Source organism: Paraburkholderia sp. RL17-368-BIF-A (assembly GCF_046054045.1).
GTDB lineage: Bacteria > Pseudomonadota > Gammaproteobacteria > Burkholderiales > Burkholderiaceae > Paraburkholderia > Paraburkholderia graminis.
In genome coordinates this window covers 115344-172169 of record NZ_JARESN010000012.1, presented here as the reverse complement: position 1 = coordinate 172169, position 56826 = coordinate 115344, and the positions used below count along the sequence as shown (strand labels likewise).

53 protein-coding genes (2 of these 53 running past the window's edge) are annotated in these 56826 nt (G+C 61.0%); 25 read left to right on the top strand and 28 right to left on the bottom strand.

Annotation, left to right across the window (positions count from 1 at the left end; translation table 11 throughout):
* On the bottom strand, positions 1-943 hold the 5' portion of the coding sequence (locus P0D87_RS21385; protein ID WP_053859853.1) for a CaiB/BaiF CoA transferase family protein. The gene continues 224 nt to the left of window position 1, outside the view; the window shows 943 of its 1167 coding nt (coding positions 1-943); the start codon lies at positions 941-943; its stop codon lies off the left edge, out of view.
* A gap of 146 nt (positions 944-1089) precedes the next feature.
* Positions 1090-1977, bottom strand: a complete 888-nt coding sequence (locus tag P0D87_RS21380) for a LysR family transcriptional regulator (RefSeq protein WP_053859854.1) — start codon at positions 1975-1977, stop codon at positions 1090-1092.
* A 250-nt stretch (positions 1978-2227) separates the two neighbouring features.
* On the opposite strand from P0D87_RS21380, the gene P0D87_RS21375 reads away from it, so the two are divergent.
* Positions 2228-3541 carry an MFS transporter gene (locus tag P0D87_RS21375; RefSeq protein WP_053860793.1) on the top strand — a complete coding sequence of 438 codons (1314 nt, stop codon included), beginning with the start codon at positions 2228-2230 and terminating at the stop codon, positions 3539-3541.
* A gap of 163 nt (positions 3542-3704) precedes the next feature.
* On the opposite strand, the gene P0D87_RS21370 is transcribed toward P0D87_RS21375, so the two are convergent.
* A complete protein-coding gene (locus tag P0D87_RS21370) occupies positions 3705-4481 on the bottom strand; it encodes a hypothetical protein (protein ID WP_053859855.1) in 777 nt (258 codons plus the stop codon).
* 352 nt (positions 4482-4833) lie between these two features.
* Here P0D87_RS21370 and P0D87_RS21365 point away from each other — a divergent pair, with 352 nt between their 5' ends.
* Positions 4834-5127, top strand: a complete 294-nt coding sequence (locus P0D87_RS21365) for a DUF1330 domain-containing protein (RefSeq protein WP_006047268.1) — start codon at positions 4834-4836, stop codon at positions 5125-5127.
* Between the two features lie 115 nt (positions 5128-5242).
* Here the strand turns inward: P0D87_RS21365 and P0D87_RS21360 are convergent, their stop codons facing one another.
* The 3 genes from P0D87_RS21360 to P0D87_RS21350 all read right to left on the bottom strand — a co-directional run bounded on the left by P0D87_RS21360 (position 5243) and on the right by P0D87_RS21350 (position 8312).
* On the bottom strand, positions 5243-6094 hold the full coding sequence (locus P0D87_RS21360; RefSeq protein WP_006047266.1) for a carbohydrate ABC transporter permease: 852 nt from the start codon (positions 6092-6094) through the stop codon (positions 5243-5245).
* Positions 6091-6981, bottom strand: coding sequence for a carbohydrate ABC transporter permease (locus P0D87_RS21355; RefSeq protein WP_029967068.1), 891 nt, complete (start codon positions 6979-6981; stop codon positions 6091-6093). The genes P0D87_RS21360 and P0D87_RS21355 overlap by 4 nt, the downstream gene beginning before the upstream one ends.
* 98 nt (positions 6982-7079) lie before the next feature.
* Positions 7080-8312: an ABC transporter substrate-binding protein gene (locus P0D87_RS21350; protein WP_006047264.1), complete on the bottom strand. Its 1233-nt coding sequence runs from the start codon at positions 8310-8312 to the stop codon at positions 7080-7082.
* A gap of 277 nt (positions 8313-8589) precedes the next feature.
* Between P0D87_RS21350 and P0D87_RS21345 the strand changes: the two genes are divergently transcribed.
* The 3 genes from P0D87_RS21345 (at position 8590) to P0D87_RS21335 (ending at position 11391) form a co-directional block, all read left to right on the top strand.
* Positions 8590-9363 (top strand): SDR family oxidoreductase, encoded by a 774-nt coding sequence (locus P0D87_RS21345; RefSeq protein ID WP_053859856.1) that lies wholly within the window; start codon positions 8590-8592, stop codon positions 9361-9363.
* 27 nt (positions 9364-9390) lie between these two features.
* Positions 9391-10467 carry an ABC transporter ATP-binding protein gene (locus tag P0D87_RS21340; RefSeq protein ID WP_053859857.1) on the top strand — a complete coding sequence of 359 codons (1077 nt, stop codon included), beginning with the start codon at positions 9391-9393 and terminating at the stop codon, positions 10465-10467.
* A 63-nt stretch (positions 10468-10530) separates the two neighbouring features.
* Positions 10531-11391 (top strand): MurR/RpiR family transcriptional regulator, encoded by an 861-nt coding sequence (locus P0D87_RS21335; protein ID WP_053859858.1) that lies wholly within the window; start codon positions 10531-10533, stop codon positions 11389-11391.
* Here the strand turns inward: P0D87_RS21335 and P0D87_RS21330 are convergent.
* The 3 genes from P0D87_RS21330 to P0D87_RS21320 form a co-directional block, all read right to left on the bottom strand.
* On the bottom strand, positions 11388-12926 hold the full coding sequence (locus tag P0D87_RS21330) for a Fic family protein (RefSeq protein WP_053859859.1): 1539 nt from the start codon (positions 12924-12926) through the stop codon (positions 11388-11390). The two genes, P0D87_RS21335 and P0D87_RS21330, sit on opposite strands and share 4 nt — an antisense overlap.
* A 245-nt stretch (positions 12927-13171) precedes the next feature.
* Positions 13172-14038 (bottom strand): IclR family transcriptional regulator, encoded by an 867-nt coding sequence (locus tag P0D87_RS21325; RefSeq protein WP_053859860.1) that lies wholly within the window; start codon positions 14036-14038, stop codon positions 13172-13174.
* Positions 14035-14889, bottom strand: coding sequence for an IclR family transcriptional regulator (locus P0D87_RS21320; protein WP_053859861.1), 855 nt, complete (start codon positions 14887-14889; stop codon positions 14035-14037). Before P0D87_RS21320 ends, P0D87_RS21325 begins: the two co-directional genes overlap by 4 nt.
* Before the next feature lie 277 nt (positions 14890-15166).
* On the opposite strand from P0D87_RS21320, the gene P0D87_RS21315 reads away from it, so the two are divergent.
* From P0D87_RS21315 to P0D87_RS21295, 5 genes are all read left to right on the top strand, one after another.
* Complete coding sequence (locus P0D87_RS21315; RefSeq protein ID WP_006047257.1) at positions 15167-16126, top strand: MBL fold metallo-hydrolase; 960 nt, start codon at positions 15167-15169, stop codon at positions 16124-16126.
* A gap of 70 nt (positions 16127-16196) precedes the next feature.
* Entirely contained in the window at positions 16197-17906 is a 1710-nt protein-coding gene (locus tag P0D87_RS21310; protein WP_053859862.1) for an FAD-dependent oxidoreductase, read from the top strand.
* A gap of 47 nt (positions 17907-17953) precedes the next feature.
* A complete protein-coding gene (locus tag P0D87_RS21305; protein WP_006047255.1) occupies positions 17954-18190 on the top strand; it encodes a DUF2783 domain-containing protein in 237 nt (78 codons plus the stop codon).
* 102 nt (positions 18191-18292) lie between these two features.
* Complete coding sequence (locus P0D87_RS21300; RefSeq protein WP_053859863.1) at positions 18293-19633, top strand: MFS transporter; 1341 nt, start codon at positions 18293-18295, stop codon at positions 19631-19633.
* A 69-nt stretch (positions 19634-19702) separates the two neighbouring features.
* Positions 19703-20404: a 4'-phosphopantetheinyl transferase family protein gene (locus P0D87_RS21295; protein ID WP_053859864.1), complete on the top strand. Its 702-nt coding sequence runs from the start codon at positions 19703-19705 to the stop codon at positions 20402-20404.
* A 124-nt stretch (positions 20405-20528) separates the two neighbouring features.
* Here the strand turns inward: P0D87_RS21295 and P0D87_RS21290 are convergent, their stop codons facing one another.
* From P0D87_RS21290 to P0D87_RS21260, 7 genes are all read right to left on the bottom strand, one after another.
* Complete coding sequence (locus P0D87_RS21290; protein ID WP_006047252.1) at positions 20529-21002, bottom strand: Lrp/AsnC family transcriptional regulator; 474 nt, start codon at positions 21000-21002, stop codon at positions 20529-20531.
* A gap of 531 nt (positions 21003-21533) precedes the next feature.
* On the bottom strand, positions 21534-22334 hold the full coding sequence (locus tag P0D87_RS21285; protein WP_053859865.1) for an SDR family oxidoreductase: 801 nt from the start codon (positions 22332-22334) through the stop codon (positions 21534-21536).
* 141 nt (positions 22335-22475) lie between these two features.
* The gene (locus P0D87_RS21280) at positions 22476-22631 is read right to left on the bottom strand and encodes a DUF3309 family protein (protein WP_006047249.1); all 156 of its coding nucleotides are present in this window, start codon (positions 22629-22631) and stop codon (positions 22476-22478) included.
* Positions 22632-22774: 143 nt separating this feature from the next.
* Complete coding sequence (locus P0D87_RS21275; protein ID WP_053859866.1) at positions 22775-24004, bottom strand: YbfB/YjiJ family MFS transporter; 1230 nt, start codon at positions 24002-24004, stop codon at positions 22775-22777.
* A gap of 76 nt (positions 24005-24080) precedes the next feature.
* Positions 24081-24707 carry a TetR/AcrR family transcriptional regulator gene (locus P0D87_RS21270; protein WP_006047247.1) on the bottom strand — a complete coding sequence of 209 codons (627 nt, stop codon included), beginning with the start codon at positions 24705-24707 and terminating at the stop codon, positions 24081-24083.
* 177 nt (positions 24708-24884) lie between these two features.
* A complete protein-coding gene (locus P0D87_RS21265; protein WP_053859867.1) occupies positions 24885-25091 on the bottom strand; it encodes a hypothetical protein in 207 nt (68 codons plus the stop codon).
* Between the two features lie 343 nt (positions 25092-25434).
* Entirely contained in the window at positions 25435-25653 is a 219-nt protein-coding gene (locus P0D87_RS21260) for a hypothetical protein (protein ID WP_006047245.1), read from the bottom strand.
* Between the two features lie 482 nt (positions 25654-26135).
* Between P0D87_RS21260 and P0D87_RS21255 the strand changes: the two genes are divergently transcribed.
* Entirely contained in the window at positions 26136-28319 is a 2184-nt protein-coding gene (locus tag P0D87_RS21255) for a serine/threonine protein kinase (protein WP_053859868.1), read from the top strand.
* Positions 28320-28380: 61 nt separating this feature from the next.
* On the opposite strand, the gene P0D87_RS21250 is transcribed toward P0D87_RS21255, so the two are convergent.
* Positions 28381-30375 (bottom strand): SUMF1/EgtB/PvdO family nonheme iron enzyme, encoded by a 1995-nt coding sequence (locus P0D87_RS21250; RefSeq protein WP_053859869.1) that lies wholly within the window; start codon positions 30373-30375, stop codon positions 28381-28383.
* A 378-nt stretch (positions 30376-30753) separates the two neighbouring features.
* On the opposite strand from P0D87_RS21250, the gene P0D87_RS21245 reads away from it, so the two are divergent.
* From P0D87_RS21245 to P0D87_RS21205, 9 genes are all read left to right on the top strand, one after another.
* Positions 30754-31257, top strand: a complete 504-nt coding sequence (locus P0D87_RS21245; protein ID WP_149029231.1) for a DUF4399 domain-containing protein — start codon at positions 30754-30756, stop codon at positions 31255-31257.
* Positions 31258-31295: 38 nt separating this feature from the next.
* Entirely contained in the window at positions 31296-31730 is a 435-nt protein-coding gene (locus tag P0D87_RS21240; protein ID WP_006047241.1) for a DUF4399 domain-containing protein, read from the top strand.
* Positions 31731-31995: 265 nt separating this feature from the next.
* On the top strand, positions 31996-32277 hold the full coding sequence (locus P0D87_RS21235; RefSeq protein WP_053859871.1) for a hypothetical protein: 282 nt from the start codon (positions 31996-31998) through the stop codon (positions 32275-32277).
* 215 nt (positions 32278-32492) lie between these two features.
* The gene (locus P0D87_RS21230; protein ID WP_082367248.1) at positions 32493-33932 is read left to right on the top strand and encodes an efflux transporter outer membrane subunit; all 1440 of its coding nucleotides are present in this window, start codon (positions 32493-32495) and stop codon (positions 33930-33932) included.
* A 259-nt stretch (positions 33933-34191) separates the two neighbouring features.
* A complete protein-coding gene (locus tag P0D87_RS21225; protein ID WP_053859872.1) occupies positions 34192-36819 on the top strand; it encodes an FHA domain-containing protein in 2628 nt (875 codons plus the stop codon).
* Complete coding sequence (locus P0D87_RS21220; protein WP_006047237.1) at positions 36797-38170, top strand: beta-barrel domain-containing protein; 1374 nt, start codon at positions 36797-36799, stop codon at positions 38168-38170. Before P0D87_RS21225 ends, P0D87_RS21220 begins: the two co-directional genes overlap by 23 nt.
* Positions 38171-38207: 37 nt before the next feature.
* Positions 38208-38960, top strand: coding sequence for a peptidylprolyl isomerase (locus P0D87_RS21215; protein ID WP_053859873.1), 753 nt, complete (start codon positions 38208-38210; stop codon positions 38958-38960).
* Between the two features lie 42 nt (positions 38961-39002).
* The gene (locus P0D87_RS21210; protein ID WP_029967038.1) at positions 39003-42059 is read left to right on the top strand and encodes a peptidase domain-containing ABC transporter; all 3057 of its coding nucleotides are present in this window, start codon (positions 39003-39005) and stop codon (positions 42057-42059) included.
* On the top strand, positions 42059-43417 hold the full coding sequence (locus P0D87_RS21205; RefSeq protein WP_053859875.1) for a sigma-54 interaction domain-containing protein: 1359 nt from the start codon (positions 42059-42061) through the stop codon (positions 43415-43417). The genes P0D87_RS21210 and P0D87_RS21205 overlap by 1 nt, the downstream gene beginning before the upstream one ends.
* A gap of 19 nt (positions 43418-43436) precedes the next feature.
* On the opposite strand, the gene P0D87_RS21200 is transcribed toward P0D87_RS21205, so the two are convergent.
* Both P0D87_RS21200 and P0D87_RS21195 read right to left on the bottom strand, forming a co-directional pair.
* Positions 43437-44207, bottom strand: a complete 771-nt coding sequence (locus P0D87_RS21200) for a PP2C family protein-serine/threonine phosphatase (RefSeq protein WP_029967036.1) — start codon at positions 44205-44207, stop codon at positions 43437-43439.
* A 5-nt stretch (positions 44208-44212) separates the two neighbouring features.
* Positions 44213-44500 carry a hypothetical protein gene (locus P0D87_RS21195; protein WP_006047232.1) on the bottom strand — a complete coding sequence of 96 codons (288 nt, stop codon included), beginning with the start codon at positions 44498-44500 and terminating at the stop codon, positions 44213-44215.
* A 463-nt stretch (positions 44501-44963) separates the two neighbouring features.
* Here P0D87_RS21195 and P0D87_RS21190 point away from each other — a divergent pair, with 463 nt between their 5' ends.
* Positions 44964-45458, top strand: coding sequence for a lecithin retinol acyltransferase family protein (locus tag P0D87_RS21190; protein ID WP_006047231.1), 495 nt, complete (start codon positions 44964-44966; stop codon positions 45456-45458).
* Positions 45459-45498: 40 nt separating this feature from the next.
* The gene (locus tag P0D87_RS21185) at positions 45499-45753 is read left to right on the top strand and encodes a hypothetical protein (RefSeq protein ID WP_006047230.1); all 255 of its coding nucleotides are present in this window, start codon (positions 45499-45501) and stop codon (positions 45751-45753) included.
* Here the strand turns inward: P0D87_RS21185 and P0D87_RS21180 are convergent.
* Positions 45750-46628 carry a LysR family transcriptional regulator gene (locus P0D87_RS21180; protein ID WP_006047229.1) on the bottom strand — a complete coding sequence of 293 codons (879 nt, stop codon included), beginning with the start codon at positions 46626-46628 and terminating at the stop codon, positions 45750-45752. The genes P0D87_RS21185 and P0D87_RS21180 overlap by 4 nt on opposite strands.
* A gap of 99 nt (positions 46629-46727) precedes the next feature.
* Between P0D87_RS21180 and bla the strand changes: the two genes are divergently transcribed.
* Positions 46728-47675 carry a class A beta-lactamase gene (bla, locus tag P0D87_RS21175; protein ID WP_053859876.1) on the top strand — a complete coding sequence of 316 codons (948 nt, stop codon included), beginning with the start codon at positions 46728-46730 and terminating at the stop codon, positions 47673-47675.
* A gap of 37 nt (positions 47676-47712) precedes the next feature.
* Here bla and P0D87_RS21170 read toward each other — a convergent pair whose 3' ends face one another.
* The 3 genes from P0D87_RS21170 to P0D87_RS21160 form a co-directional block, all read right to left on the bottom strand.
* Positions 47713-48063: a response regulator gene (locus tag P0D87_RS21170; protein ID WP_006047227.1), complete on the bottom strand. Its 351-nt coding sequence runs from the start codon at positions 48061-48063 to the stop codon at positions 47713-47715.
* Positions 48064-48068: 5 nt separating this feature from the next.
* Positions 48069-49541, bottom strand: a complete 1473-nt coding sequence (locus P0D87_RS21165) for an ATPase domain-containing protein (protein WP_053859877.1) — start codon at positions 49539-49541, stop codon at positions 48069-48071.
* A 242-nt stretch (positions 49542-49783) separates the two neighbouring features.
* Entirely contained in the window at positions 49784-50254 is a 471-nt protein-coding gene (locus P0D87_RS21160; protein WP_053860795.1) for a MarR family winged helix-turn-helix transcriptional regulator, read from the bottom strand.
* Between the two features lie 95 nt (positions 50255-50349).
* Here P0D87_RS21160 and P0D87_RS21155 point away from each other — a divergent pair, with 95 nt between their 5' ends.
* Together P0D87_RS21155 and P0D87_RS21150 are read left to right on the top strand one after the other, a co-directional pair.
* Entirely contained in the window at positions 50350-51396 is a 1047-nt protein-coding gene (locus P0D87_RS21155; RefSeq protein ID WP_053859878.1) for a squalene/phytoene synthase family protein, read from the top strand.
* Between the two features lie 118 nt (positions 51397-51514).
* Positions 51515-51763 (top strand): hypothetical protein, encoded by a 249-nt coding sequence (locus P0D87_RS21150; RefSeq protein WP_053859879.1) that lies wholly within the window; start codon positions 51515-51517, stop codon positions 51761-51763.
* Positions 51764-51976: 213 nt separating this feature from the next.
* Here the strand turns inward: P0D87_RS21150 and P0D87_RS21145 are convergent, their stop codons facing one another.
* The 5 genes from P0D87_RS21145 to P0D87_RS21125 form a co-directional block, all read right to left on the bottom strand.
* A complete protein-coding gene (locus tag P0D87_RS21145) occupies positions 51977-52294 on the bottom strand; it encodes a DUF4148 domain-containing protein (protein ID WP_006047222.1) in 318 nt (105 codons plus the stop codon).
* 165 nt (positions 52295-52459) lie between these two features.
* Positions 52460-53989, bottom strand: coding sequence for an alkaline phosphatase family protein (locus P0D87_RS21140; protein WP_053859880.1), 1530 nt, complete (start codon positions 53987-53989; stop codon positions 52460-52462).
* A gap of 227 nt (positions 53990-54216) precedes the next feature.
* Positions 54217-55080, bottom strand: a complete 864-nt coding sequence (locus tag P0D87_RS21135; protein WP_006047220.1) for an ABC transporter permease — start codon at positions 55078-55080, stop codon at positions 54217-54219.
* 16 nt (positions 55081-55096) lie between these two features.
* On the bottom strand, positions 55097-55891 hold the full coding sequence (locus P0D87_RS21130) for an ABC transporter ATP-binding protein (protein WP_006047219.1): 795 nt from the start codon (positions 55889-55891) through the stop codon (positions 55097-55099).
* 38 nt (positions 55892-55929) lie between these two features.
* Positions 55930-56826: the 3' portion of an ABC transporter substrate-binding protein gene (locus tag P0D87_RS21125; protein WP_006047218.1), read on the bottom strand. The gene runs 123 nt beyond the window's last position; only the last 897 of its 1020 coding nucleotides appear in the window; the start codon falls outside the window, past its right edge — the gene reads right to left on this strand; it ends in the stop codon at positions 55930-55932.

Here is a 56826-nt window from a genome sequence, read left to right as displayed (position 1 = left end):
TGCCGGCCGCGAGCAGCAGATCGACCCATTCGCTGCTGTCGCGCTTGCCGAACTCCTGTTCCAGCACTTCGATCATCGCCTCGCGATTTTTCAGTCGCAGCGACACGCTCGCGTAATCCGCGTGATTGATCAGATCGCGCCGATCCAGCGTTTCGCACAGCCGGGTCCATAGCTTCTGGTTGGTTGCGCCCATCACGAAGTAACCGTCGCGCGCCTTCACGGCCTGATAGGGTGCGCTCATCTTGTTGCTCGTGCCGAGCGGTGTCGGCGGCACGCCGGTGCCCCAATAGTCGGACATGTCCCAGATCGAGAAGGCCATGATCGAATCGAACAGCGACGCGTCGATATGCTGGCCTTCACCGCTTCGCTGCGCGCCGATATACGCCGACAGCAGACCGAACACCGCGAACATCGCACAGCCGATATCCGCGACCGGAACGCCGGCTTTCACGGGCTTGCCGCCTTTGTAGCCCGTCACACTCATCACGCCCGACATGGCCTGCGCCATCAGATCGAAGCCAGGCCGCGACGCCCACGGTCCGCTTTGCCCGAAGCCGGAAATGCTCACGTAGACGATCTTCGGATTGATCGCCTTGATCGACTCGTAATCGATCCGCAAACGCTGCACGACGCCCGGCCGATAGTTCTCGACGATGACGTCCGCGGTTTTCGCGAGCTTGTAGAACATCTCGCGCCCTTCGTCGCTTTTCAGATCGAGCGTGACGGAGCGCTTATTGCGGTTGAGGTTGAGAAAACCCATGCTGTCGGGGCCTTTCATCTTGAAGCCCATCGAACTGCGCGTCTGGTCGCCCTCGGGCGGCTCGACCTTGATGACGTCCGCGCCGAGGTCGGCCAGCATCATGCAGGCGAACGGCCCCGCCATGACCTGGCTCACGTCGAGCACGCGTATGCCTTGCAGCGGTAGATGCGTTGATTGCGTCATGTCGGGCTTCCTCCTCGGTCGGTGAGTCATGTTGTGACTCCACTGTCGCCGGGCAGAAGCGTTGCCGCAAGAATCGCTACGTCATGGCTGGTTTCGCGGATCGCGAAACCGTCGCGCGCGTGTGCTCCAGCTAGACCGCTAGACTGCTAGGCACCCGCCAGCAACTCCGCGACGACGTTGCGCAGCGTTTGCTCCTGCGCGTGCCCTTCGACGCAGGACAGCACGTAACTGCGCCGCGACCAGTCTCCGTCGAGTTCGACCGATGCGAGCGATGCCTCGGGATGAAAGCTCTGCAACACATCGGGCGGCATGAAGCCGACGCCTAAGCCGTGACGCACCATCGCGAGCATGGTGTCGAAACCGTTGACGGTCAGGTTGTCTGGGAACAGCCGGCCGCGGCTGCGATACGCGCGCTCCACGGCGGACAGTACGGCCGAGCCCTTGCCGAGGCTCACAATGGGAAGATCGAGAATATCGTCGATGCCCACTGGTCCATTGCCGAATTCAAAATGCGCGCGGCTATAAACCAGCACGAGGCGGTCTTCTCGATACGCGCATTTGTCCAGATCGAGAAAGCCGCTTTTCTTCTCGTAGATGCCGACGTCGATCACTTTGTCGCGTAGCAGTTGCTGCACGATCTTGCTGTTTTCCTCGACGATTTTCAGCGCGATGCGCGGATATTTGCGCTGAATCCCGGCGATTTCACGCGCCAGAAACTGAATGACGACCGCCTTCGGCGCACCGATGATGATGCGCCCTTCGAGCCCATGATTGAGGGCCTGTGCATCGCCTTCCATGCGGTCAATCAGGTTGTCGATCTGCCGAACGTACTCGATCAGCTTCGCCCCGGACTCGGTGATTTGCGCGCCATGCGGCACGCGTTGGAAGAGCTTCGCGCCGAGTTGCTCTTCGAGATCCGACACGCGCCGCGATGCCGCCGCGACTGCCAGGTTCAGCTTGTCCGCGGCGCGCGAGATGCTGCCTTCTTCCGCAATGGCAAGGATCAGCCGGACAGTTGTCGTGTCGAATTTCACTTGGTCTCCAATGGGTATTCAACGATGAATCGGTGCATGCGCCGCCCGCTAGTTTAGTGCGCCGCGAACCGCGGCAATAACGAAAACGCTATCACGGCATGCGGTTTCGACATTGGAGCTCTCGCGCCTGCATCCGTACACTTGTCCTTCAGCACCTGCATACAAGTGCCGCGCTCTGCGGCACGATGCATATCGACAACGACGAATGGCCTTTATCAACGTTGATGGCCATCTGGACGGAGACACGATTTTGGACAAGCCCACTGGTTCGCTCACGGCCGCCGCAGTGCGGCCCACTCGCCTCAATTTCCGCTGGCATGTGCTTATCTGGCTGCTGATCGGCGGGATCATCAACTACATGGACCGTGCGAGTCTTTCGATCGCAGCGCCGGGCATGATTGCCGAGCTGGGATTGACTCGCACGCAAATCGGCCTGCTCGGCAGTGTGTTTGCGTGGACCTATGCGGTCATGCAATTGCCGGCCGGCTGGGTGATCGACCGCTTCGGCGCAAAGCGCGCTTACGCACTCGCGATGATCTGGTGGAGCGTCGCGACATGGCTCACTGGCGTGGTCGGTTCCATTTCGGGGCTACTGCTGATGCGCGCGTTGCTCGCGGTCGGCGAGGCGCCGTGCTGGCCGACATCCGCGAAAATTACCGCTGCATGGTTTCCCGCGAAGGAGCGCGGATTCGCGACGGGCGTGTGGGACTCGTCTTCGAAATGGGGACCGGCCATTGCACCGGCTCTACTCGTCGCGTTGATGGTCGCATTCGGCTGGCGCTCGCTCTTTCATGTGACAGGCGCGGTTGGTGTTGCCTTCGCGTTGCTGTTCCTGATGCTGTATCGCAACCCCGTGGACAGCAAGCGTCTTTCGAAAGATGAACGGGAGTACATCGAGGCGGGCGGCGGCGGGCACGAACGCTCACTCGCCAATTCATCGCTGCGGTGGCGTTCGCTATTCGCGCGACGCAGCGTGTGGGGCATGATTCTCGGCTACTTCTGCACGATCTGGCTGTGGAATATTTTCCTCGTGTTCTTGCCGCTCTATCTACTCGACCGCTTTCATATTTCGTTCGCACAGCTTGGCGTGTATGCGGGTATTCCGTGGGCAGGCGGCGCGCTGGGCGAGATTGCCATCGGCTATCTGGCGAAGAAGATGGTCGACCGCGAGATCGCTTCGCCGATTGCCGCAAAGCGTCTGTTGATTGCATGCTGTGCGGTGGGCGCCGCTGTATGCGCGATTGCGTTGCCGTTTAGCCATACGTTGAACGTGACGCTTGCACTCTTCACCGTCGGGCTGGCGTTCATTGCGGCCGTGGTGGGTTCCGCGTGGGCGCTCGCGGCGGACATCGCGCCTTCGTCGATGATCGCCTCCGTCAGCGCGATCCAGAACTTCGGCGGTTATTTCGGCGGTGCGTTTTCGCCGGTCGTCGCGGGATTTATTGTCGACCGCACCGGCTCGTATGCGCTGGCGTTTATTTCAGGCGGCGCGATTGCGGGGTGCGCGGCGCTCTTCTACTGGTTCATGGCTCGCGAACCGATTGTCGATGATGCGGCTGCGTGAGCGGTAGTGCGGCGATAACCACTGGCATGTGGGCAGTTCGCCGTTGCGGGGATTACGGAGTCGTGAAGGCGCTCGATGCGTGTGGGCGCGAGTGGATGGAATCGGGAGAACGCATATCTGCCGAATTCCATCCAGACGCGCGAGCGTACAACGCGCTCCGCGTCTACTGCGTGCCCGGCTGCTTTTGCGCGCCGGACGCGGGCGCCACTCGTGCCGACTCCTTGACCAGTTGATCGGTCATCGCGTCCGCGACCGGGTTCGAACTGCGGCGATTGAGTTCGACCGGAGCGGTCGGCGGCGGCGGGGGCAATGACGGATCGAGTTTCGCCGACTCGCGCACGAGCAGTTCCGTCATCAACGCACCAACGTCGCTTGAACCGCGGCGGCGCAGGTCATCATGACCACGCGAATCTTCGGCAGCGCGCTGCGCGGTCTTCGATCTGGTGTTGTTTGCGTGTTGCGGTTGTTGCGGCTGTGGTGGTTGCATCTGCTGCTGCGCTTGCACCGGTTGCTGCTGTATCGGCTGCGTCGGTTGCTGAACCTGTGGGAGCTGCGCCTGCGTTTGCATGTCCGCCGCGGGCACGTTCGCGACGCTGGTGTTCGGAACGCCCTGCAACGCCGGTGCCGCCGGCAGCGCAGGCTGCGGCGCAACGGTCGGGGTCGGAGCCGGCGACGGCCGCACGTCAATGCGGCTCACCTTCGTGCCGCCAGGCGCGTTGCTGTTAGCCTTCGCCGATGTCTCCGGCGACGCCGGGCGAGCAATGCTGCCCGCAATCACGTGGGTCTCGGCAGGTCGCGAATCGGTGATCTCGGGCGCGGTCAGCGCGGCCTCGGGCGCGGCAGCCGACTTCTTTTCCTCGCGCGGATAGAGCAAATAGGCGCAGATCACCAGGTCAGCCAGCACAAGGCCGATGATCAACGTCTTTCCGGTATTGGTCATATCTAAAACTGAATCTTCATCGAAAGGCACAGGTTCATGATAAACGACGACTCGTTGCCTTACCGCGAACAGCGGTCGCTGCGTTTCAAACACGAGCGGCCAGCCATCGACACGTCGCGTGGATCGCAGGAAAGAGTTTCCATACAAGTTGGCCGTTTGTCATGCGCCGTGGTTCAACTTTTTGGGCCATCTTTTTCGGACATGTGGCGCGATTCGCAGGGCAAACATTCGGATCGGCCCGCCGCGCCGATAGTCCTTTACGCAATAGGGCCATGACTGGCCGCCGCGTATTCTCCGGGGCGTTCTCTGTTACGCTCCTGCATTCATGACCGTCACTAACGAGGAGCGTCAAATGAGCAAGGGGTATTGGGTCACCACGTATCGCAAGATCAACGATCCGTCGAAGCTGGCCGCCTACGGTCAGTTGGCCGGCCCGGCAGTAGCGGCTGCGGGCGGCAAGTTCCTCGTGCGCGGCGTCGCGGACGAAGTTCATGAGCAGGGCTTGAAGGAGCGGACGGTGGTGATCGAGTTTCCGTCGTATGAAGATGCAGTCGCAGCGTATTCACGCGACGACTACAAGAAAGCGCTCGACGCTTTGGGCGACGCAGTAGAACGCGATCTGCGCATTGTGCGCGGCGCGGAATAAGCACAAGGAATAACGGCAAGCGGGCTCAGCGAAACACGCGCTGACCGCCATGGCCACCAGCATCACCATGACCGCGCCGAAGATTGCAAACCTCGGCGCGGTGGGCAAAAACGTACTACTTCACCGCCCCCAAAGCCAGGCCCTTCACCAGATACCGCTGCAACCACGCAAACACGACCGAAACCGGTAGCGTTGCGCACAGCGTCGCGGCCATCACGAGATGCCACTGGACCACATACTTGCCGGCGACCATGTCGGTGACCTGCACGGTGAGCGTTTTGTTTTCCGGCGAGCGGATTAGCGTATACACAACGGCGAATTCGTTCCACGCGTTGATGAACGTGAAGATCGCGGTGACGACAATCGCCGGCACGGCAAGCGGCAGAAACACTTTGAAAACGGCACGCGTTCGTCCACATCCTTCCAGCCACGCCGCTTCCTCGAGATCGCGCGGCACCGTTTGGAAATACGAAGAGAGCATCCATACGGCGAACGCGATATTAAATGCCGCATACGAGACGATCACGCCGATTTTCGAATCGACAAGATTGCCGTCGCCATAAGGGATCATGGCGGCAAGCCGGAACAGCCCGACGACCAGCAGGATAGGCGACAGCATCTGCGTGACGAGCAGGAACTGGCGATACGGTCCGCGTCCACGGAACGGGAAGCGCGCCAAGGCGTAAGCGGCGGGCAAGCTCACCGCGAGTGCCAGCAATGTCGACAGCAAGCTGATAACCGCACTATTGCGCAGCGCCACGCCGAAATTGGCCGCTTGCCACATATCGGCGAAGTTGCTCCACTGCCAATGCACGGGCAACCAGCGCGCGGGGTAAACGAAAATCTCCGAAGCCGGTTTGAGTGCGGTGAAGAGCATCACCGCAAACGGGAACAGCACCACGATCACCAGCGGCGACAACGCGAGCCAGCACCACAGCGAGCGTTTCGTTTTCGTGCTGAGCGTCATGACGGTTCTCCTTCTTTCGCCGGCTGCATGCGCAAATACGCCATCGAGAAAACGAACAGCATGACGAGCATGATCAGCGACACGGCCGCAGCCTCGCCCGGTCGTCCGAGCCTGAAGCCGAGTTCGTACAGATACGTGACGAGAATATGCGTGCTGTTATCCGGGCCGCCTTGCGTCATGACCCAGATGATCGGGAACGAGTTGAACACGTAGATCACGTTCAACAGAATGGTCATGTTGATGAACGGCCGCATCAACGGCAGCGTGAGCTTGCGAAACTGCTGCCACGCGCTCGCACCGTCGATGCGCGCCGCTTCGTAAATGTCGCCGGGCACAGAGGACAATCCGCCGAGCAGAATCGTCACCGTGAATGGAATCGACACGAGAATGCCCACCGCGATTTCCACGGGAAACGCGAGTTCCGGAGTCGCGAGCCAATGAATCGGGCCGCCGATCAAGCCGAGGCGTTGCAGCGTGACATTGACCATGCCGTAGTCGTCGTTAAACGCCCAGCGCCAGACAACCGCGGTCATGGTGAGGGAAACCGACCACGGCAGCATGACGATGGTTCGCGCGACGCCGCGCCCATAGAAGTCCTGATTCAGCACCAGGGCAACAGGCACCGAAATGGCGACTGTGCCGCCGACCACGAACACGGTCCACACGATCGTACGGCGCGCGGCCGCGAGAAACGTCGGGTCGCTGAAGATCGAATAGAAGTTCTGCAAGCCCGTGAAGTCGCGAATCGCCCCGAAACGCGATACCTCATGCAGCGATTGCCACACGATATTAAAAATCGGATAGCTGATGATAAAAAGCGCCAGCACCAGGCTCGGTGCAATCAGTAACCACGGCGCTTGCAGACGCGAAGAGGCGGAACGGCTCATACATGCTCGATCGTGAGACGCGCCCGCATGAAGCATGCGGGCGCGTCGGAATGGGCCGGATAGTGACGGCTTACCGCGACGTCAGAGCGTCGCCCCGATCAATGGCCGAGCGACTTGTTGGCTTGCGTAGCCGCCGCATTCAGCGCATCGGCGGGCTTGGCCTTGCCCAGGTAGATGGACTGCATCGCGTCGGTCACGGCCTTCGCGGTGTCTTCCCAACCGGTCACGGTCGGTGCAAAACGCGCAGTGGGCAGCAAGGCGACAAATGCTTTGGTATCCGGATCATTGAATGCCGGGTCCGACGATTCCGCCTTGGTGGTCGGCAGGAAACCTTCAGTCGTCGTGAACTCGACGCGCGGTTCTTTGGTGAACAGATAGTCGAGGAACTTCCACGCGGACTTCTTCACCTTCGAGTTCTTGAACATCACGATCGAGTCCGTGACTGCGTAAGTGGCGTGCGTGGTGCCCATCGGAATCGGATCGATGCCGTACTTCAGGTTAGGCGCTTCCTTCTTGATCTGCTTCGCGAGGAACGGCGCCGAAATCATCATCGCCACGCGGCCTTGCTTGAAGAGGTTCTGTACGTCTTCGCGGCTGTAACCGGTAACGCCCGGTTGCGTCAGACCCTGATCGATCAGCGATTTATACAGCGTGGCCGCCTTGACGCCCGCCGCCGAGTTGAACGCCGCCTTGTTGTCCTTGCCGACTACTTCGCCGCCGTTTGTCCACAGCGCATAGTAAAAATAGACGTCCGTTTCGATTTCCTTGCCTTGCAGACCGAAGCCGGCAATGCCTTGCGCCTTCAGTTTCTTCGACGCTTCAATCACGTCGTTCCATGTTTTCGGGCCGTCCGGATAGCCGGCTTTCGCGAGCAGATCCTTGTTGTAGTACAGCGCGCGTGCGGACGCGGCGATCGGCAAACCGTACACCTTGCCGTTGATTTCGCCGGGTGCCAGGAACGGACCGATAAAACGTCCCTTGAAATTGGCGTCCATATAGCCGTCGAGCGGTTCGGCCACGTCGTCCTTCACGAAGTCGAGCAGCCAGCGCGTGCCGACAATCGCGAGGTCGGCGTTCGCGTTGCCGGAGATGTCCGTTTGCAGTTTCTGTTGCAACGTATCCCAGTTCACGTCTTCGATCTTGATGGTGGTGCCGGGATTGGCCTTTTCGAAATTGCGAGCCATCTTTTCGAAGTACGGCGCGGTTGCGTCGCTGTAATGCGCGACGGTCACGCGAACCGTGTCGGCCTGAGCCGACACGGCGATACCTGCAAACGCGAGCGCCACGGCGACTTTGCCAAGCGCGAGGGAAGCACGGGCATGCAACGACATCTCTCTCTCCTCATAGGTCCGCTGCCGTCGCCGGCTGCTGTGGGTTGAATTGTTTGAAAAAATCCTACACGGCTAAAAATGCGTTGTCACGTAGGGTCTGCGATATTTTTTCTCGCCGCGGTTTGTGCATAAGATGCCTGTAAAACAGAGATATTCTCGATGCGGGCTGCGCGACCGTTACCCAATATCCGGGACGAAGCGGCTTGTGCGGTGCGTCGCGCTGTAAGAAATTTACACGGTCTGCGAAGTGCCGGGCGTGTGGAAAAGCGAGGGCAAAATGACTCGAGTCGTATTAGTGACGGGCGCTTGCGGCGGCATCGGCAGCGTGTTGTGCAAGCGTTTCGTGGAGGAAGGCGACACGGTGCTGGCGCTCGACATCGACGGGGCCGCGCTCGATCGCCTGGCGAAGCAGCTCGGTGAAACGCAGGTCACGCCGATTGCAGTCGATCTCGGCGACGCCGCCGCGGTGCAACAAGCCGTCGCCGCGGCGGTGGCGAAGCGCGGACCCGTGGACGTGCTGGTCGCCAACGCGGGCGCAGCCGAGGGCCTCACGCTCGCCACCACCGACGCCGCAAGCTGGCAGCGCGACATTCATCTGAACCTGAACGGCACATACAACACGGTCGAAGCCGTGCGCGCGTCGATGATCGAGCGCGAGCAGGGCGCGTTGGTGTTGATCGGCTCGGTGAATGGCATGGCCGCGCTCGGGCATCCCGCGTATAGCGCGGCCAAAGCGGGCTTGATCAGTTACACGAAGGCGCTCGCGCTCGAACTGGGCCGCTATGGCATTCGCGCGAACATCGTGTGTCCGGGCACGGTGAAGACACAGGCATGGCAGGCGCGCGTCGACAAGAACCCGCAGGTCTTCGAAGATTTGAAAAAGTGGTATCCGTTGCGCGATTTCGCGACGCCTGACGACATCGCCGATGCCGTGCTGTTTCTCGCGTCGCCGATGGCGCGCGTGATTACCGGCGTCGCGTTGCCCGTCGACGGTGGCTTGATGGCAGGCAACCGGCTGATGGCGCAAGAACTGACGCTCGAATCGCTTTGAGCGAAACCTGCAGACGACGAGGACAGCATGGCAGCAGTGCAACTGAGCGGCATCTTCAAACGCTACGGCGACACGCAGGTGGTGCACGGCATCGACCTTCATATCGACGACGGCGAGTTTGTCGTGCTCGTCGGCCCGTCGGGTTGCGGCAAGAGCACGTTGATGCGGATGGTGGCCGGGCTCGAGGAAATCAGCGGCGGCGATCTGATGATCGGCGGAACGCGTGCGAACCATCTCGCGCCGCAGCAGCGCAATATCTCGATGGTGTTTCAAAGCTACGCGCTGTATCCGCATCTTACGGTCTACGAGAACATCGCGTTCGGGCCGCGCATTCGTAAAGAGTCGCCGGCGAATTTCAAGCCGCGCATCGAGGCTGCGGCGAAGATGCTCAATCTCGGCGGCTACCTCGACCGCTTGCCGCGCGCGTTATCGGGCGGTCAACGTCAGCGTGTCGCGATGGGCCGCGCGGTCGTGCGCGAGCCGTCGCTGTTTCTGTTCGACGAGCCGCTGTCCAATCTCGACGCGAAGCTGCGCGTCCAAATGCGCACGGAGATCAAGGCACTGCATCAGCGCCTGAAAAATACGGTGATTTACGTCACGCACGATCAGATCGAAGCCATGACGATGGCCGACCGCATCGTCGTGATGAACGCGGGGCGGATCGAACAGATCGGGCGTCCGCTCGAACTCTATGACCGTCCGTCGAATCTTTTCGTCGCGAGCTTTCTTGGCTCGCCGTCGATGAATTTCGCCGAAGGCATCGTAGTGGATCACTCGCAGGGACTTGCGCTGAAACTCGCGGACGGTGGCGAGATCGTGCTCGAAGGCGCGCCGCTGTCGGCGAACGTGGGCGCGAGAGTCACGTTGGGCGTGCGGCCCGAACACATCGAGACGATCACGCAGACGCCCGACGCAATCATGGAAGTCGAGGTGGTCGAACCGACTGGCGCCGAGACGCATTTGTACGGGAAAATAGGCGGCAACACGTGGTGCGTGACGACGCGTCAACGCTCGAAGGTTGAGCCCGGCGAGCGCGTCGCGTTGCGCTTGCCGGCTGCTCATATTCATCTGTTCGATACGGAGAGTGGGCGCAGACTGGTCTGAACCGCGTGTTGCCGATTGAAGCTGCGAGCGACGCGGATTCATTTAACCCTTAAGGAACACCGGGTGTCCGCACCGAACTTGATTCCCCATATCCGCAGCGCACTCGCCAGTTTGCGGCCCGCAGAACGCAAGGTCGCGGACATGGTGCTGAACGACGTGGACTTCGCGATGCGCGCGAGCATCACCGAACTCGCGCAGCGCGCCGATGTCTCCGAGCCTTCGGTCACGCGTTTTTGCCGCGCGATCGGCGCGCATGGTCTGCGCGACTTCAAGATGCAACTGGCGCAGAGCGTGGCGGGCGGAATGCCGTATTCGTCGGCGGCCATTGCGCGCAGCGACAACGTGCAGACGCTGATGGACAAGGTAGGCGAAGCCGCCGTCGACGGCATCACGCACGCGCGCGGCGCGCTCGATCCGGCGGTGGTCGAAAGCGCGATTGCAGCGCTGTCCAGCGCGCGGCGCGTGTTCTTTTTCGGCGTCGGCTCAGGGTCGGGCCTCGTCGCGCAAGATGCGGCGTTGCGGTTCTTGCGGCTCGACATCGCGTCCACTGCGTTTACCGACGCGCACTTGCAGCGCCTCTACGCCGGGATGATGGAGCCAGGCGACGTCGCCTTTGCCATTTCGCATTCGGGCCGCAGCGTCGAGGTGAACGAGAGCATTCAGATTGCCAAGGAACGCGGCGCGACGACGATCGCGCTGACCAATGTCGGCTCGCGGCTTGCATGGCTCGTGGATATTGCGCTGCTGCTGCGCGTGCCGAGTCCAATCGATCCGAATACGCCTGGCGTATCGCGCCTCGTGCATCTTTGCATCATGGACGCGCTCGCGATCGGCGTCGCACTCAAAGCGGGTCCGAAGACGCTGGAGAAGATGCGGCATGCGAAGGCGAGGTTGTCGTCGCATGAACCGCAAACGGGCGATTAGGGAATGTTCTCTTCGGCGAAAGCTTCGGTGATCGCATTGACGATTTGCGCGGCCAGATTCGGCCGCTCATCGAGAAGCGGATAGCGTTTGCGCAAGCTGTTGGAAATGCTGTTGCCGTTTTGCCGGACGCTGCGAATGATGCTGTCGAGATCGTTGTCCGGCGCTTCCAGGAAATTTTTGATCGCACGCCGCGCCGTGTCGTTGGCATGCAGAAAGCGCGCTTCGTTGCGCATCTCGTGGCGCAGCGTCACGTCGATGACATCCGCGAGATAGCTGACGTGGGCGGTGAAGTCCGGGTAGCGCCACGCGGGCAGCGCGTCGTCGTAGGCGCGAAAGTGCAGGTTGAACTCGACGCCGTCGTCGGCCGTTTCCGTTTTCCCGAACGAGTACTGATCCGCGTAGTGCTTCATCAGCGGGCGCGAAAACCGTTCGAGCACCTTGTCGTAAGCGGCGCGATCGCGCGTGCTTTGTGTGATCGTCGCGGACACAGGCAGGATGATCGGCGCGGGCACGGCTCCATCGCGGCGCAATACGTCGTTGATCAGAAAGCGCGAGATGCGGCCGTTGCCGTCGGCCATCGGATGCACATAGACAAAGCCGAACGATGCCGCCGCCGCGCGAACAATCGGCGCACCGCCTTGCGTGCGTTGAAGGAACTGGCTCAAGCCCGCGAGCATTGCTTCGACCTGCTGCCAATGCGGAGCAATGTAATCGACCACCGGCTCATAGCGCGCGACGTGTCCCACATAGACCGGCGAGCGGCGAACGCCGTAGCGCAGCGCCGATTCACCGAGGATGCCGCGCTGCAGGGCAACGAGCGTCTCGGCATCGAACGGATTGGCATGCCGGCCGCACTCGCTTTCCATGACCGCGGCAAAGCGGCGGATGCGATCCTCCTTGTCCTGTTCGTGCTCGATGAGAAAACTCGCGCGGCTCTCCTTCACCGTCAGCCAGACGGCACTGCGCATGATGAGGTCCACGCCGTAATCGGCTTCGAGTTCGGCCAGCGGCGACGCAAGGTCGTACGTTTCTGCGCGCCGCACCGACTCCGCGCGCCGGATCACCGGGCAGAAGTCGCGATTGCCCGGCAGATTGTCCCGCACGCGCCAGCGCGAGTTGTTGACGGTCGTGCCCACGACGAACTCGTCGGCGTTCAGCGCATCGACGTAATTGCCTCGCGATGCGCCTTGCGCATCAAGACGCTCGGGGCGCAGCCATTCGTAGAAAAAGCACGCGCGGCGCGCATACGCGCCGGTCGGTTCTCTTGCGATCCACGCTTCCAGTTCGCCACGTACGGACTTCAGCGCGAACAGCCGCGCGAGGAATTCCAGATGGATGCCTTCGTGGCGGAAGGCGAATGTCAGATGATCGGTCAGGCTCGAAACAGGGCGATACGCCGCGGGATAGACCTCGCGGCTGATGTCGCCGTCAGTGGCGCTCGAGCGCGTGCGGCCGATTTCGCTCTGAACGGCGAACGGGTGGACCGGTACGACGCCGTACGTGTTCGCCAGCCATTGATATCCGATGTGCGGCATGGGGTCGATCCGGGTGCGCTTGAGAGGGCGGGAAGCAGGTCGTCTGCATCAGTTTCGATTATTCCACGTTCAAAACGATTGCAAACAGGGCTTTTTCCAAAAAAACGCTTATTCGGAGCCCGGCCGCCCGCATCGTTTCGATTATTTTTCTGCCGAAACGATTACAAACCGCCGTTTTTCAAAAAAAACGATTACCGGACCGAGGCCGCCGACGACGCGGCCGACGCCGCGCAGGAACCCTTGATTCAGCCCATCCAGCCAAACCGCCGCGACAACCGCAGCGTTGCCGCGCGCAGCGTCTGCGCCGGGCCGGCCGCGGCGGCGCTGTCGAAGCTGCCGCTCGGTCCCATCAGCGCGAGCGCGAGGCAAATGCTGCCCGTGTGGTCGAACACCGGCGCGGCGAGCGTGTCGATACCCGGCACGGGCCGGCTCAGCGCGGTATCGATTCCGTCGGCCCGAATCTGCGCGAGACGCTGCGCATAGCTTGCGTTCAGCGTCGGCGGCGCGCTTTTGCCGGCGAAAGCATCGGCCTCGTTCGCCCCTGCGAGCCGCAAGTGATCCTGCGCGAGCAGCCCGGCACGCACGTCGTCGGCGACATGGGCGGCGAAAACGCGCCCGATCGCCGTATTCACCAGCGACATCACCGTGCCCACCCGCAAGCTCACATGCAAGGGCCGCGGCGATTCCTCCAGCCGCACGACCGTCGGTCCAAGCGGACCGAGCACCGCCATGGCGACGCTCATTCCCGTCGATGCCGCCAGTTCGACCACTTCGGGCTCGGCCTCGCGCGTCGGCGAAAGACGCTGCAGGCCTATCAAGCCAAGCTCCAGCGCAAGCGGCCCGGCTTCGAAACAGCCGGACGCGCCGCGGCTCAGCAAGCCGGTCTTGAGCAGGCTCACCAGATGCGGAAACGCTTTCGCCGGCGGCATGCCGGCTGCGGCGGCGAGGTCGCGCAAGGTCAGCGGCCGCGCTGCCGCGACGAGCGCGGCCAGCAGTTCGCCGGTGCTGTCGAGCGACTGGATGCCGCGCTGCGGCTTTGTATCCGTGGAAACGGCCGTGGAAGCAGGCGCGGAAAGCGGCGTGGAAGAAGCGTTGTCGGTACGAGCGGTCACGATGCGGACGATGCAAGCAGTGAGGGTTGGGCGGCAAGCTCGGCGCCGATCTCGCGAGCCGCGCCGAGCAACGCGCGGGCGATGCGGCCATCGGCGGCCACGTCGATCGAGCCCGTCGAGCCGATCACCGTCAGCGCCAGCGCGAGTCGCCCGTCCGGATCGAACACGGGCGCGCTCAGGCTGCTGATGCCAGGACTCGGCGCATCGACACTGCTTTCGAGGCCGCGCGCGCGAATCTTCTCGAGCGACGTCTGGAACGCGGCGTCGCGCGGCGCGGCCGTCGCGCTTTGGTCGGCGCCCGACTGATTCGCCCACATCGCGTCGAGCGTTTCGCGCGGCAGGTACGCACAGAACACGCGTCCCGTCGACGTCGCCGGCAGCGACATGACCGTGCCCACATGCAGATTCACGTGCAGCGGAAAACCCCCATGTTCATAGCGAACGATGGTCGGCCCCTGCGGCCCGGCGATACAGATCGCGACGCTAAAGCCGATTGCTTCGGCGAGCGCGGCCACGCGCGGCACGGCGGCGCGAAACGCCGGCTGATTTTCCAGATGCAACAGACCGAGCCGCAGCGACAACGGGCCGGGCTCATAACGGCCCGACAGCTCGTCGCGCTTGACGAGACCAAGCCGGCTCAGGCTCACGAGATAAGCATGGGCCTGTCCGGGCGCCAGGTCGGCGGCGATGGCGAGATCCGACAGCGCGAGCGGCATGCGCGCCTGCGCGAGCGCGAGCAGCAGCCGGCCGCCGACTTCCACGCTCTGAATGCCGCGCTGCGTCTTGCCGCCTTCCGCTATTTCAGTACCGCTCGCGCCTTTGCCAGGGGCCGCTTTCGCTGCTTTGCTCACGCCTGCGCTCGTCCGTAAAAAGGGTCCATGTTAACCGAACCGCGACTGCGAACTGTCACCGTCCACGCTTCAATGTTAGGCGTTGGATAATTTGCGTATAGCGATACATTTCGCTATTGACAAATAAACAGGTGCGGCCATAAGATGCAATCACCCCGACACACCGGCGCAGTCACAGAGTCAAAAACGGGGCGAGACAACCTTCAATACCGCCAGCCCGCGCCGCAGCGCGCAGCCGGCCGTCTCGCCTCACATCCAACTTTTGAGGGAGACGAGCATGGCAAAGGCATTTGCATCGCAGGCCGATCTGGAAGTCAAGAAAGTCACGTGGACGAAGTTGTCCGAGAACGCCTACGCCTACACGGCCGAAGGCGATCCGAACTCGGGCGTGATCATCGGCGACGACGGCGTGCTGATCGTCGACACGACCGCCACGCCGGCCATGGCGCAAGACCTCATCGCGAAGATTCGCAGCGTCACCGACAAGCCGATCAAATACGTCGTGCTCTCGCACTATCACGCGGTGCGCGTGCTCGGCGCGTCGGCGTATTTCGAGGAAGGCGCGCAGGAAATCATCGCGAGCCGCGGCACGTACGAGATGATCGTCGAGCGCGGCGAAGCGGACATGAAGTCGGAGATCGAACGCTTTCCGCGTCTTTTTGCCGGCGTCGAAACGGTGCCGGGCCTCACGTGGCCGACGCTCGTGTTCGAAAAGGAAATGACGCTGTTCCTCGGCAAGCTCGAAGTGCGCATCGCGCATCTCGGCGCGGGTCATACGAAGGGCGATACGGTCGTGTGGCTGCCGTCGCAAAAGGTGCTGTTTTCCGGCGATCTCGTCGAATACGACGCGGCGTGCTATTGCGGCGACGCGCAGCTCGAACAATGGCCGGCGACACTCGAAGCACTGCGCGCGCTCAATGCCGAGAAGCTCGTGCCGGGCCGCGGCCCCGCGCTGACCACGCCGGAAGACGTCAACAAAGGTCTCGATTACACGAAGGATTTCGTGACGACGTTGCTGCAGCAAGGCCGTGAAGCGGTCGAGCAGAAGCTCGATCTGAAGGCCGCGATGGCGCACACGCGCAAGGCGATGGACCCGAAATTCGGCCACGTGTTCATCTACGAACATTGCTTGCCGTTCGACGTTTCGCGCGCTTTCGACGAAGCAAGCGGCATCACGCATCCGCGCATCTGGACCGCGCAGCGCGACAAGGAAATGTGGGACGCGCTGCAAGCCTGACGGCATCGCATACAAAAGAACAGGCAAGCGCAGCAAAGCAAAGCAAAGCGGAGCAGGACGGAGACACAACATGAGCATCAACTACCAGACGCTGTCGTTCGAATATCAGCCGTGCCGCGAACAGGACGCGCGCCACGGCACGGAACAGACGGTCTATCCGGTGATCGTGGTCGGCGCGGGGCCGGTGGGTCTTGCCACCGCAATCGACATCGCGCAGCAGGGCGTGCCCGTCGTACTCGTGGACGACGACTGCTCGTTGTCCACGGGTTCGCGCGCGATCTGCTTCTCGAAGCGCTCACTCGATATTTTCGATCGCCTCGGATGCGGGCAGCGAATGGTGGACAAGGGCATTAGCTGGAATGTCGGCAAAGTGTTCCTCAAGGATGAGCTCGTCTACTCGTTCAATTTGCAGCCCGAAGCAGGTCATCATCGTCCGGCGTTTATCAATTTGCAGCAGTACTACGTCGAAGGCTTTCTGCTCGAACGCGCGCAGCAAATGCCGAACATCGAGATTCGCTGGAAAAGCAAGGTGGTCGCTATCGAGCAGTGCGGAACGCCAGGCGCGCGCGACGCGTCGGTTACGCTGACGGTGGAAACGCCCGATGGGCAATATGCGTTGCGTGGCCGGTATGTCGTCGCCGCCGACGGTTCGCGCAGTCCGATCCGCAATCTGATGGGACTCGATAGTAAAGGCGTTACGTTCAAGGACCGCTTCCTGATCGCCGACGTGAAGATGGAAGCGGACTTTCCGACCGAGCGCTGGTTCTGGTTCGATCCGCCATTTCATCCGAATCAGTCGGTGTTGCTGCATCGTCAGCCGGATAACGTGTGGCGAATCGACTTTCAGCTTGGATGGGACGCCGACCCGGTGCTTGAGAAAACGCCCGAGCGCGTGATTCCGCGTGTGCGTGCCTTGCTCGGACCGGATGCAAAGTTCGAACTGGAATGGGTTAGCGTCTATACGTTTTCGTGTTTGCGCATGGAACGCTTCCGGCACGGCAACGTGCTGTTCGCGGGCGATTCCGCACACGGCGTCTCGCCGTTCGGCGCACGCGGTGCGAATAGCGGCGTGCAGGATGCGGAGAACCTCGCATGGAAACTGGCAATGGTATTGGAGGGCAACGCATCGGATGCGTTGCTCGACACGTATGCCAGCGAGCGCGAGTTTGCCGCCGACGAAAACATCCGCAACTCCACGCGTTCTACTGACTTCATCACGCCGAAGAGCCCGGTTAGCCGCGTGTTTCGAGATGCCGTGCTGAAGCTCGCGCGTCACCATCCGTTTGCGCGGCAACTGACGAACAGTGGTCGGCTGTCGGTGCCGGCGGTGTTGAGCGATTCGCCGCTGAATACACCGGATAGCGACAGCTTCGAGGGCCTCATGGTGCCGGGCGCCTCGTGTGTCGATGCACCGGTGCAGGCGGCCGGCGAATCGGCGTGGCTGCTTCAGCATCTCGGCCAGCAATTTACAGGCGTGCTTTTTTCCGGCGATGAAGGCATCGACGCCGCAGCCGAAACTGCGCTGAAAGCGCTTCGTACAAGCACTATTCCGTTGAAGCTCGTGGTGATCGCGCGCAGCGAAACGCCGCCGGCAGCAATCGCAGATGCAAAGATTTTGCGCGACACCGAGGGTCTCGCGAGTGCGCGCTACGACGCGCGACCCGGCACGTTCTATCTGATCCGCCCGGACCAGCATGTGTGCGCACGTTGGCGGCAACTCGAACCGCTTGATGTCGAGCATGCGTTAAAGCGCGCGTTGTGCGTGCAAGGCACAGCCTGAAAGAACGCCCGCGTTCGCAGCAAAAAAACAGAATCCGGAGACACATCATGGCACTGATCACGCAACCGAACCTCGCGCGTCCCGACGACTTTTACGAGGCGTTGATCGACATGCATCGCGGCCTCGACGATGCGCGCAGTCAGTCGGCGAATGCGCAACTCATTTTGCTGCTCGCGAACCATATCGGCGATCACGCGACGCTGCTCGAAGCAATCCGGCACGCGCGCGAAGGCGTGGCGGACGTATCGCCGGAAGGCGGCGAAGTTCATCCGCTGGCGGCCTGAGCCGCCGCACGCGCACTTCAGCGACAACCACAACGCGGCGCATCAAGACGCCGGACCCGCGGGTCCGTTGGACCCATCACGCCTCATGTCTGGAGATAACCGATGAGTCAGTCCCTCTCGCCAGCGCTCGAGCCTGGTTCAAGCGCCGCTGCGCACGACGATCTGCTATACCGCAAGGTATCGCTGCGCATCATTCCATTTTTGTTTCTTTGCTACGTCGTGTCGTTTCTGGACCGCATCAACATCGGCTTCGCGCAGTTGCAGATGAAGCACGACCTCGGGTTCAGCGACGCAATGTACGGACTCGGCGCCGCTGTGTTTTACATCGGCTATGTACTGTGCGAAGTGCCAAGCAACCTGCTGCTTGCGAAGTTCGGCGCGCGCCGCACGTTCACGCGAATCATGTTGCTGTGGGGCGTGGCGTCGGTCGGCATGATGATGGTGTCGACGCCCGCGCATTTCTATGTGCTTCGCTTCATGCTCGGCGTGTTCGAGGCGGGCTTCTTTCCGGGCATCGTGCTGTATCTGACGTACTGGTATCCGGCGCGGCGGCGTGCGGCGGTGCTGTCGATATTTTTCGCCGGCGTGGCAGTCGCGGGCGTGCTCGGCGGGCTCGTGTCGGGCTGGATCATGCGCGATATGGGCGGCGTGCTCGGCCTGTTCGGCTGGCAGTGGATGTTCATCATCGAAGGGGCGCCCGCGCTTATCCTCGGTCTCATCGCCGCGGTTTATCTCGTCGACGGTCCGCAGCACGCGCAATGGCTCACCGCTGATGAGAAAGCGCAGTTGATCGCGCAACGCGACGAGGACCGCGCGGCTTTATCGCAGCCGTCGCACGCATCGCATTCATCGCGCTCGTTCACGCAGGCGCTGCGTAATCCGCGCGTCTATCTGTTCGCGTTCATCTATTTCTCGCTGACGTGCGCGTCGTTGACGCTCAATTTCTGGATGCCGTTGATGATCCGCGACTTCGGCATTCGCGATGTTCTCGCGATCAGTCTGTACAGCGTCATTCCGAATGCAGTCGGCGCGGTCGGGCTGATTCTGATTGCTCGCCATTCCGATCGGCGCGGAGAACGGCGCCGGCACTTCGCGGTATGCACGATCGGCGGCGGCATCGCGCTTTCGCTTTTGACCCTGCATTTAAGCAGTTTTCCTGCGATGCTCGCGATTCTCTCGCTTGCCGCCGTGCTGATTTTCGCCGCGTTGCCGATCTTCTGGACGGTGCCGGCGAGCTATCTATCGGGCACCGCGGCGGCGGGCGGCATTGCGCTGATCAGCAGCATCGGCATTACGAGCGGCATTGTGAGCCCGTGGGTGATCGGGCAGATCAAGACGCATACCGGCAGCATGGACAACGCGCTTTATCTGCTGACCGTGTTGCTGTTCACAAGCGGGATTGCATTGCTGTTCGGCGTGCCGAAGGAAACCAGGCGGGTTTAACGGCGCGGTGCTTTATAAAAGGACCATCGTGTAGAGTCGCGGTAATTCCATTGCGCCTCGACTCTTGCGATGTCCGCCCTTATCGCCCCCGTTCCGCTGCAGCATGAAGGCCCGCATGACCTGTCGTTGTGGCGTGTCGATCTGTCATTCGACACGTCGCTCGACGCCGCTTCCTTTGCATCGCTTTCCGACGACGAGCGCGCGCGAGCACGCAGCTTCCGCCGCGCCGAAGACGCGCTGCGCTTCGCCACAACGCGCGCTGCGTTGCGCGAGTTGCTTGCAGAACGTATTGACGCCGATGCGCACGCTCTGCGCTTTACGGTCGATGCAAACGGGCGACCGCGTCTCGCAGATTCGACGGCATTCGACTTCAACGTGTCGCACGCGGGCGCGTGTGGCTTGATCGCGATGTCGTCGGCGCGGCGCGTGGGTGTCGATATAGAGCAGTGCAGCGATACGTTCGATTGGCGCTCCATCGTCACGTTGACGCTTGATCCGCACGAGGCGGCGTGGACCGAGCGCCTTGATCGTTCCGCGCAAATGGCCGCGTTCTACGATGCATGGACCGCCAAGGAAGCGCTCGTCAAAACGACAGGCGCGGGCATCGCGCGCGGGTTGCAGCATTTGAGCGTGCTGCCGCGCGAGGGCCAGCGCGTGACGCTGCGCGGCCCGATTCCCGATGATATGCGTGCGATCGCCGCGCAATGGATAGCCGCGCCGCGCGGCTACGCGGCGTGTGTTGCGTGGTCGTCGACGCCGCTTGCTTCATAGCAAACCCACTGTTGGGCTCTTTTTGCAGCGCTTGTTATTGCGCCCATGACGCAACTAACGGTCAGCCCCGACCGGCGCCTCCAGACAACCGCACGAAGCGCTCGCAACGACTCCTCAGCGCGCATTAAACCTGCACAGACGGAATGCTCTTCATGCAGCGCAGCGCGAACATCGAGCGGCTATGACGAATGCCCGCGATCTTGTAGAGCTTCTCGCGCAGGAAGCGCTCATAACCCGCCGTGCCGTCCACAGCCACCTTGACCAGATAGTCGTAATCGCCGGAGACGAGATACGCCTCGAGTACTTCGGTGAGTGTCGCAAGTTCGGCGCCGAAACGCGCGAGCGCATCGTCGTCGTGACGATCGAGCGTGACTTCAAGCAGAACGATATCGGCCAAGCCGAGCTTCTGCTGATCGAGCAGCGCGACGTAGCCGCGAATGTAGCCTTCGGTTTCGAGTTGGCGTGTGCGGTTCCAGCATGCCGTGGTCGACATGCCGACGAGTTCGGCCAGTTCCGCATTGCTCACGCGTGCGTTCTTTTGCAATGCGCGGAGGATTCTGCGGTCCTGATTGTCCAGCTCGCGGGTCCGGGTGTTCATGGGCTGACTCGGAAGATTGTTCGTTCAGACGTGATTCTATCGGAAGAACGTTCCGTTAGTCGTCGCGTGGCACGCCGCTTTAGGAAGCCTATCCAGCGAGCGTCCCGGTATATTTTGAGGGTGCATTCGCGCCCGGGAGAACCGTCCGGATCGCCGATCTTATGGCGTCCACGCGCGGCCACAAGCCGCTACCGGTATGACGCTGCTTTTACCGAAGCAGCCTGAGCGGAAACCGCGGCGCTACCCCGTCGCAGCGAACGCTCGCTCGGGCCCGAACGCATGTATTGCACTACATGAAAGAGACGCGCGGCCACCGAAGGGCCGCGCCACGGAGCGTGTTTCGAATGATCAATGGAAGATGAGGTACAGAATGACCAGCACGATCACCGGAACACCGAGAAGCCAGCCGAGTAGGTAAGGCATGATGTATCTCCTTTCGTATCGAGTTGGAATACGGAGAGCATTCAGCATGGGCCGTGCCTGAGGTGTCCGCGATATTCGTGTGATCAGCGCGTTAAAGCTGCACACCGTCTAGCCGTTGTCGATGAACCCCGGATAGAGCGTCATGCCGCCGTCGACAAATAACGTTGTGCCCACAACGTAGTCGCTTTCATCCGATGCGAGCCACACGGCCGCCTTGCCGATGTCTTCGACTTCACCCACGCGGCCATAAGGAATCAATTGCAGTAGCTTTTGCTCTGCCGCGTGAGTCTCCCACGCGTCGCGATTGATCTTCGTGCGAATCGCGCCGGGCGCAATCGAGTTGACGCGAATGCGCTCGGGCGCGACTTCCTGTGCGAGCGATTTCATGAACATCTGAATCCCGCCTTTCGACGCAGCGTAGTTCACATGCCCGGCCCACGGAATGACTTCGTGCACCGAGCTCATGCAAATGATCTTGCCGAGTGCTTTGGATGCGGATGTCGGCCCGCGTCGCCGGAACTCTTTGACAGCGGCTTGCGCAGTGAGAAACTGTCCCGTCAAATTGGTGCCCAGCACTGTTTGCCATTCTTCCATCGACATATCGGCAATAGCGCTGTCCCTCTGCAAACCCGAATTCGCGACGACGATGTCCAGTGTGCCGAAGCGCGCGCGGCACGCGTCGAACATCGCATCGACATCGGCCGGATTCGATACGTCGGCTTTAACTGCGAACGCGGTGCCGCCCGACTGGTTGATCTCGTCAGCGAGCTTCTCCGCCGATTCCGCATGCGAGTGATAGTTCAGCGCGACCGACGCGCCCGCATTCGCAAGCGCTCGCGCAACGCCATAGCCAATGCCTGAGCTCGCGCCCGTGACCAAAGCAAACTGATTGGCGAGTAACTTTTCCATCGCAATTCCTCGGCGCTGAAAAGCGCATTCGTCTAGCTTCAGATGTAGCGAGGCCGCCGGATCTGCGAGCAGTTCACTGCATCGCAATCCGGCGGCCGGGCCTGCGTTTGACTTACTGATGTGAACGTGTCACCGCACTCGCTATATCACGCCGGCGACAAGCAGCACGATCACGACGATCAGCACGACGCCAAGACCACCCGTTGGCCCATAGCCCCACGAACGGCTATGCGGCCAGGTCGGCAACGCGCCAAGGAGAAGAAGAATCAGCACAACCAGAAGAATAGTTCCCAACATGTATGACCTCCGCTTGGTTGATGAAGCTCTCCTGTCCGCGGCTTTGCGCACTTACATAGTGAGCGCGCAAAGAGAAGACGGACCGGACAGCATCGTCACCTTTGAGGAGCAAGGCATGTGCCCAACGCGGAACATACGCAGTGTCACGCCGCTAAAGAAACCGCGGTTCTGATCCGCGAAACAATCAGATCAGCGATGAACGCGACGCCAAGCGCCGCGGCGCCACACATGAAGATCAATGCATAGTTGTTGTGTGAATGCGCGAACAGATACGAGTAGCCATACCCGCCGAGCGCCTGGAAGAGAGCGAACGCTGTCGTCGCGCGGCTCCATGAGGCGCGCTGTTCCGTGTGATCGTGCGGCACGAGTTCATGAATGCGGCCGAGTGCGAGCGGCACGATGCCGGGCGTGAAGACTCCGAGAATAACGGTCGACAGTGCCAGCACCCACGCATTGCCGGAAAGCGCGATCATCGCGACGGCCACTGCCTGCAGTAACAAAGCCACGCGATAAGCCTTGCCGTAACCGATACGGTGCGCAACGTTGCCCGCGATCAGCGGCCCCGCGATGGCGGCGAGCCCGTACAACACCCAATAGTTCGCGCCGATTGCCGCGCCTCGGCCCAGACCGCGCGCCACGTAATCGACGAGAAGAATCATCGCCGGCACGAGTCCGAGTGCGTTCGCGGCGTATTGCGCGTACAGCACGCGAAGCGCAAGCGTGCTGGTCTGCGCGCCATGATGATGAGCGGGCGCCGCGGCGGGAGCAGGCGGATTCGTCGACGGCCAGCCGAACCAGCTCACTACTGTCAATACGAGTGCAACAGCGCCGAGGCCGAGCCATGTGGTTTGCAGGCCGAAGTGCAACAGCTCGGGAATCAGCGTGCCTGACGCAGCAATGCCGAGCCCGAGTCCGAGAAAGATCATGCCGCTGACAAAGCCACGGCGCGCTGCGGGAATATGCGGAAGAATCGAGGTCGCCACCAAAACCATGATCGCGCCGCCGGAGATCCCCGACAGCAAACGCCACACGAAGAACCAGCTTATCGACAGCGGATACGCACACGCGAAGAACGCCGCGGTCACCACGGCCATCAGCATGCGCAACGCGGTCCGGTTCGATAACGCGGACGCAAGCGGACGGCCGATCAGCGCGCCGATCAGATAGCCCGCGAAATTCGCGGCGCCCAATGTGACTGCTTGCGACGACGTGAACCAGTGCGCCTGGATCAGAGACGGAATGAGCGGCGTGTACGCAAAGCGCGCGAGGCCGATGGCAACGAGACTGCCGGAAAGCCCGGCGAAAGTGGCAAAGAGCGCGCGGGCGTCGAGCGATGTGGAGCTCGACGAGGACAAGGAGGGCGCTGTGGACATGACGGTTCCTTTACCGGCCAACGTGCATGACGCCGCGCCGGATGTCGGTGAAAGTGCGAAGGGATCGCTCGTTAGGTTAGACGCGTGTCTTTGACGCGCCGTGTTTGGCCGGCAGCGCCGGCAAGCCGAGCAGCTTCAGCGCGCCGGCAACCGCGCTCGTCAGCACGGCACGCTGCGGATCGACGCGTGCCAGCACACGCATGCCTAGCACGGTGGCGAGTAGATGAGTGGCGGTTTCGTCGGCGGAAACGGTTTTGGCAATCGCGCCGCTCTTTTGCGCCGCCACCAGGCAGCGATAAAAGAACTCGCGGATCTCGGCGATTTCGGTTGCAACGAGCTGACGAAATGCTTCGTCCTCCGATGAAATTTCGAGCGCCGAATTAACCAGCATGCAGCCGCGCTTGTGCGGATCGGACACCGACCGCTCGATGGTTTCTTCGAAGAAACCGGTAATGGCCTCGGCAGGCGGCATGGTGCTCTCGAAGCGCTTGATGCGCTCGCGCAGCGAATGATCCAGGTAGTGCTCGAGCGCGCGCAGATACAGCCCGCGTTTGTCGCCAAAGGCGTTGTAAAGGCTCGGCTGCGTGAGACCCGTGCATTTGACGAGATCGCGCGTGGACGTCGCCTCGTAGCCTTTCAGCCAGAACGTTGCGCTTGCTGCTTCGAGCACCTCTTGCTCGTCGAATCCGCGGGGTCGCGCCATGATGAATGTCCTTTACCGCCTGCGTCGGTGGTTTTGTATCAATCGATATAGAACCGCATTATATATCGATCGACACAGAATGCAAGGGACGATGTGCGGCGGAGTGCATTGGCGCCGCCGCGTCACGAGCGCAATGACGTGGCGCGGCGGTTTCCAATTGAGGACATCTCGAGCGTCCTACAGATAAGTGCCTTTGATGCGGCCTTCGAAGATGGCGGTGTTGATCGAGAAGTCGTCGACATGGCCGAGCGCGCCACCGTCGACGGTGACGACGACGGAACGGCCGCCGCGCACCAGCTTCGACTGCTCGGCGCTGAGCGTGACTTCTTCGTGGGCGGCCTCGACGCCGCGAGGCAGGTCCTTGATGATGACGGTGGATTTCATGGCGATACTCCTTGAGGTGAATGGGCGAGCACGGCGGAGTGCTCGCTCATGTTTCTGCAAGGGATATGCCAATTTGCACGCGATAAAGAGCCAATCCCCAACGCGTCCGCCGATGCCAGGCCAGGCAAGGATGTGCATTGCGCGGCCTTTAATCGCAAAGCGCGACGATGCAAAACCAGCGGCCAGATGTATGGACGCAGCAGACAGAACGCACCCGAACTGTTGGGCCGCGTGTACGCCGAACACCGCGCGACACGCACGCGTCCCGAAACGCGTCGCGGCAACAACAAAAGCGGCACGCGTCGATGACGCGTGCCGCTGTACTGCCTTGATAAACGCGAATCTAGCTGCGCCGTGTATTGCGCGTCGCCGCCACTTTCACGATGGTTTGATGCGCCGCTGGAAAGCCGGGCGGATATTCGACGACGCGAGTCGCGGTCGGCACGAGCGGCGCGGCGCTCGACAGCCGCGCCCCAATGCGTGCGCCGCCGACAATGGCGGCCATCGCCTCACGGTCGAGTTCGACGTTGTCTGCGAGATCGTTGATGAGAAGCTTGGCCATGATGTGTTCGCCGCGAAAGTCGAGCGATTGGCCGGTGCGATGATCCGGCGTGCGCTCGCGGGTGTCGTCAGATGTGCTGAGGTCTCGTCGCACTATGAGTATAGGAAATCCGTTTTTAATCTGCCTGCCCGATTCACTAATGCACGGCTTGTGCCAGATTTATTCAAGGTTCCTAATAAAAGTTATGGTGCCTTTATGGATAAGGCTTGCAGCGCTAAGCCGCGCGTCTTTTCCTATCCGTCGAAGCTGCGACGAGCAAGGCGAGTGGTGGCATTCACCCGACAACCCGCCGCATTATGTTGGACGGCGCGCGACAAGCGCGAGCCGCGCATCGCGCGGGGCAATCCTGGTTTGCGAAAGAACAGGCCGGGAGCTAGTATCGAAGCGGCACATGTAACTGGTTACGACAGCTTTCCTAACGGCCGGCAGAGCCTTGGTCGAACGCGATCGGGGCTCACGGCAACGGCGGCAATTCGCACAACATGGCTAGCCTTGCGCGTGTGATTCACGACTTCCAGAACGGCGAGCTGTCACGTGACGAGTTCGTCGCTCAACTCGACAGCACGTTGGTGACCGAAGGCCTCGGTCCGACGCAGCTGCTGGAGACGCTTGGCGCCGCGCATCGTAAAGCCCCGCTGCCGGAGGACCTTTATATCGAAGTGCGGCGGCGCATCGAGCAACTGCGTGTATCGAACGTGGCGGCCGGCGGCGAGGAAACCGGCATACAAACCACGGTGGAGATGCCCTCGGTGGTGCCGGCCGGCGCGGGACGCACAGGCGCGTCCGCAAGTAGCGCGAACGTGCCCAACGGCGCAGGCTTCGACCAGATCAAAGGCATCGGCGATACGCTGAATAACCGCTTCGTTCTCGAAGAGTGCCTCGGCGTCGGCGGAATGGGGACGGTTTATAAGGCGCTCGATCTGCGCAAGCTCGAGGCGTCCGACAGAAAACCGTACCTCGCGGTCAAGGTCCTCAACGTTCAGTTCCGCGGCAATCCGAATTCGCTCGTCGCGTTGCAGCGCGAGGCGCGCAAGGCGCAGGTGCTCGCGCATCGCAACATCATCACGGTGTACGACTTCGATCGCGACGGTCCAATCGTTTATCTGACGATGGAGTACCTGTCGGGCAAGCCGCTCAGCCAGTTGCTGCGCACGCCGGGCTATCAGGGCATGCCGGTTCGCGCCGCGCTGCCGATCGTGCGCGGCATGTGCAGCGCGCTCGCGTATGCACACGAACGCGGCTTCGTGCATTGCGATTTCAAACCCGCCAATGTTTTTCTCACGACGAATGCGGAAGTGAAGGTCATCGACTTCGGTATTGCCCGCGTGTTTCAGCGGCCCGAAGAAGAAAGCGATGCAACCGTGTTCGATCCAGGCAGCCTCGGCGCGTTGACGCCTGCGTATGCGAGCCCGGAGATGATCGAGCATCGCGAGCCCGATCCGCGCGACGATATTTATGCGCTGGGCTGCATCACGTATGAGTTGCTGACTGGACACCATCCGTTCGACCGCTTGTCCGCGACGCAGGCGCGCAATGCCGAATTCAAGCTGCAGCGTCCGCCGAATCTCGATGCGACGCAATGGCGTGCATTGCGGGCCGCGCTTTCCTTCGACCGCGCGACGCGCATGCCGAGCGTCACGCGCTTCATCGCCGAGTTCGACAACGAGGCGCGCGCGGAGAAGTCGGGGACATTGGCGAAGGCGGGACTCGCCGGCTTCGCGGTGATTTGCGCGGCGGCGGTCGCCGTCTATGCGTGGCGCTCCGCGCCGAACCGTCATAGCGAAACGCAACTGGCTACGGGCACGTCGCAGGGGCGGGTGGAGGAAGCGGCGTCGTCGGCGACGCAAGCGAGCGAGGCAGCGGCGACAGCGGCGACCAGCACCGCAAGTGCAGCAACAACGAATCCGACCACAGCAACGTCCGCATCCGCGACCGCTTCAGCGGCAGTAGCAGCCCCCACCCCGCCCGCTACACCCAAACCCAAGCCCGCACTGACACTCGCAGCGGTCGCTCCGACGCTCGCACAAGTGCCGTGCTCGGCGTTATCCGCGTCGACGCAGGACCACACGTTGACGGTGCGCGGCTATCTTTCGCAACGCTATGGCGTCGCGCGACTAAAAGACGGCCTCACAGCGCTACCCGGCGTGGACACGCTAAAGCTCGACGTCGATCCGGTCGCGGACGACAAATGCGACACCGTCAAGGCGCTTGCACCCTACTGGACGCAGAACTGGCAAGCGGGGCACGTCGCGGGCTTGCAGGTGCGGCCGCCGAGCGGCCAATTGAACGAGGGCGATCCACTGGTTGTCGACGTGAGCACGCCCGGCTACGACTCGTATGTGAATCTGGACTACTACCAGCTCGACGGCAATGTCGTTCATATGGTGCCGAGTCCGCGCGCGAAGGACAACCAGGCGCCGCCGCACTATTCGGCGACGGTCGGCAGCGGCGGCGACTGGGTCATTTCAAAGCCGTTCGGTTCGGAGATGGTCGTGCTGCTGATCACGCCCGCGCCGCTCTTCGACAAGCCGCGCCCGGAAGCCGAATCGCGCGCCGACTATCTGCGCGCACTGGACACACGGCTCGCGCAAATAGCGACGAAATACGGCCGCGAGCGGATCGTGGCGGACTTCGCGCCGATCACCACGAAGCCGCATGCGCCATGATGTTTTCGTCGAGCGAGCGCTGCGGAGCTTGATGCTATGAGTTACTTCCCGGCGCAACGGATCACTTCAGATCTTTGACTACGCGGAAACCATCTTGCGATTGACGCACGCCCGCGCTGTATTTGAAGCGCGTCGCGCTTAGCATGTAGCCGCCTCCTTCGCGCCAGGAGCCGCCGCGAATCACGCGCATGTCACAACCGGGGTTTTCCCACGCGCGGCCGTCGACGGGCGCTGACTGATACGAGTTATGCCAGCAGTCGGCGGTCCATTCCCACACGCTTCCGTTCATGTCATAGAGGCCGTACGGATTCGGCGCAAAAGAACCTGCGGCTTCGGGGCCTTCCTTGTGCCACGGCTCGCCGCAGTCCTTGCAATTGGCGTTGCCCTTGCGCATCTGATCGCCCCACCAGTACGCGCTCGTCGTGCCGCCGCGCTCCGCGTATTCCCACTCGGCCTCCGTGGGCAGACGGTACGGTTTGCCCGTCGTCCGCGTGAGCCACTTCACGTACTGCTGCGCGTCGTCCCAACTCACGTCGCGCGCGGGAGCTGACTTATTGGCATTCGTTTCCGGCGAGAGCTTCGGGCATGCATTCGCCGCGACGCAGGCATTCCACTGCTCGACTGTCACTTCGTATTTGCCGATAGCGAACGGCGCACCAATCGTCACGTGATGAACCGGCTTCTCGGACGGATCGTCGCTGTTGCTGCCCATCGAGAACGCGCCTGCGGGCAACGCGATCATGATCGGACATGCGGCGCAGTCGCGGCTTTCGCCTGCTACTGGCGCACGCGTTGCAGGCTTTTGCGCGGTGGCTGCAGCGGGCGGTGCTGGCGGTGGAGTGGTGCTCGCGGCTGGCGGTGCGGAAGCGGCACGCGGGCGCTCTTGCGCGGCCGATGCAGTGGGCGCAGCAGGTGTCGCCGGCCGCGCTGTCGGCGGCGGCGCAACTGACGGCGCAACCTGCTGTGTCGACGCGTTCGGCGCAGGCGCATTCGCCGACGCCGCCCGCAACCGATCGATTCGCGCATGCGCGAGCGTGGCGAAGCGCCCATTCGGATAGGCCTTCAAATACGCTTCGTAATCCGCGGGGTAATTGCTGTCCTTGATCGAATTCCAGAAGGTGATTTCGTATTGCTCGGTGCTGTCTTTCGGCAGAATGCCTCGGCTGTGCAGTGTGACGACATGCTCGTTACTGGCGATGAGCCGCGTATCCCTAACCTTTACGTTGCTTGTCGTTAAGGTGGAATCGGGCAACGACGACTCAACCCACGGTTGCTGTTCCCCTCCGGTTGCGTGTTTGACTTGCGCAGCGACGCTCGCTAGCAGGCTCATTAGCGGCTGCGTGGGCTTCTCGTCGAGTGCACGCAATAACGCTTGCGTATAGATGCCGTGGCTGGAGCCGTCGGCCGCAAAGCCGCCTTGCGCCGTTGCATAGGCAACGACCGTGTTCGGCGGCAGTGCTGGCGCCGCCTGCGCGACATCGCGCGTGAATGGATTGTCGAGACAGGTGTCGAGAATCGCAATGTTCAATGGTGCATTGCGCGACGTGTGCATTGCCTGCAACACGTCACTCAGGTCGATGCCCTCGCGAATTGGCGAGGCCGGCGAGCGCACGTCGAGACCGGCAGGAATCAATAGCGTTTGTCCGCCGAGCCGCATGCCATGACCGGCGAAATAGAACAGACCGACATCGCCCGCACGCAGACGCTCGCGGAATTCGCCAATCGCTCGCCGCATTTGCAGCGGCGTTGCATTGGCAAGCACGACGACGTCGAAGCCGAGCGCGCGCAATTGCTTGCCCAGCGCTTGAGCATCACGCGGCGCGTTTCGCTCGATGACTTTCGACGCATCGGGACCATAGGCGCCATTGCCGATAACGAGCGCGATGCGCGAAGCGCCAACATGGTCGTGCTGCGGAGCGAACGGCGCGATCACGCTATTAGCCGGTGCGGCCAGATTAGTCGCGCTTGTACTCTCGCGCGGCGTTGCGGCAAATGCACCGCCGCAATTCACCAGAATGGCCCCGGCCATCCACATCAGCAGGAATATTCGCCACATCTTCGCATCCTGTTTGTTCCGGACAGAACATAGGTATTCGCGCACCGCATTGCCGCTGGAATACGTTGCGATTCGCCGATACCCCCGCCCGAAAAGCGAAGCATCGACGCGCTTTCGATCATCCGCGTTGCAACGTATCAACAACCATAGCACGCGCATGGCGGGCAACAACCAACACTTTTACCGAGTGCGCTATACGGTTAACGAGTGTGGCGTATCTTTTTGGCAAGTTACGTCCTAAGCTAATTCACAAAGCAACGTGGCACGGTCGTTTTAACTACGCGGCTGGCGCATCGCGCGCCCCGCGATCAAGCACAATCACCCATCGCTGCCTTGCGCAGTCGAGATGGTCACGACCGCTCTTCGGGAGAGTGCGCCATGCGAAGAACCGACGTCCCCGCTGTTTCCAAGCCGAGTCCCAGAAGCACGATGCGCCTATGTGCATTGCGTGCGCTTTCGCGGACGGTGCTCGCCGTGTCGATTGTCGGCATGGTTTTGCCGGTGGCGGCATTCGCGGATTCCACGGCATCGCCTGCCGGTGCCGAGGAGTACATCATCTGGCCGCCCGACGGCGCCGTGATTCACGGCGGCAAGCTCTGGGTGCGCATGGGGCTGCGCAATATGGGCGTGTGCCCGAAAGGCGTCGCGTTTCCCAACACCGGGCATCATCATCTGCTGATCGATACGGACCTGCCCGCGCTCGATCAGGAGATTCCGTCGGACCGTAATCACCTGCACTTCGGCGCGGGCGAGACCGACGCGCGTATCGAGTTGCCGCCAGGCAAGCACACGTTGCAGCTTATTCTCGGCGACCACAATCACGTGCCGCATGCGCCGCCCGTGTACTCGAAAAAGATCACCATCACCGTGCAGAAAGACTAGCGCGTTCATCGCGGCCTGCTCAGGACGGAGAAACCTTCATGTATAAGTTCATTGCAGTCGCGGCGCTGGTGGCGTCGGCGACATGGGGCGCGGCGGATTTCGCCGTGGCGGCCGGGGCGGCGTCGCCTTCCGGCGCACATGCCTATATCGGCTATCCCAACGACGGCCAGGTGGTTACGGCCAATAAGCCGTTTCGCGTGTGGTTCGGTTTGCGCTATATGGGCGTCGCGCCGAAAGGCGTGAAGTATCCGAACACGGGACATCATCATCTTCTGATCGACACCGACTTGCCGCCGATGGACCAGGAGATACCCTCGGATCGCAATCACCTGCATTTCGGCGCGGGCGAAACCGAGACGATGATTCAACTGCCGCCCGGCAAACATACATTGCAATTGCTGATGGGCGACGACATGCACGTTCCGCACAACCCACCGGTGTACTCGAAGAAGATCACGGTCATTGCGCGTTGACGTTAGTTAGCGCCGATGTCATGCCGCAGCCAACCATTTCACACCTGCTGTTGGCCCCGATCCATCACATCGACGCTGATGCTTTCTGGTCACACGCTGTATTGCCCGGTCGACGTATTGTCCAAAGCTTTTATTCACGGCACTTCCATAAATTTCTTTGGATAGGGAAACGAAACTGGCACAGCCCATGCGTTAGTTACGTTCGAGTAGACAAGTTGCTCGAAACCAACCGCAAGACTGTGACCTTTCGTTCCGGAGATTTGCCATGAACACGCTGACGATCAAAGACCTGTCCATCACCGAACAACTCGACAGCAAGGCGATGAGCGCCGTGCGCGGCGGCGCCGGCCACCTGCTACCGCCGTCGTATCTGAATTTCGCGCCGATCTATGCGCCGAACTTCAGCAGGAACGTTGACGCCACTCAACTGATCAGCACGACGATGAACATCCAGAGCGTCAATGGCAGCAACGGCGCGTTCATTGAGGGCGCGACGACCAACCTCAATCCGCATGTGACCGCGAGCAACAACATCTACATGCCGTAAGCGGCGCGTCCGCTAGCTGCGGTCCTCAAAAAGTTCGCGCACCCAATCGTTCTTTTCACGCGACACTTCCTCACCGCACATCTCCCGAGCTTTTGTCATGCGCCGCTTCGATGGTGAAGCGGCGTCGGAGATGCTTTACTTAAATGGTGCGCGCGGATTGTGCAGTGAAGTCGGCGTCATCGGAGAAAATCGTGTCAGCGTTGCCTGATTCAAAGATGGTTCAGCGCTTCTTCAACCACTCGACAACGGCGGCGTTGCGCGGGTTCTGCGCGGCAACGATCTGCGCCGCCTCACTGTGTGCATGCGTCGACGTCAGCATGCCCGACTACAAGCGGCCCGATACGCCTGGCAAGACGTCCTGGACGGGACAGAGCGGCGCGCCGGTTTCCGCGGCGGCCACCATTGAACCGGATTGGTGGAAAGGCTTTAACGATCCGGCTCTCGACTCGCTGATTGCCAAAGCCATAGGCGGCAACTTCGACATCAAGATACTGGCTGCGCGTATCGACGTTGCGCGCACGCAGATCGGCGAAGCCAAGGCCGGCGCGTTGCCGACCATGGACCTCGGTGCCGGCGCGAGTTTCCAGAAAACAACCGGACAGACCTTCGCGAAGCAATACAACGTCGCGGCGCAGGTGAACTGGGACATCGACATCTGGGGCAAAGTGGAAAAGGGCGTGCAGGCACAGAAAGCCGAATTCCACGCGAGCGAAGCCGACTGGCGTGCGGGTTATCTCGAACTGGTGTCGAACGTGTCGAGTACCTATTTCCAGATCCTTCAATTCGACGACCAGATCGAACAGCAGCAAAAGACACTCGTCACCAATCGCCAGATTCTCTCGATCTACGAAGGCCAGCGCCGCAGCGGACTTGTTCCGCAGACGCAGGTGCTGCGGCAGCAGGCGGAAATCAATCGCCTGACGAATCAGTTGCTTGAACTGCGCCGCTCGCGTGACCTCGCGAATAACGCGCTGTGCACGCTGACCGGTGTACCTGCCGGTGAGTTTCAATTGCCCAAAGGCCATCTGCAACAGCGCGTGCAATCGCCGGGAGTGCCCGACGGTCTGCCCGCACAACTGCTCGCGCGGCGCCCAGACCTGGTCGCCGCGGAATTCAGAGTACTCGAGGCCTATGACCTCGTCGGTCAGGCCAAACTCGCGCAATTGCCGACTATCAGCCTGACCGGGCACGGCGGCACGGCGAGTTTCGCGCTGACTGACTTGCTGAAGTCGTTCACCTACGGCTTCATGCCGAGCATCAATATTCCGCTGCTCGATCCCGGTGTGCGCGAACACGTCAAGGTGACGCAGGCGCAATCGACGGTGGCGGAACAGCAGTACCGTGCGACTGTAATGGGCGCGTTCGAGGAAGTGGAAAACGCGCTGGTGAATCTGAACGCGCATAAGGCGCAGCGCGTTGAATTGCAGCAACAGGTGGATCGTCTGCAAATTGTGGCCGATCAGATTCAGTCGCAACTGCGGCTCGGCGTGGTGTCGCAACTCGAAGTATTCGAAACCGAGCGCACGCTGCTCGAGGCGCAGTTGTCGTTGCTGGCGAATCATCAACTGATTTTGTCCGATACGGTGCTGCTTTATAAGGCGCTCGGCGGCGGTTGGCCGAATGTCGATGTACAGGCGCAATTGAAAGAGAAGTAGAAGAGAGGCAGAGCAGAAGTAAAGGAGCATTGAGCTAATCCGCTCAGGCGCGCATGTGAAACCCGTTGCGGTTTCTCATATCGTGTGCAGCGGCTTATCACCGACGACCGGGAATTGACACTCGCAATGCGTGACTTACAATCGTTGAGGAACCGTGTTTCCGCCGGTTCTTTCAAACAAGATTCTCTCGCCGTCGTCCTTCGTGCTGACTCCGTTGCGCTCTCGCAGCAACGGGTAAACGATTAGTGATCCGGATAAAATGGCCGACGGCGAAATATCCATTGCCGAGAAGCGCGCGACAGTCGAAACCGCTTTCGACGTGCTGCTGTCTCCGCTTGCGTCCGCGCAACGCCCGGCACTGGACGCGATCCGCATTGTCGATAGCCTGTTCGCCATTGGGCGCAGCGAAGCGCCGTTCAACGACTACCCCGCCGAGTGGATCGCGCGTCTGTCGCGCCGTCATGCACGCGTTTTCATCGAGCACGGCGCGATTTATGTCGCGGACCTCGGCAGCAAGAACGGCACCACGGTCAACGGCGTTGCCGTGCGCGAGACGCCGGCGCGCGTGCGCGCAGGGGACGAACTGTGCTTTGGCGGCGATCTCTGTTATCGCGTGAGTATCGAGCCGCGCGCCCGCATCGTCGCGAAAAGCAGCGCGGTGGTCGCGCCGCGCCTGCTACTCGTGCCGCAGCGCGGCGATCTCGGGCTTCAGCCCGTTGAAGTGCAGGCGTTTCCGTTTCTCGTCAGTAAAGCGGACGAAGTCTTTTCTCGCTACAAGGACCGCTATCCGCATCAGGTCAATTACATCTCGCGTCGGCATGCGCACATCTTTCTGAAGGGCGCGGAGCTTTACGTCGAAGATCTCGGCAGCACGAACGGCACATTCGTCGGTGGAATACGGCTCGGCGAATCCGCGCTGCCGCTTGCCGATGGCGACGTCGTTGCATTTGGCGGCGACCACTTCGTCTACAGGGTGACGCTGCAAAAACCGCCCGAAGTCGAGCCGACCGTGACTCAGCTGCTCCTCAATCCCTCAGTCGCCAAACTCGCGGATGTCGCCGATGTCGACGCCGACAAAACGACGTTCGTGGGCGCGGCGCATTCGTTTCTCGACATCTTCTGCGTCGACCCAGCGAGGCAACGCGAGGACGAAATCAACGAGGCGGCGCACGTTACATCTGGACATGCGGGACGCACGCCGTCGGCTAGCGGTGGAGCGGCGGGTGCATCGGCAAAAAGTGCGAACGGATCGCATAGTGCGGACAGCGCCCTGAATGAATCGAATGGCGGCCGCGTCGCCGGCGTTTCCAGGCGCAAGCAGCGGCGCTGGCGCCTCATCGCAAGCGAGTTGAGCAAGGCTTTCGCAGGCGACGATCGCGCGAGCATGCGACGCTTCGCCATGTGGGGCGGCGCGGGCGTCGTGTTGCTCGGCGCCGTCGCCTTCACACTTTATATGCGCGGTTCCTCCGAACGTGAACTGAAGAACCTGCTGGCGAGCGGCGACTATACGAGTGCTGTGCAATCCGCGAAGAACTACCTGGTGACTCATCCGGCGGACACGAAGGTGAGCGCGCTTGCAAGCGAAGCGCTGCTGAAGGCAAAGCTGCCGGATTGGCTCAACGTGCTGCAAAAGTCGCAATTCGATCAGGCCGATGCGCAACTCGCCGAGATGAAGTCGTTGACCGCGAATAACGCCGACGCACTTTCGCTTCTCGGCGAATTGCAATGGGTGGGCGATCTCGAACGCTTCGTCGCGGGGCGCGGCGGTGTTGAGGCACCGATCCGCATGTATCAGGACGAAGCGGCTATCGGCGGTTTGCTGCAACGCTGGGACGACGATCCGAAGAGTCATCAGCGAGCGCTCGACAGAATCGCGTCATATGTACCGGTCTTCACAGAACCGTACGCGCAAGCCATGAGTCATTTGCGCAAGCTCGAGAGCGACGACTCCGTTTATCTCGCGGCAATCGGACGTCTGGACGGCGCGATTCGCACCGAGTTGGCGCGCGACAAACCGGCTGCATTGCCATCGGTACTCGACGATTATGCGCAGCGCTATCCGCGTCTCGCGGGACTCGACCGCGTGCGCGACGACTTGCGCCAATACACGGCTTTGCTGGAAGCCGCGCTTGGCCGTCAATTGAGTACTTTGCTCGCGCTGATGAAAACCGCGCGCTTCAGTACGCCGCCGTTTCAGGAGCAATATCGGCAATTGGCCGCGACGCGTTTGCCGTCGGCGGATGTCGTCCAGCGGCACGACGCAATCGCCGCTGCGTGGCGGCGCGGCGACGCACAACAGGCGCTGACCGGATTGCAGTCGATGCCGGCGGGGCCGTGGTCCGATGTACTGGCCGCCGAGTTTGCTCACAAGAAAGCACTCCTCGATCAATACAACGACTTGCAGAAAACGCGCAACGGAAAAGATTACGACCAGCGTCTGCTTTCTTTCTATGCGAGCCTCGATCCGTCAACGGATGTGTGGTTCGCCCAATCCATTCAGAAAGACGTCGCCGCGTTGCACGATAAAGCACTGTCACGCGCGCAAGATTTGATGCTGCGCGCACAGAGCCTGTGGAAGCAGTATCGCGCAAGCGGTCCGATTGGCGGCACGCAGCGCCTCGAAGCAGGCATCTCGCCGGGCTTTCGCAACGAGGCGCGCTTGCTGTCCGATGCGCAAACGGCCGCGCAGCAGGGTATGCGCATCTATTCGCAGTTGAAGGCGGAATATCCCGCGGATTTCGACCGTTTGCTCGCGGATATAGAAGCGGAAACAACATTGCAGCGCCGCTCGCTGACCGAGTTGCGCATGGTGCTGGACCCGGCGCTGCTAAAAGCGAAGCTGGCGTTAATTGGAGGCGAGCAGAGTGAAGCGCGACAGTTACCCTAGGTCGCTGGCGCAAGCGCTGGAGGACCACAGTGTCGAAGGCATTGCGATACTCACTGCGGAGCCGGTGCGGATCGCGCGTGCGCTGATCTGGGCGATGGTCGCGTTGGTGGTCGCGGGCTTGCTGTGGTCGTTCGTGGGGCGTGCCGATGTGATCGTCAGCGCACAGGGCACGCTATCGCCGGAATCGGAAGTGCGCCGCATTTATGCGCCTATCGACGGCGAACTGGCCGACCTCTATATCGCGGAAGGTCAGCCCGTGTCGAAGGGCGATGTACTCGCGCGATTAAATGCGCGCGGCGCGATCGAGGCCGCAAGCAATGCGTTGCAGGCGCAACTGAAACTCGAAGACGCCGAGCGCGACTGGAAGCAGTTCCCGCAGAAGAAAGCGCTGATGGAGAGAAAAGCCGCGGCATTAAAGGCGCAAATGGAAGTGGAAGCACGTCTGCACGAAAACCGTGTTTCGGAAGGAACCACCAAGCTCGCCGAAGGACAGAAGGCTGAACTCGACGAAGCGCGCAGTGCACTCGACAACGCGCGGCGGGTACGCGAGGCCGCACACCAGGAACTCGACCGCTATTCGCGGCTATTCGCGCAGCCGGGCGGCGGCGGTATTGCCGAATTGCAGGTGGAGCAAAAGAGAACCGCGTCGATGGAAGCGGACAATGCGTACCGTGTTGCGCAATCGAAGCTCGCCGAATTGGATTTCCGCTTGAGTCACGAATACGCGAAAGCGAATGCGGAACTCGAAACGAGCGGGCAGCAAGCTACGGATCTCCAGCTTCAATACGACGCCGCAGTGCGCGACGTCGCCGACGCGGAAGGCAAGGTGCGGCTGCAACTACAAAGCGCACGGCTCGTCTCCGAAGCCGCCGCGCGAATCCGCTTCGAGAACATCGACAAGGACAACTTTCTGCTGATTCTCGCGCCCGTTTCCGGCGTGATTACCGATGTCACGTCGACGCAGCGAGGCGACAAGATTCAGGCCAATTCGCCGCTCGGAGGCATCGCGCCAAAAGACGCGAAGCCGGTGTTGAAGATCGAAATCGCCGAACACGATCGCGCGTTTCTTCACGAAGGATTGCCGGTCAAACTGAAGTTCAACGCATTTCCGTATCAGCGTTATGGATTGATCAACGGCACGCTGGCCTATATTTCGCCGGCCACCAAGCCGTCATTGACGGACAAGCAGCCGGTCTATGAAGGCCGCGTCACGCTCGACAAAAACTACTACGAGATCGCCGGTACGCACTATCCGTTGCGTTACGGCATGACCGCGAGCGCGGAAATCGTCGTGCGCGAGCGGCGCCTGATCGACCTCGGCCTCGATCCGTTCAGACAGGTGGCGGGTTGACCGCGCGGATCACATATCAACCAAAGGAGCGGACAACATGACCGCAATAGTGCGAATTGACGATGAAGTCGTGGATGTGGGCGAGTTCATCCGGCTTCTCAAACTGACTGGCCAGTTCGAAAGCCTGATAGAGCAGATAGTGCGCGACAAGCTGACGGTGCACGCGGCGAAGAAGCAGGGCATCGTCGTTACGCCCGACGACATTCAGGAGCGCGCCGATCAGTTTCGCCGCGTGCGAGGGCTGCATCGCGCGACGGATATGAACCAGTATCTCGACGTGCTGAACGTGAGCCTCGACGAATTCGAGGCGTTCATCACGGACGGCCTGTATCAGGAGAAGATGCTCGACCAAGTCGGCAACGAAGCGGCCGTCAGAGACTACTTCGCGCTCAATTCGCCGAAGTTCGATGCAATCGAAGTGAGCCATATCGTGCTCGACAGCGAAGGCAAAGCGAAGGAAATGATCTCGTATCTGCGCGACGATCCCGATAGTTTCGCCGACATGGCGCGCGAGCATTCGATTGCCGATACGCGAGAAGCGGGCGGTGTGATCGGTAAGGTACTGCGTGGCTCGTTAAAGCCGGACATCGAGGCGAAGATCTTTAACGCGGCGGTGGGCGATCTGCTCGGCCCGTTTCCGTCGGCGGATCGCTCGTGCTTCGAGATCTTCGCGGTGACCGCGAAATACCCAGCGACGCTCGACGCCGACGTGGCCGCTGAAGTCAGGCGCCTTTTGCGCGAAAGCTGGCTGATCGCGCGTGCGCAGGAGCATGTGATCGAAGCGCGCTAACCGGGCGCCACCGTCAGAAGTCGAACCGAGGTCCGCACGCTTATGGATGCACCCCAGACCGCGCCGTCCGCCGCCGAATTTCTTGCCTCGGTGGAGATACTGTCGCCTTTCTCGCGCGATGAGATCGAACGTCTAGCCGAATATGCGCAAGCGCGCTTCTATTCGTTTGGCGAAACCGTGTGCTCGACAGGCGAGACAGCCGACGGTTTATACATAGTCCGCTCGGGCTCGGTACGCATCTTCGTCGAGGAGCATGGCAAGGAAACGAGCATGGGCGTGCGCAAGTCGGGCGAGATCTTCGCCGATATTGCAATGCTGCGGACGTATGTGCATGAGGCGTCGGTGCGGGCGTCGGCGAAAACGGAATTGCTGTTTATTCCGCGCGCGGCAATCGAGCCCGTCATGGCGGGCAATCAGGCGGCGCTCGCGTTTGTCGCGAGCTATGTAGCGATCAATTCGGCGGGTGGCTTTGTCGCGCAGCTATTCGATTTGCGCGGCAAGCTGAACAAAGCCGAACTCGAAGAATATGTGCGTAGCGTCGGCGTTAAACGCGTGGCGGCGGGCAAGGAAATCCTGCGGCAGGACGCACGCGACGACCGGCGCTTATACGTGGTGCGTCAAGGCGAGGTACGCATTGTCCGGCACGAAGAAGGGCGCGACTATACGCTCGCCACGCTCGGCGAAGGCGAGATATTCGGCGAAAAGGCGTGCTTGATGCGCCAGGAGCAAATGGCGTCTGTGATTGCGTCGACAGACGCGCGGCTGCTGGTGATTCCCGAGCGCACCGTGCACTTCATACTCGAACGCAATCCCAAGTTGCGCGAAGTACTGGACGAACGCATTCGTTATGGCGATCGCGAATTGCAGCGGCAAAAGCGGCTCGAGCAACGCCGCAAGCTGCCGCTCATGCTCGATTTGCAGAGCAAGCCCGCGTTGGGCGAGAAGATAATCAAGCGCTTCGCGTTGGTCGAGCAAGCGGAAGAAATGGATTGCGGCGCCGCGTGTCTCGCGATGATCTGCCGCCACTACAGTATTCCGATGACGCTCGGCAAATTGCGCGAGCTCGCGAATGTGACCACGCAAGGCGCGACGCTCGACAGTCTCGCGCGCGCGGGCGAATCGCTTGGCTTCACCGCGCGTGGCGTGCAGTGCACGTTCGATTCGCTGCGTGGTTTCGATTTGCCGTTCATCGTGCATTGGGAAGGCTATCACTATGTCGTGGTGTACGGCCTCTCTACCGAATATGTATGGGTCGCCGACCCGGCGCTCGGCTTTCGCAAATTGACGGTCGAAGACTTCGAGCGCGGCTGGAGCGGCACATGTCTGCTGTTTACGGGCGGGCCGCAACTCGTGCAAATGTCGGCGGCGCGTTCGCCGTGGATACGCTTTGTCGGCTACCTGAAGCCGTACAGAAAAATTCTCGGGCACCTGTTTCTGGCCACATTCGTGATTCAGGTGCTGGGTGTGATTCCGCCGCTCATCATCCAGAATATTCTTGACGGTGTGATCGTGCATCAGAACGTGAGCCTGCTGCATCTGCTGATTGGCGGGCTCATCATCGCCAATGTGTTCTCGCAGCTCATGTCGTCGATTCGCGCGTACCTCGCGAATTTCATGGTGCGCAATATGGACTTTGCGATGATGTCGCAGTTCTTCAAGCACACGTTGTCGCTGCCGTTCTCGTTCTTTGCCAAGCGCAAAACCGGCGACATCTTTGCGCGCTTTCAGGAGAACCAGACCATTCGCGCATTTCTCACCGAATCGACGGTGACGACCGCACTGAACCTGCTGATGGTGTTCATCTACTTCACGATCATGTTCGTCTACAACGTGAAGATGACGCTCGTGTTGATCGGATTCGTCATTCCGATCATGGCGCTGACCGCGTTAGCCACGCCGAAGATCAAGAACTATGCGCGCGAGGTGTTCACGGCGTCGACGGAATCCAAGTCGTTTCTCATGGAAGCACTGGCCGGCGTGGAGACGGTCAAGGGCATGGGCATCGAGCGGCCCGTGCGTTTGCGCTGGGAAAAGAAATACGCGAAAGCACTGGAAGTGCAGTACCGTGCGCACGCTTTCAATATTCTTGTCGGGCTCGGCAGCCAATTGCTGAACGCCGCCACCACGATTGCAATTCTATGGGTCGGCGCGAATCTCGTGCTCGCGCGCGAAATGACAATCGGGCAATTGATCGCATTCAACGCATTCATGGGCAGCGTGTTAGGCCCGTTGATGGGACTCGTTGGCTTATGGAGCATGCTGAACGATGCGGGCGTCGCGATGGAACGGCTCGGCGACGTGCTCGACATCGAGCCGGAACAAAAGCCGGAAGATCTGCCCTCACGCGTGATGTTGCCCGAGCTGCAAGGCGAAATAAGCCTGAACGGCGTGTACTTCCGTTATGGCGAGAACGACTCCGCCTATGTGCTGGAGAACATCAGCTTCGACATCAAGCCCGGCGAACTGGTCGCGATTGTCGGGCGCAGCGGCTCGGGCAAAACTACGCTCGCGAAGTTGCTGGTGGGCTTTTATGCGCCGAGCGAAGGCAAGATGTCGATCGACGGTTATGACCTTAGCGTGGTCGACAAAGCCTATTTTCGCGCTCAAATTGGCTATGTGATGCAAAGCAATCTGCTTTTTTCCGGCACGATTGCCGAGAACATCGCAAGCGGCGACGACGCGCCTGACCGCCGCCGTATAGAAGAAGTCGCGAGAATGGCCGACGCGCACGCGTTCATCAGCAAGATGCCGCTCGGCTATGAGCAGATTGTCGGCGAACGCGGAATCGGTTTATCGGGCGGTCAGATCCAGCGGCTGTGCATTGCGCGCGCGCTGTATCACGATCCACGTCTGCTCGTTTTCGACGAGGCGACGTCCGCGCTCGATTCGCAGTCGGAAAGCAACATTCTCGGCAATATGCATGACATTCTGAAAGGCCGCACGGCGGTGATCATCGCGCATCGGCTGAGTACGATCATGCGTGCCGACAAGATCCTTGTTCTTTATGAAGGGGCGATTGTCGAACAGGGCCGTCACGAAGAACTGCTGCAACGCGGTGGCATGTACTACCAACTCGTGCAGAAACAACTGAGTGCGTGATGATGAAGATACTCGACCAGATTGAAGACATCAGTCCGGCGATTTCGTATGCGGGTTTGATCGAGCGGATTGAAATTCTGCGCTCGACGCTGCGATGGTCGTCGCGACTCGAACGCAGCGACATCGACAAGCTGTTGAGGCAGGCCACGTCGCTGCGCGATGAAGTCATGCAACTTTCGCACAAGGAGCGCTTCGTGCAGGCCGCGACGTCGGCGGAGCCGGAGCAGCGCGCCGAGCAGTCGCGCGGGGCGCGCAGGCAGGCACTGCTCGCGCGCAGCTTCATTTTCGAAGGGACGTTCGGCGACAATGCGCGGCTCCTGGAATCGCTGGAAATTGCCGAGAAGGCCGCGCCGACAGACTTGCCGGTTCTAATCGACGGCGAAAGCGGCACCGGCAAGGAACTGATGGCGAAGGTCATTCATGCCAACGGCTCGCGTGCGGATAAGCCATTTATTTCCGTGAACTGCGGTGCGATTCCGGACAATCTATTGGAGTCGGAATTGTTCGGGCATCGCAAGGGTGCGTTTACGGGCGCTTCGAATGACCGCAAAGGTAAATTCGAAAGTGCCCACACGGGTACGATTTTTCTCGACGAGATCGGCGAGTTGCCGCTCGCCGGTCAGGTGAAACTGTTGCGCGTGCTCGAAGCGCACGAGATTCAACGCGTCGGCTCCGACGAAACCATTGCGGTGGATACGCGCATTGTCGCGGCAACGAATCGCAACTTGCGCAAGCTGAGCGAGGAAGGCAGGTTCCGCGAAGATCTCTTCTACCGGCTCAGTGTGATTCACGTCACGCTGCCGCCGCTGCGTGAACGGCGCGACGAAATTCCGCTGCTGATTGCCTGGTTCGGCGACGAAGCTGCCGGCACGCTCAAGCGCAGACCAGTGAGATTAACCCCTCGTTTACGGGACTTTCTGCTTAACTACGCTTATCCCGGCAATATCCGCGAATTGCGTAACGTGATGTACCGCATCTCGTGTCTCGCCGGCGACATGGCGGATGTCGACCACTTGCCGACCGACATGCGGCCCGCCGCGCACGGTTCGGCGGCGGCCTTGCAAGGCGTCGCGAATGGCTCGGGACAGCAGCCGATCAGCGTGGCGAATCTCATGTCGCTCAGCGACGCGAAGCGCGCGGCGAGTGACGACGCCGAGAAAGCCTTTCTCGAACGCGGACTGCGCGAAGTGAACGGCACCGTCGCGGAATTGGCGCGCCGTATTGACATGAACCGCTCGCATCTGCAAATGCTGCTGAAAAAACACGGGCTTCATTCGAAGGAGTTTCGCAATCGCAATGTTGTGCCTTTGGACCGGAACGGCGCAGACGAGCGCGAAGAAGACGATGGCGAGACATAAAGCGACGATGTCCGCTCTGTCATGGCGCGGGATTCAGCAGCGTTTTGTCGGCGGCATAAGGATCTTCCGCGCGCACGACGACTGCCGTGATGTTGTCCCGGCCGCCGCGCTCGAGCGCGAGGCTCACGAGTAGATCCGGCGCGTCGGCGTGGGCGGCTGTGTTGAGCACCGCCAGCATGTCGGCTTCGTCGACCTCGTTGCTCAGGCCGTCGCTGCACAGCAGGAAGATGTCGCCGTCCGCGACTTCGATTGCATCGTCGTCGAGTTCGAGCAGATCGGTCGCGCCCACGGCACGCGTAATCATATGCTGCGCGGGATGATGCCGCGCTTCTTCATCGGTAATCACGCCGAGCGACTTGAGTGCTTCCACCTGACTGTGATCGCGCGTGAGTTGGCGCAGTTGGCCATCGCGCACGAGATAGAGGCGGCTGTCGCCGGCCCACACATAGCCGCAAAAGCGATCGCACGCGAGAAGCACGACGACGGTGCTGCCGATGCGCTGCACCTGGCGGCGCGCGGCCTCTTCTCTCAACTGACGATTCGCGACCTGCAAATGCGCGCGTGCGTCCGCGATAAACGCCTTCATGCTGACGGGCGGCGCGAGCCGCTTTAGCGCGTCGATCACGAGGCGGCTCGCGAGGTCGCCGACCGCGTGCCCGCCCATGCCGTCCGCGACGGCCCAGCGTCCCAGTTCGGCGTCGTCGAGGCAGGCATCTTCATTGACTTCACGCACGCATCCCGCGTCGGAACGCGCGCACGACGTCCAGCGGAATTGGCTCGCGCAAGTCACAACGGCTACACCATATCGTTTCTGCTGCGTGCGTCGGGAGCGACGCTAATGTTCGAGTTCGCACCGGTATTGCGCACGTCGACCGACTGGAACTGGTTGATCATCTGGTTAGCATAGAAGTTGTTGGACACCTCGTACAGGTTCACGACCGGCCCAATGCTCGGCGTTTCCCGCACATAAGGCTGAATCCATCCATAGACCCACGGCGCACCGCCTCCGCCGCGAATCGCCGCCATTGCTTTGCGGTCGAGTGCGAGGTTCAGCGAAAGATCGTTCACAGAAATAGAAGCCATGTCGTTCTCCGGTTGACCGCGTGCGCGACGCGCGCGGTTTTTATGGATCTGGGCGAGATAGTGCAAGCGCTATGCCAATTTGTACGCGACGTCCTGCGTTTCTTCGGTAATGCGTTGACTGGCATGGGGCTGCGGGCCGCTCGGAGCGTGTCGGGCGAGTCGCATGCAAAGCGATAGGTCGGGCAGTAGCCAACATTCACGCGTCACGACCGGTGTGGGGCCCAACACTTTCTCAATGCATCGCGAGGCTTCCAAAAAGCTCTCCAAAGCACAGCTCGTGACGGTGACAAAAGATCGCCAATCGCCAACACATCGACGCGATTTCTGTCGGTTCAAGGCCCACACTCGCGTCGTTAAAAGCCGCGTATTTTCGCGCAAAGCCCTATAAACAAGGGCTTCCGAGCGCATGGCCCGGATGATGCAAAAGACCTCGCAACAGTGTTGGAAACAAACGAGGCAAGCCATGAACACGAACTCTCTTCAGACGACAAGCGATGCGGCCGATGAACCGTCGTCCACCATCGACTTGCCGATCGGTTCGCATCTGGTCTCCACCCGCTGCGGTTACGAACATCACGGCATTTATGTGGGCAATGGCCGTGTGGTTCATTACGCGGGCTTTGCCGGTTCGGCGCATCGCGGCCCGGTTGAAGAAGTCGAACTCGACCGCTTCGCCGCCGGGCATCCGCTGACGATCAGAGCGACGCTCGGCGCGCGCTACCTCGGCGAAGAAGCAGTGCGCCGCGCGCGCTCACGTCTCGGCGAGAACCGCTACCGCCTCTTGACCAACAACTGCGAACACTTCTGCGCGTGGGTGCTGCTTGGCGAAAGCCGCAGCGAACAGGTGCATTGCAGCTTGCGCCATCCGCGCACCGGCATGCACGTGCTGATGTGCCTCGTGAAGGCATTCGTCGAGGCCGGCGCGAAGAACAGGCAGTTTGCCGCGCAAGTGGCGTGAGTTATCGAAAGAGATGAGTGAAGGAACCGAGGAGAACATCATGGCTGCTGCCGAAAAGACCTTGCACTGGGCCGTCGACAAATGGCTTGCACCTACGCCGTCGATGCCGGCACGAGTGGTCGAGTTCTGCCACCGTGCGTCACTGCATCAGCGTTTCGTGCGCGTCGAGGCGCTGCGTCCGGGCGGCCTGCTGTCCATCTTCTTCTTCCGTCACGACGACGGTTCGTGGAATGTATTTCCGCCGCAAGCCGAACGCCCCGCGATGAACGGCTATCGTCGCACGGGCCTGTGCTAATCCGGCGTGTGTGTGGCCGCTTCCTTGATGAGCCACTGACTGAACAGCAGCATCGCGGGCGTCATCGGCTTGCCCTTTAGCCATGTGAGCCAGTAACTGCCGGCATGGACTTCGACATCGAACGGACGCACGAGGCGGCCCGTATTGATCTCTCGATCGAACATCAGCGCGGGCGCGAGTGCGATGCCCGCGCCCTGCATCGCCGCTTCGACCATCAATCGCGAAGAATCGAACACGGGTCCGCGAATGGGCCGCGGTGGAATGCCCGCAGCGGCGAACCAGTTGCTCCAGTCATCCGCGCGATAGGAACGCAGCAGCGTTTGGTCGGCGAGATCCGCGGGCGTCGACAGACGCGCTGCAATTTCCGGCGTGCATAAGAGCGCGAGCGGTGCATCGAGCAGGCGCGTCGCGAGTGAACCGGGCCACGTGCCGTCGCCGAAACGGATTGCGAAGTCGAGCCCTTCGGTCGCGAGATCCACGAGATTGTTGTTCGTCAGAAGCCGCAATTCGACGAAGGGATGAGCCTCTCGAAACGATTTGAGCCGCGGCATGAGCCAGCCGACCGCGAACGTACCCACCACGCCGACCGTCAGCACTTCATGAAAGTGGCCGCCTTCGAATTGCTTGAGCACGGCTTCGATGCGATCGAATGCGTCAGTCAGGACGGGACGCAATGCAAGACCCTCGTCGGTCATCGCGAGACCGCGCGGCAAGCGTTTGAATAGCGTGGTGCCGAGACGTTCTTCGAGCGATCTGACCTGCTGGCTGACAGCGGCCTGGGTGACATTCAGTTCGAGTGCCGCGCGAGTAAAGCTCAAGTGCCGGGCGGAGGATTCAAAAGCGCGCAGCGCGTTAAGCGGAAGATAAGGTCTCATGGCCGAGGCATAAGTTTTTCTTGTGAGCGCATTAACTTATCATCGTTTGTCAGCGGCGGCGGGAAAACCGATAGTTGCGGCTTCACACAAGGAGCGGCAATGATCACGAGAAGAAAATTCGCGGGTGCGATGCTGGGCGTTTCGATAGCTGGGGTTGCGTTCGGCAACAGCGGCGCGTGGGCCAAGAACGCGGAATCGGGCAAGGCAATCAATGGAGCGCGGCAGCGGCAACAGTTCGCCAAGGCGGATGCGATTCGCGCGCGGCTCGAAGAGATCGAAGCACAAAGCGGTGGACGGCTCGGCGTGTCGATCGTCGACACGACCTCGGGACTGCACGCCGGCCTGCATGCGGACGAGCGCTTCCCGATGTGCAGCACGTTCAAGCTGCTCGCCGCGGGGGCGATCCTCGCGCGTGTCGATGGCGGCGAGGAAGATCTGCAGCGGCGCATCGTCTATCCGGAAAGCGAACTGGTGCCGTACTCGCCGGCGACGTCGAAGCACACTCGCGAGCGCACCGGCAACGCGGGCATGAGTATCGCGGAGTTGTGCAAGGCGGCGATCACGCTCAGCGACAACACCGCGGCTAATCTGCTGCTGCAAAGCTTCGGCGGTCCTGCTGCACTGACTGCATTCGCGCGTAGTCTCGGCGACGGCATCACGCGGCTGGACCGCAATGAGCCGACGTTGAACGAGGCGACGCCTGGCGATCCGCGCGATACGACGACACCGAATGCAATGCTCGGCAATATGCGCGAACTCCTGCTTGGCGAGCGTTTGAAGTCGTCATCGAGAGTGCAATTGCTCGCGTGGCTCGCGGGCAATGAGACCGGCGGCGCGCGTCTGCGCGCAAAGCTGCCGAAAGATTGGGGCGTGGGCGACAAGACCGGCACGGGCGATCACGGCACCGCGAACGACGTGGCGATTTTCTGGCCGCCGGGACGCGGCCCGATTCTTGTGGCGGTCTATTTGACCGGCACTGCGGGCGACGCCGCGCGCAACAACGCGGCGATTGCAAACGTCGGCGCGCTGGTGGTGGAGTCGGTTTGACGCTGCAAGGCGGTGGTGAGCCGCAGTAAGAGAAGCGCTACACCGACATCCGCTTGAGCATTGCGAGCAACGCGTCGAACGCGATCGGCTTGCGCGCGTATTCGATAGACGGATTGGGTTGCACTGGAATATCCGCGGCCGCGCTGCATAGAATGATCGGAATGTCGCGCAGTTCGGGATCGGCGTAAAGCGCCGCGCACAGTTGCAGCCCCGACATGACCGGCATCATGCAGTCCGATACGATGATGTCGGGCCTCGTTCTGCGTATCTGCTCGAGCGCGACGGCGCCATTCGATGCGGTCAATACCGTATAGCCGTGGCGCTCGAGCAGCAGCCGCCATACCGTGAGGATGTCGAATTCGTCATCCACGACCAGAATGGTTTTCATGGGTGCTACGCCGGTCGCCGCGGCTGCAACGTCGCGGACAGACCTGATGCCGAAGAAACCGTGGCGCTGAGCGGGCTTTCGATAACATCGAGCCCTTGCGATGAGATCACCAGCTCATGCGTGGACGGATCATGTGCGCTTTCGCGCTGCTTGACGATGGAGATCGCGCGCCGCAGTCCCGCGTCTGTCTCAGCGTAACGCAGCAGCACGAGGTTCTCGGTGAGTGCCGAAACGCGCGTGGTTCTCGAATGGCCGTGATCGGAATGGAGCGGCATTTCTTCTATGACCAGCGTCGTAATGCCGGCCTCGCGCAATTGATGCAGCAACGCGTTAAGGAACAGCCCGAAGCGCTCGACGCGCAACGCGGAATCGCGGAAGCCTTCCACTCCGTCGATCACGATGCGCGTCGCCCCCATGTTCTTCGCGGTGGCGAGCGCCTTCGCGGCGATTTCGTCGACGGCGAGTTCAATGGCGGGCTGCCATTGAATCAGGAGACGGCCGTCTTCATACGCTTCGTTCAGCGGGATCGAAACGGCCTCGGCTTTGCCGAGGAGCCGTTGCGGTCCTTCGTAAAAGCCGAGATACAGACAACGTTCGCCGCGCGCGACGCCCGCTGCGAGAAACTGCAAACTCAGCATCGTCTTGCCGACGCCCGACGGTCCAATCAACGTCGCGGTCGAGCCTTGCGACAGACCGCCGCCGAACATGACATCGAGATGCGGCAAGTCGAAACCGACCCGTGCTTTAAGATCGACCGGTCCACTCGGCGCGGCGCATTGTGCTTCGAGACGCGGGAACATCAGAAGCCCGCTTTCGGCGATGCGAAAGTAGTGCTTGCCCATCAGATGATTGCGCGCACGCATCTTGTGCACTTCGATTTCGCGCGCGCGGCGCATGCCGTCGCTATAACGGTTGAGTTCGATCAGACCGTCGACAAGCGTATGTTCCGGATGCGGCTCGTTGCCGGACAGCGGCGCGAGCAACAGCGTCGTGCAGTCCATTGCCGCGACGAGAGCGTTCAACTCATGAATGAACTTGGACAACGACAGCTCCGTCTCGCTGAACTCGCGGGCGCTACGAAAGCCGTCGATGATCATCAGGCTCGGGCGGTAATCGTAAATGCTCGACGCAATGAGTTTCAGAAAGCCGTCCAGGCCGTCCTGCATCAGTTCGTGATAGCCAGAAACAAAAAGCATTTGCTGCGCGACGGCTTTTTCGTCGAAGAAAGTCAGGCCTTTCAGGTGCGCAAGCAACTTGTCGTGCGATTCGGCGATGAGCGTCATGTACAGCACTTTCTCGCCGCGGCTTACGCGATGAAAGCCGATCTGGCTCGACAGGATCGTCTTGCCGGCGCCCGCCATGCCTTCGAGAAGATAAACGCCGCCGCGCACGAGACCGCCGCCCAGGATCTCGTCAAGGCCGGGCACGCCCGTTTCGACGTTAGTGCGAGAGAGGGGCGGCGATTCGTGAATGTTCATTATCGTGTGTGGTTGGACTGCGACTAGCGGCGCTCGCTGACGTCAGTGCGTTGCTTAAGCTAACTACGTCAGCAAAGTGCGTTCCCGCTGTTTACCCGCAGTGGCGTGAATACGAAGCAGCGAAGATTGAAAAGTTGTGTTCGGCAAGCGCCCGAAAGTACAAAAGAAGTACGTGCGACGTGGCATATCGGGCGCGGCGGCATGAAGTCATCGCCATTATCAGACGCCACTGCTTGCCGACGCTACCCGCGCAAATTGCGTACGAAACTTTCGAGGTGGCGCTGCACCGTGCCGGCTGTTTCCAGTTCGATGCCTTCGAGCATCTGCTTTTCAATGGCTTTCACCGCCTGCTCGCATTGGCGCAGTATGGTACGGCCCTCGTCGGTCAGTTGCAGCAGCACGATGCGGCCATGCGTGGGATCGGGCTCGCGGCTCACCCAGTTGCGGCTCGCCATCGCGTTCATCACTTCGTTGGCTGATTGCGGGGTGATGAACGAGCGCTCGGCAAGCTGCGCGTTCGACGCTTGCCCTTTCGCTTCAAGCACGGAGAGCGCGGTAAATTGTGCGAGGGTCAAGCCGAGCGGCGCGAGGGCTTCGCTCATACGACGCCGCAAGATACGGTCGAGGCTGCCGATCACATAAGTGAGCCGCAGGCTGGGTCGGCGAGTACGCGTGGCGCTGGGTTCAAGAGTCGAATTCTGGTTTTTGCTCATTGTCGGCACGAGATTCAGGCTATCCCGCATCTTAGCGCGGCTTGCCGTATACAATTGCCCACCGCCTGAATTTTGCCAATACTGACATCGCACCCATGCCGACTCCGACCCGGGCCTTTCTTCTCGGTCCGCTCCTGAAAGGCGTATCACGCTCGTTCTACCTTACGCTTCGCGTGTTGCCGGTGGGCATGCGCGATCCAATCGGCCTCGCCTATCTGCTCGCGCGTGCCGCCGATACCATCGCGGATACCTCACTGATCGCGCCGGAACAGCGGCTCCAATTGCTGCTGTCATTGCGCGATCAGATCAACGGCGTGGCAAACGACGGCGCGCTGTTTCAGCGCATGGCCGCTGAAGTGGCGGGTCAGCAGAGCCAGTCGGACGAGAAGCTGCTGCTCGAATCGCTCGGTCCCGCGCTAGACGTGCTGACGCAATTGAGCGAGCCGGACCGCAACGCCGTGCGCGCGATTGTGTCGACGTTGACCGAAGGCATGGAATTCGATCTGCGCACGTTCCCCGACGAACGCTCGGGCCGCATCGCGGCGCTGCGCGAATATGGCGAGCTCGACCGTTATACGTATCTGGTGGCGGGTTGCGTCGGCGAATTCTGGACCACGATGACCTACGCGCATATGCCCGGCACGCTGAAGGAGCGGCCCCACATCATGGCCGCCCGCGGTGTGCGCTTCGGCAAGGCGCTGCAAATGACCAACGTATTGCGCGATTGCGGCAAAGACCTGCGCATTGGTCGCTGCTATCTTCCGCAAACGATGCTGGAACAGCACGGCCTTAGCCCGCAAGATCTTTTGCTGCCGGCCAATTCGCTGCGCGCGCGTCCGCTGATGGTCGAGTTGTTGCGCAAGACGCTCGATCATTTCCGTGAGGCGCTCGATTACACACTCGCGATTCCCGCTTTTTCCGTGCGCCTGCGGCTCGCATGCTTGTGGCCGATTCTGATCGGCCTCGAAACGCTGCTGCTGCTCGTGGACAACAAGGCGTGGCTCGATCCGCAGCAGGTCTCCAAGGTGCGGCGAAACAAGGTGTATGGGATCATCGCGTCGTCGCTGGTTTTAGTTTCGTCCAATGCATTGGTGCGTCGATCAATCGAGCAGCGCATTCGGGACATCGAAGCGCGCTTCTGACGCGGCCTCCCTGTGATCGCGCGATTTAACCTGCATCAGAAGACACGCGAGAATCGGGAAACCCCTAACACCGCGCGCAGAGGGTTCGCGTTAGTCTCCTCGAAGGAGGAGACGATCCATGAGACAGGCGTTCAATATTGCGGTGGTGCTGTTGCTTGGCTATCTGCTGGCCGACCGGGCGCTCATGCGCGCGCAGGCCGGTGAAGTAGGGACGATCACGTGCCATCAGGGCGCGGAACTCGTCAAGGCGAACGCGTTCAAGAAGGGTTTCGGAGAAGCCGGCGCAAGCAGCCAGGGTGAAAATTTCCTGTCGAACTGCCTCGTCACGGGCCGCGGCCAGGTGGGCGATCTGATCGCTCGCGACTGATTCGCCAATCGGCTCGTTGCACGCACAACTGTCGGCATTGGCAAAAAAGCGCCTGGACCGGTGCGATCCAGGCGAAGTCATCGGTAGCCGATGACGGAGGTAACACATAGCGAACTGGCCCGCGATCGGAATGACCGGTCGCGGGCCAGTTCGTTTGGAACGGATCAAACGGGATGCGCCCTGGCGGCGCGATAAGCCGCGAACCGTTCGTTCTTAGTTGCCGAAGTAAATGGACTTTGCGCCATTAGCGGACCCCGTGCGGCCCGATTGCGATGAGCCGGTGGCCGCGCCGCCGTAGCTCGATATCGCCGGCTGGGCGGTGCCGTTCTGTTCGGCAACGCGGTTTTGTGCAGCCTGTAGATCGGCAGGATAGTAACGGTCGGCACGGCTCGGCTCGTAGCCGGCCTTTTCCAGTTGGACCAGTTCGGCGCGCACTTGAGCGCGTGTCACGGGCTCATTGGACTGCGCGAACGAAGCGACAGGAGCGGCCAGCACGGTGGCGACAACAACGGCTTGAATGAGCGATTTCATGATTAACTACCTCCAGTTCGGTGTTTATTGCGCTACGAACCTTGTTGTTCGCAGCCAGTGATTACATTGTAGGTTCGCAAACTGGAGAGAGTAATGGCGCATTTCGGTAAACTTCGTTGCTGGAAATGAGATAAACGTCTGGAGCTATCGAGCCTATATGCGCTCTCAATCGCCGCGCGTATTGAGAGCGTCATGAGCCTCATGCGCGACTTCCGACAGCCGTGTGAATGCATGGCTGGTGCGCGCGTCGCGTTGATCGCGCGCCTGATAGAAGTCTTTGCTAAGCCACTGTCCGAGGCCGATCATCGCCGAACCTAACGCGCTTTTCATGCGCACCCAACCGTTCTGCGCACGCGCGACATTCGCCGCCGACACGACCGCCTCCGTCGTCAATCGATCCAGTTCCGCGTGAAGGAAGTCCGCGAAATGGTGCAGCCCCTGCTGATTGTTATTCGACGACTTCTTTTCCAGTTCGACGTGCTCGGGAATGAGCGATTGATTGCTCACGCGAATGAACTGCGGTGTATCGGTACGCGCCGCGCCGGTAGTGCGGATTGCGAGCCCGACGCTTGCCGAAGCTTCAGTGCGCTTGCCGAGCGGCGCCATCTTCCACTTGTCGCAGAGATACTTCAGCAGGCTGCAATGGTCGAATTGCGCGTGACAAACGCCGCTATCGCACCACGGCGAAACGAGAATCGCGGGCACGCGCACGCCGAGGCGGTTGAAGTTGAACGCGTTTGTATGTTCGTCCGGCGCCACTGCATCTGGCGGCGGCACCACGTGATCGTAAAAGCCGCCATGCTCGTCGTAAAGAATCACAAATAAAGTGCTTTCCCACAACGGCTGGTTCGAGCGCAGGGCATTGTAGGTATCCGCGATCAGCTTTTCCGCTTTCATGATGTTGTGCGGCGGATGGTCGTCGTTTTGCGCCTCGCCGAAGTACTTCGGCTCTATCAGTGCAAACTCGGGAAATGCGTCTTCGGCCCCGGCGGCATCGCGGAAGAACGTATCGAAGTAGCGGTAATTCGCGAGGTTCTCGGGTTTGCGTTGATTCTTCAACAGCAACGACGCGGGAAAGTCGTAGAAATAAACTCGCCAGCGTTTTTGCGCCTCGTTCAGGCGGTCAAAAATCGTGTCCTGGTCCTGTTCGGTGTACCACTTCGGATTAAGTGCATCGAGGCCGGACGGCATGCCGACCCGTCCTTTCGAAGTGCCGCTAAGCGCGAAGTAGCGGTTAGGCCAGGTCGGGCCGGGCATCGACGAAAACCATTGGTCGCAAACGGTGAAGTGCTCGCCAAGCGTATGCAGCGCCGGCAGGAAGCCGCGTGGATAGTAGCCCATGATGTCTTGCCGCGCGGCAAGACTGCTCTTGGGATAATCGTCCGTGAAGGAGCGCACGAAGCCGCTGTTGTCCCCGTCGATCTGCCTTAACACCGCCGAATGCCGGTGATCCGGATCGAGCTTCATTTGTCGCGCGTACGTGGGGCGAGGTGAGAAGACGTGGCCTTTGCCGTCGTCATTTGTTTTCGCCGCAGCGTTGCGTACGCCGTCCAGATCCTTGTGGACTTCGTCGAGGCAGCCGAGCATCTGATCGAAGGAATGGTTTTCCATGAGCAGAACGACTACGTGGCGAATCGGGTCGTTCTGCTCAGGGGTTTGCTGTTGTGCCGCTTTGCCGAATTGGACGTCGTCCATGTGCATCGCTCCAGCAGGAAGTACGCAAGACTGAACTTGTCATGCGTGAGCTTGCAAACGTAGCGCAAAACGCGCGCTAGTGAAAGCGTCGCATGGAAAGGCCCGCACGCGCGCGGCGCTTGCAACAACTCGAAGAGACAAAGAAAAAATGCCGCTCGGTCGGCGACCAAACGGCATTTCTTTTACTGCCAAGCCGTGCTTTTACACCACGGCAACGCGACTGAACTTCAAACCGCCGCGGGGCGCCATTTCAACAAGCGCTGCTCGACGGCCGTCAACAGATAGTCCGCTGCGAGTGCGACGACGGCGAGCACGATCATCGCCGCGAACACGCCGCTTGCGTTGAACGCGCCTTGCGCAGTGGAAATCAAAAGGCCAATACCTTGCTTCGAGCCCAGGAATTCGCCGACCACCGCGCCGACGAGCGCAAAGCCAAAGCTCACGTGCAAGCTCGCGAGAATCCAGCTCAATGCCGAGGGAATCACAACCGACGTCGTCACCTGGCGGCGAGACGCACCGAGAATCTGCGCGTTCGCAATCATGTAGCGATCCGCTTCGCGCACGCCCTGAAAGGCATTCGCGAACACAACGAAGAACACCATGACCACCGCGAGCGCGACTTTGGAAGCCATGCCGAGGCCCAACGCGATCACGAATACGGAACCCAGCACCACACGCGGAATCGAGTTCGCGATCTTGATGTACAGGCTGAATACGTCCGACAGCAGCTTGTTACGTCCGAGCACGATGCCGCAGAATATGCCGGCAACGGAACCGATAATGAAGCCGAGTCCGGTCTCTTCCAGCGTGACCCAAACCTGCGTGAGAAGCGGCCCTTGCGAGGTGCCGTTCACGAACCAGTCGACGATCTGATCGAAAATCGCGCTCGGCATCGAAAAGAAGAACGGGTCGATCCACTTCAGGCGAGCGGACAGTTCCCAACCGCCGAGCACGACCACGAGCACCGCGATACGCAGAGAAATCACCAGCAGTTGACGTTGGCGAATACGTTTTTGCGCGACCCGTTCGACGTGTTCGAGCGAAGCAGTGTCGATGCCGGTAGGCATGGTCTGTTGAGGAGTTGTCGACATGTTTGCCTTTCCTTGATTAACCGATCTGCACTTCTTCGCGCAGGTCGTGCCAGATGTCTCGCGAGATTTCGATGAAACGCGGGTCGTAGCGAACTTCCGACGTGACGCGCGGACGCGGCAGGTCGATTTCGTAAACCTTCTTCAGCGTAGCGGGCCGCGCGGTCAGCACGAACACGCGATCGGCGAGTGCAATTGCTTCCTCGAGATCGTGCGTGACGAAAACCACCGACCCCGCGCCGCCCCACAATTGCAGCAGTTCGTCCTGCATCAACGTGCGCGTTTGCATATCGAGCGCCGAGAACGGCTCGTCCATCAACAGAATCTCGGGGCGGTTGATGAAGGTCTGCGCGAGCGCCACGCGTTTGCGCATACCACCCGAAAGTTGATGCGGATAATGCTTGCTGAACTTGTCGAGGCCCACGCGGCGCAGCCATTCGTTCGCTTCGTCGTAGGCGGCGGATTTCGAGCGGCCGCGATACAGCGGACCGGCCGCGACGTTGTCGATGACCGAGCGCCAGGGGAACACCGCGTCCGCCTGGAACACGAAGCCGATGCGCGGATCGATGCCGTCAACGGGCGCGCCCATCACGCGAACTTCGCCGGTAGTGGGCTTCAGCAAGCCGGTAATCATGCTGAGCGTCGTGGATTTGCCGCAACCCGTCGGGCCGACGATAGCGACAAACTCGCCGCGCGCCACCGACATGCTGAAGTCGCGCAACGCAACGGTGGCCTTGCCGTCCGGAGAAATGAAACGGCAAGACACGTTGCGCAACTCAATCGCAGGCGTCTCGCGTGACATGGGTTGATTCATCGGCTGATGCCTCGCAGTTCTCTTGTTGTTGATCGGCGTTACTTCGCCGCGGTCTTGACCGGCGCCGCCACGAAGTCGTTCGTGTAGGTCTTGGCGAGGTCGATATGCTTGCCCTTCACCGAAGGATTGAATGCGGAAAGTACTCGCAGCACGGTCTCTGGGCCGTCGGCGGGCATCTTGCCGTCCTTCGTGAACATCGGCAGAGAAGCCTTCAATGCGCCGATATACAGATCCTTGTTGCTGCCGTAGTAGTCCTTCGGCATCTTCGCGGCGATGTCTTCGGCGCTATGCGTGGCGATGAAGTTCAGCGTCTTTGCGAAAGCATGCGAGAGTTTGGCGGCGTCGCTCTTGTGCGATTCGGCCCACGCACGTTGCACGTAGAAGCTCGAAGCCGGATAGGTGCCGCCAAGCGCGGCACGCGTGCCTTCGAGCGTGCGCATGTCGATCAGTACTTTTGCATCGCCGGTCTTCAGCAATTGCGAGACTGTCGGCTCTGTGGTCATGCCGGCGTCGATCCGGTTCTGCTTGATCGCCGCGATGAAGCTGTTGTCCGCGCCCACCGGCAGCAGCGTGTATTGCGTGGACGGCACGCCCGCGCGTTGTGCGAGGTACTGCGTGAGGAAACTCGTCGATGAGCCCAGGCCCGTTACGCCCAGCGTCTTGCCCTTTGCGTCGGCCATGCTTTTGAAGGTGTCCGCGGCTTTCGTGGAAACCATCTCCACTTCACCGGGCACCTGCCCGAAGATCACCAGCGCCTCGACTTCCTTGCCTTTGCTCTGCAGGTCGATGGTGTGATCGTAGAAGCCCACCACGCCTTGCACCGCGCCTGCGAGCAGTTCGTTTTCCGCGTCCACGCCGGCCGGCTGCGAAAGAATTTCGACGTCGAGGCCTTCGTCCTTGAAGTACCCGAGTTGCTCGGTGAGCCGCGCCGGCAG

What these genes read in the sequence shown, in the direction of transcription:
- P0D87_RS21150 (WP_053859879.1), top strand. Translation starts at nt 51,515, where the DNA reads ATGAGACAGGCGTTCAATATTGCGGTGGTGCTGTTGCTTGGCTATCTG.
- P0D87_RS21225 (WP_053859872.1), top strand. Translation starts at nt 34,192, where the DNA reads ATGGCCGACGGCGAAATATCCATTGCCGAGAAGCGCGCGACAGTCGAA.
- P0D87_RS21140 (WP_053859880.1), bottom strand. Translation starts at nt 53,989, where the DNA reads ATGGACGACGTCCAATTCGGCAAAGCGGCACAACAGCAAACCCCTGAG.
- P0D87_RS21240 (WP_006047241.1), top strand. Translation starts at nt 31,296, where the DNA reads ATGTATAAGTTCATTGCAGTCGCGGCGCTGGTGGCGTCGGCGACATGG.
- P0D87_RS21340 (WP_053859857.1), top strand. Translation starts at nt 9,391, where the DNA reads ATGGCAGCAGTGCAACTGAGCGGCATCTTCAAACGCTACGGCGACACG.
- P0D87_RS21135 (WP_006047220.1), bottom strand. Translation starts at nt 55,080, where the DNA reads ATGTCGACAACTCCTCAACAGACCATGCCTACCGGCATCGACACTGCT.
- P0D87_RS21305 (WP_006047255.1), top strand. Translation starts at nt 17,954, where the DNA reads ATGGCACTGATCACGCAACCGAACCTCGCGCGTCCCGACGACTTTTAC.
- P0D87_RS21260 (WP_006047245.1), bottom strand. Translation starts at nt 25,653, where the DNA reads ATGGCCAAGCTTCTCATCAACGATCTCGCAGACAACGTCGAACTCGAC.
- P0D87_RS21235 (WP_053859871.1), top strand. Translation starts at nt 31,996, where the DNA reads ATGAACACGCTGACGATCAAAGACCTGTCCATCACCGAACAACTCGAC.
- P0D87_RS21215 (WP_053859873.1), top strand. Translation starts at nt 38,208, where the DNA reads ATGACCGCAATAGTGCGAATTGACGATGAAGTCGTGGATGTGGGCGAG.
- P0D87_RS21300 (WP_053859863.1), top strand. Translation starts at nt 18,293, where the DNA reads ATGAGTCAGTCCCTCTCGCCAGCGCTCGAGCCTGGTTCAAGCGCCGCT.
- P0D87_RS21265 (WP_053859867.1), bottom strand. Translation starts at nt 25,091, where the DNA reads ATGAAATCCACCGTCATCATCAAGGACCTGCCTCGCGGCGTCGAGGCC.
- P0D87_RS21295 (WP_053859864.1), top strand. Translation starts at nt 19,703, where the DNA reads ATGTCCGCCCTTATCGCCCCCGTTCCGCTGCAGCATGAAGGCCCGCAT.
- P0D87_RS21155 (WP_053859878.1), top strand. Translation starts at nt 50,350, where the DNA reads ATGCCGACTCCGACCCGGGCCTTTCTTCTCGGTCCGCTCCTGAAAGGC.
- P0D87_RS21330 (WP_053859859.1), bottom strand. Translation starts at nt 12,926, where the DNA reads ATGCCGCACATCGGATATCAATGGCTGGCGAACACGTACGGCGTCGTA.
- P0D87_RS21275 (WP_053859866.1), bottom strand. Translation starts at nt 24,004, where the DNA reads ATGTCCACAGCGCCCTCCTTGTCCTCGTCGAGCTCCACATCGCTCGAC.
- P0D87_RS21360 (WP_006047266.1), bottom strand. Translation starts at nt 6,094, where the DNA reads ATGACGCTCAGCACGAAAACGAAACGCTCGCTGTGGTGCTGGCTCGCG.
- P0D87_RS21290 (WP_006047252.1), bottom strand. Translation starts at nt 21,002, where the DNA reads ATGAACACCCGGACCCGCGAGCTGGACAATCAGGACCGCAGAATCCTC.
- P0D87_RS21230 (WP_082367248.1), top strand. Translation starts at nt 32,493, where the DNA reads ATGGTTCAGCGCTTCTTCAACCACTCGACAACGGCGGCGTTGCGCGGG.
- P0D87_RS21160 (WP_053860795.1), bottom strand. Translation starts at nt 50,254, where the DNA reads ATGAGCAAAAACCAGAATTCGACTCTTGAACCCAGCGCCACGCGTACT.
- P0D87_RS21280 (WP_006047249.1), bottom strand. Translation starts at nt 22,631, where the DNA reads ATGTTGGGAACTATTCTTCTGGTTGTGCTGATTCTTCTTCTCCTTGGC.
- P0D87_RS21130 (WP_006047219.1), bottom strand. Translation starts at nt 55,891, where the DNA reads ATGAATCAACCCATGTCACGCGAGACGCCTGCGATTGAGTTGCGCAAC.
- P0D87_RS21355 (WP_029967068.1), bottom strand. Translation starts at nt 6,981, where the DNA reads ATGAGCCGTTCCGCCTCTTCGCGTCTGCAAGCGCCGTGGTTACTGATT.
- P0D87_RS21270 (WP_006047247.1), bottom strand. Translation starts at nt 24,707, where the DNA reads ATGGCGCGACCCCGCGGATTCGACGAGCAAGAGGTGCTCGAAGCAGCA.
- P0D87_RS21185 (WP_006047230.1), top strand. Translation starts at nt 45,499, where the DNA reads ATGGCTGCTGCCGAAAAGACCTTGCACTGGGCCGTCGACAAATGGCTT.
- P0D87_RS21310 (WP_053859862.1), top strand. Translation starts at nt 16,197, where the DNA reads ATGAGCATCAACTACCAGACGCTGTCGTTCGAATATCAGCCGTGCCGC.
- P0D87_RS21195 (WP_006047232.1), bottom strand. Translation starts at nt 44,500, where the DNA reads ATGGCTTCTATTTCTGTGAACGATCTTTCGCTGAACCTCGCACTCGAC.
- P0D87_RS21350 (WP_006047264.1), bottom strand. Translation starts at nt 8,312, where the DNA reads ATGTCGTTGCATGCCCGTGCTTCCCTCGCGCTTGGCAAAGTCGCCGTG.
- P0D87_RS21170 (WP_006047227.1), bottom strand. Translation starts at nt 48,063, where the DNA reads ATGAAAACCATTCTGGTCGTGGATGACGAATTCGACATCCTCACGGTA.
- P0D87_RS21370 (WP_053859855.1), bottom strand. Translation starts at nt 4,481, where the DNA reads ATGACCAATACCGGAAAGACGTTGATCATCGGCCTTGTGCTGGCTGAC.
- P0D87_RS21190 (WP_006047231.1), top strand. Translation starts at nt 44,964, where the DNA reads ATGAACACGAACTCTCTTCAGACGACAAGCGATGCGGCCGATGAACCG.
- P0D87_RS21180 (WP_006047229.1), bottom strand. Translation starts at nt 46,628, where the DNA reads ATGAGACCTTATCTTCCGCTTAACGCGCTGCGCGCTTTTGAATCCTCC.
- P0D87_RS21250 (WP_053859869.1), bottom strand. Translation starts at nt 30,375, where the DNA reads ATGTGGCGAATATTCCTGCTGATGTGGATGGCCGGGGCCATTCTGGTG.
- P0D87_RS21245 (WP_149029231.1), top strand. Translation starts at nt 30,754, where the DNA reads ATGCGAAGAACCGACGTCCCCGCTGTTTCCAAGCCGAGTCCCAGAAGC.
- P0D87_RS21255 (WP_053859868.1), top strand. Translation starts at nt 26,136, where the DNA reads ATGGCTAGCCTTGCGCGTGTGATTCACGACTTCCAGAACGGCGAGCTG.
- bla (WP_053859876.1), top strand. Translation starts at nt 46,728, where the DNA reads ATGATCACGAGAAGAAAATTCGCGGGTGCGATGCTGGGCGTTTCGATA.
- P0D87_RS21365 (WP_006047268.1), top strand. Translation starts at nt 4,834, where the DNA reads ATGAGCAAGGGGTATTGGGTCACCACGTATCGCAAGATCAACGATCCG.
- P0D87_RS21210 (WP_029967038.1), top strand. Translation starts at nt 39,003, where the DNA reads ATGGATGCACCCCAGACCGCGCCGTCCGCCGCCGAATTTCTTGCCTCG.
- P0D87_RS21285 (WP_053859865.1), bottom strand. Translation starts at nt 22,334, where the DNA reads ATGGAAAAGTTACTCGCCAATCAGTTTGCTTTGGTCACGGGCGCGAGC.
- P0D87_RS21145 (WP_006047222.1), bottom strand. Translation starts at nt 52,294, where the DNA reads ATGAAATCGCTCATTCAAGCCGTTGTTGTCGCCACCGTGCTGGCCGCT.
- P0D87_RS21345 (WP_053859856.1), top strand. Translation starts at nt 8,590, where the DNA reads ATGACTCGAGTCGTATTAGTGACGGGCGCTTGCGGCGGCATCGGCAGC.
- P0D87_RS21315 (WP_006047257.1), top strand. Translation starts at nt 15,167, where the DNA reads ATGGCAAAGGCATTTGCATCGCAGGCCGATCTGGAAGTCAAGAAAGTC.
- P0D87_RS21205 (WP_053859875.1), top strand. Translation starts at nt 42,059, where the DNA reads ATGATGAAGATACTCGACCAGATTGAAGACATCAGTCCGGCGATTTCG.
- P0D87_RS21165 (WP_053859877.1), bottom strand. Translation starts at nt 49,541, where the DNA reads ATGAACATTCACGAATCGCCGCCCCTCTCTCGCACTAACGTCGAAACG.